Origin of the sequence: Diaphorobacter sp. J5-51 (genome assembly GCF_001023515.1) — a bacterium.
GTDB classification, from domain to species: domain Bacteria; phylum Pseudomonadota; class Gammaproteobacteria; order Burkholderiales; family Burkholderiaceae_C; genus Diaphorobacter; species Diaphorobacter nitroreducens.
This window is the reverse complement of sequence record NZ_JSYI01000127.1, coordinates 1-41,366: the sequence shown is the minus strand read 5'-3', so window position 1 is coordinate 41,366 and position 41,366 is coordinate 1. Positions and strand designations below refer to the sequence as shown.

Annotated in this window: 46 protein-coding genes and 1 tRNA gene; 38 read left to right on the top strand and 9 right to left on the bottom strand. The window is 64.4% G+C overall.

The window, feature by feature from the left end:
- Nucleotides 1–93 precede the first annotated feature (93 nt).
- From uvrC to OX89_RS15515, 9 genes are all read right to left on the bottom strand, one after another.
- Complete coding sequence (uvrC, locus tag OX89_RS15555) at nt 94–2,067, bottom strand: excinuclease ABC subunit UvrC (RefSeq protein ID WP_047351296.1); 1,974 nt, start codon at nt 2,065–2,067, stop codon at nt 94–96.
- A gap of 100 nt (nt 2,068–2,167) precedes the next feature.
- A complete protein-coding gene (locus tag OX89_RS15550; RefSeq protein WP_041836029.1) occupies nt 2,168–2,788 on the bottom strand; it encodes a DUF6806 family protein in 621 nt (206 codons plus the stop codon).
- A gap of 12 nt (nt 2,789–2,800) precedes the next feature.
- Nucleotides 2,801–2,892: transfer RNA gene (locus tag OX89_RS15545), tRNA-Leu, on the bottom strand.
- Between the two features lie 370 nt (nt 2,893–3,262).
- Nucleotides 3,263–3,985 carry an arsenical resistance protein ArsH gene (gene arsH, locus OX89_RS15540; protein WP_003460266.1) on the bottom strand — a complete coding sequence of 241 codons (723 nt, stop codon included), beginning with the start codon at nt 3,983–3,985 and terminating at the stop codon, nt 3,263–3,265.
- The gene (gene arsC / locus OX89_RS15535; RefSeq protein ID WP_003460267.1) at nt 3,978–4,400 is read right to left on the bottom strand and encodes an arsenate reductase (glutaredoxin); all 423 of its coding nucleotides are present in this window, start codon (nt 4,398–4,400) and stop codon (nt 3,978–3,980) included. Before arsC ends, arsH begins: the two co-directional genes overlap by 8 nt.
- A gap of 16 nt (nt 4,401–4,416) precedes the next feature.
- Nucleotides 4,417–5,502 carry an ACR3 family arsenite efflux transporter gene (arsB, locus tag OX89_RS15530; RefSeq protein WP_003460268.1) on the bottom strand — a complete coding sequence of 362 codons (1,086 nt, stop codon included), beginning with the start codon at nt 5,500–5,502 and terminating at the stop codon, nt 4,417–4,419.
- A 10-nt stretch (nt 5,503–5,512) separates the two neighbouring features.
- Nucleotides 5,513–6,010, bottom strand: coding sequence for an arsenate reductase ArsC (locus OX89_RS15525; RefSeq protein ID WP_003460269.1), 498 nt, complete (start codon nt 6,008–6,010; stop codon nt 5,513–5,515).
- A 12-nt stretch (nt 6,011–6,022) separates the two neighbouring features.
- Entirely contained in the window at nt 6,023–6,487 is a 465-nt protein-coding gene (locus OX89_RS15520) for an ArsI/CadI family heavy metal resistance metalloenzyme (protein WP_003460271.1), read from the bottom strand.
- Nucleotides 6,484–6,828 carry a helix-turn-helix transcriptional regulator gene (locus OX89_RS15515; RefSeq protein WP_039964609.1) on the bottom strand — a complete coding sequence of 115 codons (345 nt, stop codon included), beginning with the start codon at nt 6,826–6,828 and terminating at the stop codon, nt 6,484–6,486. Before OX89_RS15515 ends, OX89_RS15520 begins: the two co-directional genes overlap by 4 nt.
- 585 nt (nt 6,829–7,413) lie before the next feature.
- Here OX89_RS15515 and OX89_RS15510 point away from each other — a divergent pair.
- From OX89_RS15510 to OX89_RS15320, 38 genes are all read left to right on the top strand, one after another.
- Nucleotides 7,414–8,169, top strand: coding sequence for a hypothetical protein (locus OX89_RS15510; RefSeq protein WP_003460276.1), 756 nt, complete (start codon nt 7,414–7,416; stop codon nt 8,167–8,169).
- Nucleotides 8,170–8,288: 119 nt separating this feature from the next.
- Nucleotides 8,289–8,501 carry an AlpA family transcriptional regulator gene (locus tag OX89_RS15505; protein ID WP_003460278.1) on the top strand — a complete coding sequence of 71 codons (213 nt, stop codon included), beginning with the start codon at nt 8,289–8,291 and terminating at the stop codon, nt 8,499–8,501.
- 43 nt (nt 8,502–8,544) lie between these two features.
- Entirely contained in the window at nt 8,545–9,420 is an 876-nt protein-coding gene (locus OX89_RS15500) for a ParA family protein (protein WP_003460280.1), read from the top strand.
- Nucleotides 9,404–9,661: a hypothetical protein gene (locus tag OX89_RS15495; protein WP_003460282.1), complete on the top strand. Its 258-nt coding sequence runs from the start codon at nt 9,404–9,406 to the stop codon at nt 9,659–9,661. Before OX89_RS15500 ends, OX89_RS15495 begins: the two co-directional genes overlap by 17 nt.
- Nucleotides 9,654–11,306, top strand: a complete 1,653-nt coding sequence (locus OX89_RS15490) for a ParB family protein (RefSeq protein ID WP_047351295.1) — start codon at nt 9,654–9,656, stop codon at nt 11,304–11,306. Before OX89_RS15495 ends, OX89_RS15490 begins: the two co-directional genes overlap by 8 nt.
- 15 nt (nt 11,307–11,321) lie before the next feature.
- Complete coding sequence (locus OX89_RS15485; protein ID WP_003460285.1) at nt 11,322–11,882, top strand: DUF2857 domain-containing protein; 561 nt, start codon at nt 11,322–11,324, stop codon at nt 11,880–11,882.
- A gap of 3 nt (nt 11,883–11,885) precedes the next feature.
- Entirely contained in the window at nt 11,886–13,130 is a 1,245-nt protein-coding gene (locus tag OX89_RS15480; protein ID WP_047351294.1) for an STY4528 family pathogenicity island replication protein, read from the top strand.
- 331 nt (nt 13,131–13,461) lie between these two features.
- Nucleotides 13,462–14,241 carry a PFL_4669 family integrating conjugative element protein gene (locus OX89_RS15475; RefSeq protein ID WP_003290171.1) on the top strand — a complete coding sequence of 260 codons (780 nt, stop codon included), beginning with the start codon at nt 13,462–13,464 and terminating at the stop codon, nt 14,239–14,241.
- Complete coding sequence (locus OX89_RS15470; protein WP_003290173.1) at nt 14,238–14,765, top strand: DUF3158 family protein; 528 nt, start codon at nt 14,238–14,240, stop codon at nt 14,763–14,765. The genes OX89_RS15475 and OX89_RS15470 overlap by 4 nt, the downstream gene beginning before the upstream one ends.
- A gap of 73 nt (nt 14,766–14,838) precedes the next feature.
- Nucleotides 14,839–15,279, top strand: a complete 441-nt coding sequence (locus tag OX89_RS15465) for a single-stranded DNA-binding protein (protein ID WP_003290176.1) — start codon at nt 14,839–14,841, stop codon at nt 15,277–15,279.
- 279 nt (nt 15,280–15,558) lie between these two features.
- Nucleotides 15,559–17,571, top strand: a complete 2,013-nt coding sequence (locus tag OX89_RS15460) for a DNA topoisomerase III (protein WP_047351293.1) — start codon at nt 15,559–15,561, stop codon at nt 17,569–17,571.
- 536 nt (nt 17,572–18,107) lie between these two features.
- Nucleotides 18,108–19,709, top strand: coding sequence for a DNA cytosine methyltransferase (locus OX89_RS15455; protein ID WP_047351292.1), 1,602 nt, complete (start codon nt 18,108–18,110; stop codon nt 19,707–19,709).
- A 247-nt stretch (nt 19,710–19,956) separates the two neighbouring features.
- On the top strand, nt 19,957–20,514 hold the full coding sequence (locus tag OX89_RS15450; RefSeq protein ID WP_003290183.1) for a hypothetical protein: 558 nt from the start codon (nt 19,957–19,959) through the stop codon (nt 20,512–20,514).
- 330 nt (nt 20,515–20,844) lie between these two features.
- The gene (locus tag OX89_RS15445) at nt 20,845–21,057 is read left to right on the top strand and encodes a hypothetical protein (protein ID WP_003290186.1); all 213 of its coding nucleotides are present in this window, start codon (nt 20,845–20,847) and stop codon (nt 21,055–21,057) included.
- 21 nt (nt 21,058–21,078) lie between these two features.
- On the top strand, nt 21,079–21,471 hold the full coding sequence (locus tag OX89_RS15440) for a hypothetical protein (RefSeq protein WP_047351291.1): 393 nt from the start codon (nt 21,079–21,081) through the stop codon (nt 21,469–21,471).
- Nucleotides 21,472–21,683: 212 nt separating this feature from the next.
- On the top strand, nt 21,684–22,418 hold the full coding sequence (locus OX89_RS15435) for a hypothetical protein (protein WP_003290190.1): 735 nt from the start codon (nt 21,684–21,686) through the stop codon (nt 22,416–22,418).
- A gap of 97 nt (nt 22,419–22,515) precedes the next feature.
- The gene (locus OX89_RS15430) at nt 22,516–22,794 is read left to right on the top strand and encodes a hypothetical protein (protein ID WP_003290191.1); all 279 of its coding nucleotides are present in this window, start codon (nt 22,516–22,518) and stop codon (nt 22,792–22,794) included.
- A 286-nt stretch (nt 22,795–23,080) separates the two neighbouring features.
- Entirely contained in the window at nt 23,081–23,893 is an 813-nt protein-coding gene (locus OX89_RS15425; protein WP_047351290.1) for a hypothetical protein, read from the top strand.
- Nucleotides 23,894–24,036: 143 nt separating this feature from the next.
- Nucleotides 24,037–24,390 carry a DUF3085 domain-containing protein gene (locus tag OX89_RS15420; protein ID WP_047351289.1) on the top strand — a complete coding sequence of 118 codons (354 nt, stop codon included), beginning with the start codon at nt 24,037–24,039 and terminating at the stop codon, nt 24,388–24,390.
- Between the two features lie 146 nt (nt 24,391–24,536).
- Nucleotides 24,537–25,379 carry a phosphoadenosine phosphosulfate reductase family protein gene (locus OX89_RS15415; RefSeq protein WP_023124706.1) on the top strand — a complete coding sequence of 281 codons (843 nt, stop codon included), beginning with the start codon at nt 24,537–24,539 and terminating at the stop codon, nt 25,377–25,379.
- Between the two features lie 5 nt (nt 25,380–25,384).
- Nucleotides 25,385–25,897, top strand: coding sequence for an XF1762 family protein (locus OX89_RS15410; RefSeq protein WP_047351298.1), 513 nt, complete (start codon nt 25,385–25,387; stop codon nt 25,895–25,897).
- Nucleotides 25,898–26,157: 260 nt separating this feature from the next.
- Entirely contained in the window at nt 26,158–27,075 is a 918-nt protein-coding gene (locus OX89_RS15405; RefSeq protein ID WP_047351288.1) for a DUF3577 domain-containing protein, read from the top strand.
- A 57-nt stretch (nt 27,076–27,132) separates the two neighbouring features.
- Complete coding sequence (locus OX89_RS15400; protein ID WP_047351287.1) at nt 27,133–27,822, top strand: DUF3275 family protein; 690 nt, start codon at nt 27,133–27,135, stop codon at nt 27,820–27,822.
- A 95-nt stretch (nt 27,823–27,917) separates the two neighbouring features.
- Nucleotides 27,918–28,250, top strand: coding sequence for a hypothetical protein (locus tag OX89_RS15395; RefSeq protein WP_047351297.1), 333 nt, complete (start codon nt 27,918–27,920; stop codon nt 28,248–28,250).
- A 96-nt stretch (nt 28,251–28,346) separates the two neighbouring features.
- Entirely contained in the window at nt 28,347–28,754 is a 408-nt protein-coding gene (locus OX89_RS15390; protein WP_003460301.1) for a hypothetical protein, read from the top strand.
- A 16-nt stretch (nt 28,755–28,770) separates the two neighbouring features.
- Complete coding sequence (locus OX89_RS15385) at nt 28,771–29,031, top strand: hypothetical protein (protein ID WP_003290203.1); 261 nt, start codon at nt 28,771–28,773, stop codon at nt 29,029–29,031.
- Between the two features lie 76 nt (nt 29,032–29,107).
- Nucleotides 29,108–29,758 (top strand): hypothetical protein, encoded by a 651-nt coding sequence (locus OX89_RS15380; protein WP_047351286.1) that lies wholly within the window; start codon nt 29,108–29,110, stop codon nt 29,756–29,758.
- 40 nt (nt 29,759–29,798) lie between these two features.
- On the top strand, nt 29,799–30,932 hold the full coding sequence (locus OX89_RS15375) for a DUF6094 domain-containing protein (protein ID WP_255352826.1): 1,134 nt from the start codon (nt 29,799–29,801) through the stop codon (nt 30,930–30,932).
- A 100-nt stretch (nt 30,933–31,032) separates the two neighbouring features.
- Nucleotides 31,033–33,312 (top strand): helicase-related protein, encoded by a 2,280-nt coding sequence (locus OX89_RS15370; RefSeq protein ID WP_047351284.1) that lies wholly within the window; start codon nt 31,033–31,035, stop codon nt 33,310–33,312.
- A 112-nt stretch (nt 33,313–33,424) separates the two neighbouring features.
- Complete coding sequence (locus tag OX89_RS15365) at nt 33,425–34,297, top strand: hypothetical protein (RefSeq protein ID WP_047351283.1); 873 nt, start codon at nt 33,425–33,427, stop codon at nt 34,295–34,297.
- Between the two features lie 161 nt (nt 34,298–34,458).
- Nucleotides 34,459–35,058: a PilL N-terminal domain-containing protein gene (locus OX89_RS15360; RefSeq protein ID WP_047351282.1), complete on the top strand. Its 600-nt coding sequence runs from the start codon at nt 34,459–34,461 to the stop codon at nt 35,056–35,058.
- Nucleotides 35,055–35,705, top strand: a complete 651-nt coding sequence (locus OX89_RS15355; RefSeq protein WP_047351281.1) for a hypothetical protein — start codon at nt 35,055–35,057, stop codon at nt 35,703–35,705. The genes OX89_RS15360 and OX89_RS15355 overlap by 4 nt, the downstream gene beginning before the upstream one ends.
- A 14-nt stretch (nt 35,706–35,719) precedes the next feature.
- Nucleotides 35,720–36,445, top strand: a complete 726-nt coding sequence (locus tag OX89_RS15350; protein WP_047351280.1) for a TIGR03759 family integrating conjugative element protein — start codon at nt 35,720–35,722, stop codon at nt 36,443–36,445.
- Nucleotides 36,427–37,017 (top strand): transglycosylase SLT domain-containing protein, encoded by a 591-nt coding sequence (locus tag OX89_RS15345; protein ID WP_047351279.1) that lies wholly within the window; start codon nt 36,427–36,429, stop codon nt 37,015–37,017. The genes OX89_RS15350 and OX89_RS15345 overlap by 19 nt, the downstream gene beginning before the upstream one ends.
- Nucleotides 37,014–37,562: an integrating conjugative element protein gene (locus tag OX89_RS15340; protein WP_003460312.1), complete on the top strand. Its 549-nt coding sequence runs from the start codon at nt 37,014–37,016 to the stop codon at nt 37,560–37,562. The genes OX89_RS15345 and OX89_RS15340 overlap by 4 nt, the downstream gene beginning before the upstream one ends.
- Nucleotides 37,563–37,566: 4 nt before the next feature.
- Entirely contained in the window at nt 37,567–39,753 is a 2,187-nt protein-coding gene (gene traD / locus OX89_RS15335; protein ID WP_047351278.1) for a type IV conjugative transfer system coupling protein TraD, read from the top strand.
- Nucleotides 39,750–40,499: a TIGR03747 family integrating conjugative element membrane protein gene (locus tag OX89_RS15330; RefSeq protein WP_047351277.1), complete on the top strand. Its 750-nt coding sequence runs from the start codon at nt 39,750–39,752 to the stop codon at nt 40,497–40,499. Before traD ends, OX89_RS15330 begins: the two co-directional genes overlap by 4 nt.
- A 461-nt stretch (nt 40,500–40,960) precedes the next feature.
- Nucleotides 40,961–41,332, top strand: a complete 372-nt coding sequence (locus tag OX89_RS15320; protein WP_047351275.1) for an RAQPRD family integrative conjugative element protein — start codon at nt 40,961–40,963, stop codon at nt 41,330–41,332.
- Nucleotides 41,333–41,366 lie beyond the last annotated feature (34 nt).

Here is a 41,366-nt window from a genome sequence, read left to right as displayed (position 1 = left end):
TTGTCGACATGCTATGCCTCACACACAAAATTTCTGACAAGCTCTGGGTGCCAATTGTGGCACGCGCGGCAATGCCCCGGGCCGTCAACCGGGTCAGCGCAGCGCGCGATAGATCTCTTCTGCCAAGTCGTGAGATATGCCCTCGACCGTGGCGAGGTCGTCCACGCTGGCATCTGCCACGCCGCGCACGCCGCCAAAGCGCTGAAGCAGCCTTGCCCGTTTTTTAGGCCCCACACCGGGTATATCTTCCAATCGGCTGCCGCCTACGCGTACTTTTGCACGAGCGGCGCGCATTCCGGTGATGGCGAAGCGGTGGGCCTCGTCACGGATCTGCGCCACGAGCATCAGCGCAGCCGAGTCTCGCCCCAGATAGACTTTGTCGCGTCCATCCGCAAAGACCAGTTCTTCCAGCCCCACCTTGCGGCCCTCCCCCTTTTCGACACCAACGATGCGTGAGATATCCAGGCCCAGTTCCTGGAACACATCGCGCGCCATGCTTACTTGCCCCTTGCCACCGTCCACCAGCACCAGGTCCGGCAAGCGCGGGGCATTTGTCACCTCCGCTCCCCCTGCCTCACGCTGTGCTTCGGCAACCTTGCTGTAGCGACGCATGAGTACCTGACGCATAGCTGCATAGTCATCGCCCGGGGTAATGCCCTCGATTTTGAAACGCCGGTACTCGCCACTTTGCATTTTGTGGTGATGAAAAACCACGCAGGAAGCCTGGGTCGCCTCCCCTGCAGTGTGCGAAATGTCGAAACACTCGATGGTGAGGTCATCCAAGCTCTCTGCCTCCAGATCCAGCGCTTCCGCCAGGGCACGCGTGCGCGCCCGCTGGGAACCCTCCTCCGCCAGCAACCGTGCCAACTGAATCTGTGCGTTCTGCTCCGCCATTTCCAGCCAGATTCGCCGTTGTTCGCGCGGCTGGTGGACGACTGTCGCTCGCACCCCCGTCTGCTGTGCCAGCACCCAAAGCAATGCGGGGTCGACTGGCTCGCTCGTGATCAGTGTCGGTGGCAAGGGTACCCCAAGGTAGTGCTGCGCAATGAACGCAGCAAGGATCTGCGCCGGCACCGACTGCTCGAGTCCGCCAGCCTCCTCTACCATCAGGTTATCCGGGGCATCCTCGCGCGTTTCCAGTTGGAAGACGCCTGTCGCTTCCTCTACGTGAACCGGAAAGTAAGGCCTGTCGCCAAGGTGCCGGCCACCGCGCACCATCGCCAGGTTGACGCAGGCACGGCCGCCAGCCACTTTAACGGCAAGTATGTCCACGTCCTTGTCCGATGCCGTCTCCACCGCTTGTTGATGCAACACACGTGCGAGTGCCGTGATCTGGTTGCGGACCTCAGCCGCCTGTTCAAACTCCAGCTTCTCGGCGTACGCGAGCATGCGCTGTTCCAGCGTTTGAAGCAGTTCCTGGGTTTCACCCAGCAGCAGCGCCTCCGCACTGCGGACATCTGCTGCATAGGCCGTTGGGGAAATCAAACCCACACACGGAGCGGAGCAGCGTTTGATCTGGTACAGCAAGCAGGGACGCGTGCGATTCGCAAACACCGTATCTTCACAAGTACGCAACCGAAAAACCTTCTGCAGTAGCTGAATGCTTTCTTTGACGGCCCATGCGCCAGGGTAAGGACCGAAGTATCGGTGACGTTTATCCACTGCCCCCCGGTAATACGCCATGCGCGGGTAGCACTGTCCCGGAGCATCCCCCGTACCGTCCTTTGCCGAGACACCGGTGATCTTGAGATAAGGGTAGCTTTTGTCGTCCCGAAAAAGAATGTTGTACTTCGGGCCCAGGGACTTGATGAGATTGTTTTCCAGCAGGAGCGCCTCGGCCTCGGAGCGCACCACCGTCGTTTCCAGCCGCGCAATTCTGCCCACCATATGGCCAATGCGCGTGCCTCCGTGCTGCTTGCTGAAGTAGCTGCTGACCCGCTTTTTCAGGTTGCGCGCCTTGCCGACATATAGCAAGACATTCTGTGCATCGAAGTAGCGGTACACCCCGGGCAAAGGTGGCAGCGCCGCCACCTGTGCCAGAAGCTCATCCGAATAGGTTGTGGTCATGACGCTATTGTGGGCACGCGTCGACAGCCTCTTCTATACCGTGCGAGGGGAGCACTGCAACTCACGCCATGGTGCTCAACACAAAGATTTGTCGAGCACGTCAGTGAAGGTGACGCGGCCGGCGTCCGCCGCCATGCCCGCTGCCACCCAGACCTCTTGGCGGTTTACCAATTTCAAGCGAGCTCACCAGCGCATCAAAACGTTGAGAGAAGAGCTTGTCAATCTCTGAGACAACGCCACCGAGCTCGGAGCCGTCGAAGTGCCGCTCCATCAGATTGACCACGTCTTGCACAAGAAGGTCACGTTGTACTTGCATGATGGCGGCGGGAGTGGGCCCCACAAACAGCATCACGAAATCATCACGCGCCTCTTCGTCCTCGGGTGCCTCATCCTCATCGAACTCGGCATCGTAGAACGTCACCTCGATGGCTGCGCCCTGCTCAGCCAATTCATTGAGACTCATGCACATTTCATCCAGAGACTGGCGGAAGTCTTCGTCGCCACGCACTGTCCAGCACATCTGCAGGATGTGCTCCTTGGCATCGAACTGTATGCCCGGCTCCTCCTCATAGGCGCTCGAAGCTCCATCCGCGAGAGAACGCGCACCAGCGTACTTCCACAATGGCTTGAGTGCTTCCTGAAGCTGACTGAAGTCCACATCAGCACGCAATTGCACTTGACCATGGACGTGGATTTCAAAGGGAGCGTTGTAATGTGACATAGCGAATCCAGATGGTGCCCCGAGCCGGGGTCGAACCGGCACGCCCCTTCTCAGGAAGCGGCGGATTTTAAGTCCGCAGTGTCTACCAATTTCACCATCGGGGCGCCGGTCGGTATGCAAGCGATGAAGACAGAGTAGCGGGGCCGGCATTGTTGCGCAACACCACAGACGAACCGACTTCTTGCACCAGCACTTCGACCAATAAAAAAGGGAAGCCGTAGCTTCCCTTTCAAATTTTGGAGCGGGAAACGAGACGTTTACTAGAGCAGTAAGTCGTTGTTTCCCAAACACTTTCTTCGCCGAGGTGGCCAGCGAAGACCTAGATTGTAGCCTAATTTTTCGTCCCCGCCAACAGATTCATCCACTCGCTTCCATGGAACTCCAGGAACCTCTTTTCCCGTCGGGCGGTCAAGCAATGACAGATGCATTCCACGAGGTCGCCGCAAACGGCTCGATTAGGTGGATGGCGCCGCATCAGACTGTCGCCTGCTGCCCGCGTTTGGCCAGCTCCTCGGCACTTTCCCTGCGCTCGCTGTAGCGATCCACCAAGTACGGTGCCGCGCCGCGCGTGAGCAGCGTGAACTTCATCAGTTCCTCCATCACGTCCATAATGCGGTCGTAGTAAGCCGAGGGCTTCATGCGCCCGGCATCATCGAACTCCTGCCACGCCTTGGCGACCGAGGACTGGTTGGGGATGGTCAGCATGCGCATCCAGCGGCCCAGCACGCGCATCTGGTTCACCGCGTTGAAGGACTGCGAGCCGCCCGAAACCTGCATCACGGCCAGCGTCTTGCCTTGGGTCGGGCGCACCGCGCCGACCGACAGCGGAATCCAGTCGATCTGGGTTTTCATCAGGCCGGTCATAGCGCCATGGCGCTCGGGCGAGCACCACACCATGCCTTCGGCCCACTGCGTGAGTTCGTACAGTTCCTTGACCTTGGGATGATCGGCCGGGGCATCGTCCACCAGCGGAAGACCCGAGGGGTTGAACATGCGTGTCTCGCCGCCGAGCGCGCGCAAGATACGCGCCGCTTCTTCTGCTGCCAACCGGCTGTACGAGCGTTCGCGTAGCGAGCCGTACAGCAACAGGAAACGCGGCGCATGCGTGGCCCACTCGGGTGCCAGCAGGCGCTCGGCATCGGGTGGCTGGAACAGTGCGACGTCGAGGTTGGGCAGATCGGAGCAGGCTTCAGACACGGCGCCCCTCCGTATCCACGACGGCTTCGCCGTCCTCCTTGCTGAACGCGCCGCGCTGCGGCTGCGGCAGGATTTCCAGCACGCTCTCCGAGGGGCGGCACAGGCGTACGCCCAGCGGCGTGACCACGATGGGCCGGTTGATGAGGATGGGATGCTGGAGCATGAAGCCGATCAACTGCGCATCGCTCCACTTCGGGTCGTCAAGACTCAGTTCCGCGTAGGGCGTGCCTTTTTTGCGCAGGACGGTGCGCACGGGAACGCCCATCGCGGCAATCAGCGTGGTCAGCGTCTCGCGGTCGGGTGGCGTCTTCAAGTACTCGATGACCGCAGGTTCCTCACCGCTGTTGCGGATCAGGGCCAGCACATTGCGCGACGTGCCGCAAGCGGGGTTGTGGTAGATCGTAATGTTGCTCATGGTGGAAGTGCCTAGGTTATCTATGGGCAGGGTTCGGGTCGCGTTCGTACCAGCCGCGTGAGCGGTTGACCACGCGCACGACCAGCAGCATCACCGGAACTTCGATTAGCACGCCGACCACGGTGGCCAGCGCCGCGCCGGAATGGAAGCCGAACAGGCTGATGGCGGCGGCCACGGCCAACTCGAAGAAGTTGCTCGCGCCGATCAGCGCCGAGGGACAGGCGATGTTGTGCTTCTCACCCACTTTGCGGTTGAGCCAGTAGGCCAGGCCGGAGTTGAAGAACACCTGGATCAGGATCGGCACCGCCAGCATGGCGATCACCAGCGGCTGCTGCAGGATGGCTTGGCCCTGGAAGGCGAACAGCAGCTCCAACGTCAGCAGCAGTGCGACGATGGACAGCGGGCCGATGCCCGCCAGCGCGGCATCGAACGCGGCCTGGCCGCGCCGCAGCAGTGCGCGGCGCCACACCTGCGCAAGGATGACCGGGATGACGATGTAGAGCACCACCGAGGTCAGCAGCGTGTCCCACGGCACCGCGATTGCCGACAGGCCCAGCAGTAGCCCGACGATGGGCGCGAAGGCGAACACCATGATGGTGTCGTTGAGCGCCACCTGCGACAGCGTGAACACCGGGTCGCCGCCGGTCAGTCGGCTCCAGACGAACACCATCGCCGTGCAGGGTGCGGCGGCCAGCAGGATCAGGCCGGCCACGTAGCTGTCGAGCTGGTCGGCCGGCAGCCAGTCGGCAAAGACCTGGCGGATGAACAGCCAGGCCAGCAGCGCCATCGAGAACGGCTTGACCGCCCAGTTGATGAACAGCGTCACGCCGATGCCGCGCCAGTGCTGGCGCACTTGGCCCAGCGCACCGAAGTCCACCTTGAGCAGCATCGGGATCACCATGATCCAGATCAGCAGGCCGACCGGCAGGTTGACCTGGGCCACTTCCATGCGACCGATGGCCTGGAACACGCCGGGCGCGAACTGCCCCAGGGCGATGCCGGCGACGATGCACAGCAGCACCCACACCGTCAGGTAGCGCTCGAAGACGCTCATGGGCTCTGGCGCCTGCGCCGATCGCAGGACTTGGCTGGTCGCGCTCATCGTGCTGGCCTCACTTCGTGCCGATGCTGTGCAGCTCGTGCTGCAGCGACATGGCATCGAGACGCTGCAGCGGCAGGGACAGGAACAGCTCGATGCGGCGCTTGAGCGTCAGCGCGGCGTCCATGAAGGCCTTGCGCTGCTGCTCCTCGGTGCCTTCGACGGCGGCCGGGTCGGGCACGCCCCAGTGCGCCGACATCGGACGCCCCGGCCACACCGGGCAAACCTCACCGGCGGCGTTGTCGCAGACGGTGAAGATGAAGTCGAACACCGGCGCACCGGGCACCACGAACTCGTCCCAGCTCTTGCTGCGGTAGCCGGTCGCCGGCAGGTGCAGCCGCTCCAGCGTGGCGAGTGCCAGCGGATGCACTGCGCCCTTCGGATGGCTGCCCGCCGAGTAGGCGCGGAAGCGGCCTGCGCCCAGCTCGTTGAGGATGCCTTCGGCGAGGATCGAACGGGCCGAGTTGCCCGTGCAGATGAACAGCGCGTTGTACGTGGTCTCTGTGGTCATGCGGGCCTCGGATCAGCAGCAGGATGAAGCCGGCTTCGCGGCCGCACGTTCGTTGCGGGGCGCGCAGCACGCCGCGGCCGCGCCGGTCGCGGATGGCTGAGCCTCGTTGAACACGGGAATGTTGCCGAGCGTGTGGAAGTGTTCCCAGGCCACGCCTTGCGGGTCGGTGATCCAGTGCTTCTCGCTGCGGGCATAGCAGCAGGTCGTGGCGCCTTCGTCGAGCAGCGCCATGTCGGCGGCCTGCGCGCGAGCCTTCAACGCGGCCAGTTCCTCGGCGTCGTCGGTCTGGATGCCCAGGTGGTCGATGCCGGGCTTGCTGCCGCGTGTGGAGATGGCGAAGTTCACCGGGGGGTCTTCGAGCATCCACTTGGCGTAGTCGCCCTCGATGCGCGCGGGCTGGGCGGCGAACAGTTGAGAGTAGAAGCCGATGCTGCGGTTCAGGTCATCGACGTGCAGATGGACGTGGAAGCGCTTCATGGGAGAGTCCTTTCAGCAGAGGTGCAGGTGCGGGAAGTGGCGTTGGCCTCGCACACACAGCCTTGGCAGCAGTGCTCGGTCAGGTAGCCGAGCAGCCCGTTCATGTGGGCGAAGTCGGCACGGTAGATCAGGTTGCGGCCCTGCTGCTCAATCGAGACCAAGGCAGCATGGGACAACTCCTTCAGGTGGAAGGACAAGGTGTTGCGGGCCACGTCGAGCTGGTCGGCCAGGACGCTGGGGGTGAGCCCCTCCGGGCCGGCGACGACCAGGGCGCGGAACACGCGCAGCCGCTGGGCGTGGGCCAGGGCACTCAGGGCGGATATGGCTTGGGTCTCGTTCATTATTCGATAATACAACATCTATTGAATCATCGTCACCAAAAAATGAAACGGTTCGATGGATGCTTCCGAGAATGTCGGAACTGACGCAAGCTCGTTTACATGGCCACATTTGGCTTGTCGAAGGGCGCACATCGACGTGCGAAACAGGCTTCGAGCCAACGGCGTCGGCGACGGGCGCGATTCTTTATCGCTATATCAGGATGCCTGGGCGGGTATGACAGGCGTGGATTCGCTACGTTTTCCTAGACCCTGGACACCGACCACCATCCCCGTCGCGCCTTGTGAAACCGCTGGCATATAAGGCCATACCGAGACAGGTTTGCAGAATCCGCAACTTATTACGACGCTGATAGCGTGAGCGTCACTGTCGAGCCTACGTCCCGATGCTCGACCTTCTAGCGGCCGATGAATTTTTGCACATTGGGCACATGACAGCCACCGGTAAAAGCGCACTGGTGAGAAGTGCTCAAGCACCCATGACGGACCGGGCCTCGGGGCTCGTTTCCTACACAGACAACTGCCCGACCACGGGGTCGGCGTCAAAGGAGTCGGCCATGTAGTTCTTCTCCTGGAAGGAGACGGAGCATGCACGAGAACAAGAATGATGCACCAACATCAAAGGTGTTCTACCGCCCGATCGAAGCGTCCATCCGCTGGGCTGGGCTGCTGCGATACGAGCAGGTGATCCTGGCCTCGGTTTTATCGCCAAGGAATCTGCCACAGTCGTTGGATTGCCCGCGCTGGGGCGAACTGCGGCTATACACCGACCGAATCTACGACGGCATCCTCAATGGGGAACTGCCCTTCGGGCAGAACGGCATCACAACACGCGATACCGCACTGATCGAGTCCCTTGATCTGACGGTTCGCCACGTCGATCTGAAGCGCTGGATGCGCCAGCACTACCCCGAGCAGCGGCCCGGCTTTCTCTTCTCTCGCAGCGAACGCATCGCCCATCCCGTCATCTCCCTGGAGACCGGCCAAGCCATGCTGGTCGAGCGATTGGCCCTTAAATCCGCTCTGGAGCAGTGCAAGCGCCAAATGCGCGAGCTGCAAGAACAGCACGACGCGCTACTCAAGCAGTCCACGGTCATTCCCGCCTGCGCGCAATGCCCCATCAGCGACCGGGCCGAGGCCACCTACCTCCACATCATCGGCACCATGCTGGAACTGATGCTCGGCCAATCCCCGTCGGGCACACCGTATTCCAGTTTCAATAGCCAAGAAGCTATCGCTACCGCGATGATCGCGCATCACGGCGAACTCATGGGCATTACCGATCGCACGCTGCAAGCCAAGTTTGCACAAGCCCGCCGCAAGCTGCGGGCCGCCGTTTCCTGAGATTTGCAAGCCCGAATCTGCGGTCACGGAAACCGCATTTACGGTGGCCTGAGACAGAAGTCGACATTTGAATAGGTGTCACGCCAACAAACGCCACTGAGCGTTCAGGAGTGACCGCCATGTCGCAGATACCTGTACTACCGCCCAACGAGCGCCGCATCTTGCGTCTCGATGAAGTCGAGGCCAAGTCCGGCTTCAAGCGTGCCCACATCTACAACCTGATGCGTGCCGGCAAGTTCCCCCAGGCGCTGCGTCTGGGCGTGCGTGCAGTGGGCTGGGATTCGGTCGAGATCGACCAATGGATCGCCGAACGCCTCAACAATCGCACCTGAGCGGCTCTCCCTCGGAATTCCCTATCCCTAGACGGAGAGCGCCATGCAGGTGGTATCCATCATCTCGACCAAGGGCGGCGTCGGCAAAACGACCACCGCAGCCAACCTCGGCGGTCTTGCCGCCGACGCGGGCTTGCGCGTACTGCTGCTCGACCTCGACGTGCAGCCCACGTTGTCGTCCTATTACGAACTGGCCCACCGCGCGCCCGGTGGCATCTACGAGCTGCTGGCCTTCAACGAGCGCGATCTCGACCGGCTCGTGTCCCGCACGAGCATCGCGGGCCTGGACCTGGTGCTCTCCAACGACCACCGAGGCGAACTGAACACCTTGCTGCTGCATGCGCCGGACGGGCGCCTGCGGTTACGCCATCTGTTGCCGGTGCTGGCGCCTCTCTATGACCTGCTGTTGATCGACACCCAGGGCGCGCGCAGCGTCTTGCTGGAGATGGCCGTGCTCGCCTCCGATCTTGCGCTGTCGCCCGTGACCCCGGAAATCCTCGCGGCCCGCGAGTTGCGGCGCGGCACCATGCAGTTGCTGGAGGACATCGCGCCGTACCGACACCTCGGCATCGAACCGCCGCCGCTGCACCTGCTCATCAACCGCGTCCACCCCGTGTCCGCCAACGCGCGGCTGATCCAGCAGGCCCTGCGCGACCTGTTCCAGGAGCATGCCGGCATCCGTGTGCTGGGTACTGACGTGCCGGCTATCGAAGCCTATCCGCGCGCTGCGACCCGCGGCCTGCCGGTGCATCGCGTCGAGTACCGACAGCCACCGGGCAGAGTCGCGCCAGCCGCGCTCGACACCATGCGCGCCCTTGCCAGCGAGTTGTTCCCGCAATGGCAGGATCAATTGGCCTTCGTGTCCGGCCGCCCGCAGCGTCCTTCTGAGACTGGGAGGCAGCATGGCAAGCGCACATGAACTGGCCCGCGGCCATAAGCGGCTACGCGTCCTGATCGAATTTGCGATCAGCGAAGGCTGGCACGTCAAGCGCACACCGGGTGGACACCTCAAGTTCACCAAGGTCGGCTGCGCCGCGATCTACACCAGCTCGACCGCGAGCGACCACCGGGCGACCCTCAACGCCCGCGCGCAGATCCGCCGTGCCGAGCGCCAGGCCCAAGCCCAGGCCGCGAGCGTAAAGGAATGCGGCCATGGCTGATATGAGGTCCCAGGACATGGCTGGCAAGCTGCTTGCCGCCGGGTTCGAACGTAGCGGTCCATCCGCCACCGCCTTGAGCGACCCGATTGTCGACACGCCGATGGTCGTGACGTTAGACCAGTTGCGTCCCTACGATCACGATCCACGCAAGAAGCGCAATTCCGCCTACGAGGAAATCAAGGCATCCATCCGTGAACGCGGCCTGGATGCGGCGCCGGCCATCACGCGCCGTCCAGGCGAAGATCACTACATCATCCGCAACGGCGGCAACACGCGGCTGGCGATCCTGCGTGAACTCTGGTCGGAGACCAAGGACGAGCGATTCTTCCGCATATCGTGCTTGTTCCGCCCCTGGCCCGCACGTGGCGAGATCGTCGCATTGACCGGGCACCTTGCGGAGAACGAGCTACGCGGCGGGCTGACGTTCATCGAGCGAGCCCTCGGCGTCGAGAAAGCGCGTGAGTTCTACGAAGAGGAAAGCGGCGCCACGCTGAGCCAGTCCGAACTGGCTCGCCGCCTGGCCGCCGATGGCTACCCGGTACAGCAGTCGCACATCAGCCGCATGGTCGATGCGGTCCGCTATCTGCTGCCCGCGATCCCGACCGTGCTCTATGGCGGATTGGGCCGCCACCAGGTCGAGCGGCTATCGGTCATGCGCAAGGCCTGTGAACGCACCTGGGAGCAGTACGCCAAAGGCCGCTCTCTTCCTCTGGATTTCGACGGCTTCTTTCAGGAAGTGCTGTCGCAATTCGACACGCAGGCTGACGAGTTTTCGCCCCAGCGAGTGCAAGACGAGCTGATCGGCCAGATGTCCGAATTGCTGGGCATCGACTACGACGTACTGGCGTTGGACCTGACCGAATCGGAGAGCCGTCACCGTGCGTTGGTCAGCGACCCGACGCCGCCATCAGCGCCGCCCGCATTGCCTGAGCCTGGGGCCATCGCGCGACCGCCGGTTGAATCAGCACCATCCACTATCACGCCTGCACCACGTCCAGGCCATGCAGCGGCCGCGCCCACGCGGCGCGAGGACGACACGGCCCCGAGGGAGGCCTCCGCGGCTAGCCCTACGGCAGGGGTCGGCGATTTGCTTCAGGAGCACATCATCTCCCCGGCACCAACGACGGAGCGGCTCCAGTCCATCCAGCGCATGGTCGCCGATCAGTTAGGCGATGCGCTACCGCCCGATTTCTCAGCCAACGTGTTGCAGTCGATTCCAGTGCAGGCCGGTGGCCTCTATCCCATCTCGGACATCTGGTATATCGACCCTGGACTGGATACGCCCGATCGGCTACGCATCCACATCGCGCAGTTCGCGCGCGAGATCGCAGGCGAGGCCGAGCTGGACGAGTACGTCGCGGATCGTCCCGATGGCATCGGGTTCGCGTGCCGCGCCCAGGCCCGGCCTTCGTCGCCCCTGGGACGCGCCGTGCTCGCGCTGCTGGTTTCTCTGGCCGGTCAGCCGCCGGCCGACGTCGGCTTGGACAGCGGGCAAATCGTCACCGACCTGCCGGCACTGCTGCACGGCCAGGACGATGCGGCCTTGCGATTGAGCGACACCGCGCTGGTCAAGCTGTTCCGACTGCTGCGGTTGGCCCGACGCCTACTGGACCTGGAAGCCGGCGCTGTCGGTTCTGGGACCTGAGCGAGGGATGCCAGCATGTCCGCACCGAACCCACTCAATCAGGCCGTCCTCGCCCAGGCGCTCTACGACCTGCGCAACGGCCAATTGCGTCGATGCAAGGCGATGGGGTTCGGGGAGGAAGAGTTGGATGCGCTCAAGCATCCAGCGCTGATCAGCGTATTGGCCAATGCCAACGTCTCCTGGTGCTCTGTCTCCGTGAACCGCGAAGTGCTCCGACGCTTGCTCAAGCAGGCGCAGGACGTGGAGAAGGAGATCGCCACCGTCGATCGCATGCTGCGCCTGGGCGCCAGTACGGAAATGGTGAGTCGCTTCTACGGGCTTACGCATCAGGAAGTCGCGCTACGACGCGAAGTTCTCGGTCTGCCCAAACGCAAGGGGCGCCATCCGGTTCTGGACGAGGAGCAGGACACGGAACTGTGGCGGCGCTGGAAGGCCGTGACCAACAGCAGGAATGTCGATCTGGAGGACGAAACCTCGGTCCTTGATGCGGCAATGGACCTCGCCGAAGGCATGGAACTGCCGCTGTCGGTGGTCTGGGCTGCGATCAAAGGCTGGATCGATCAAGGATTGGGTTGAGTTATGGCCGTGGATGACTCAGCACCACGAGCATCACGCCATGGCCCCGTCGCCCTCGCTGATCTGTTCGACAGCGCGCTGAAAGACCTTGCGCCCAAACCCCGGGCGCCCGCATCCGCACCTGCATCTGCACCGTCGCCTGGGTCAACATCTGGTGACGGTTTCCTTTTCAGCGGCAATCGTCACGAGAGCGTGCCGCGGCGGCTCTTTCTCGACCGACGCCTGACACCGCTGGAGCGCAATGCGTGGCAAGTGTTTCGGATGATGCTCAACGAGGATGGCGTCACTGCGTTTCCGACATATGAGCAACTTCGGCCATGGCTCGCATCAACACCCTGCGCTGGACAAGCCTCCCACGAGACCGTCGCACGCGCGCTGACGCTGTTGCGCCTGACACGCTGGTTGAGTCTCGTGCGGCGCAGACGCGACCCCAAGACCGGCCGTATTCTCGGCAACCTCTATGTTCTGCACGACGAGCCCTTGACTCCATTCGAGGCGATGCAGCTCGACGCAGACTACTTGCAGCTCGTCAGCCAGGCTCTGGGCCACTCGGCCAAGGCCGTTCAGGTCGTGGGTCTGCACACCCTCAAGGAGATCGCCGAAGACCCGTTGCTGTCCGGCCGCACGCTGCCCTCGCGGCTGCAGGTCCTTGCCGAACGCCTCGCCAGCCAGGGCATCGGGACGCAAGAGAGTTATCCACAGGAGGACACGGTTCACGATTCCGAAGAAGGGGCGCCGAGCCTTCTTCGGAATTCTGATCGGCCCTCTTCGGATTCCGAAGCAGGGCCGAAACACGCAGCAGACGGCGCTCTTCGGAATCCGAAGCAGGACCGTACTGTACGTAGTAGTCGTATTAATGAAGTACGTACTACCGCGCGTGAGCGTGGGCAGGTGCGCGCGATGCCGGGAGTTCGTCTGCCTGATCGCTTTCTCGGCTTGAAAGATGAACAGCAGGCCGGCGCCATGGTGGCATTGCAGCAGGTCGATGCCCCGCTACGCCAGGCCGTGCTGGACGAATGGGCGGATCGCTGTCGTGGCAGCATCATCCGCAACCCGGCAGGCTACCTGTTCGGCATCATCCAACGCGCCATCCGTGGCGAGTTCAACGCATGGGCCAAGCAGGCCGGGTCAACACCGCCACCTGCCCCTGCACGAGATACATCGCCTGAGCCACCACGCAATGTGGTTCCTCCCGAGGTGGCCCGGCAGCACATCGACCGGCTGCGCGATCTTCTGCGCAAAAGCTGAGCGCTACGGGCGACAAGGCCGTGAAACAGACGCCCGTGGCCGTCAATAGAGCTATCCCCAGGGGATAGATGTACTACAAGCTGTAACGCCGACAGGCGCGGCATGGCACTTCCGTCCACGGGGCCGTAATGGCGTCGGTTTCATGAGCGACCCGCGCCCTCTGCGCGAGCAGCGCTCCATGGCGGTTGATGGAGCTATCCCCTGGGGATAGCTCGCGATACGGGCCGCCACTGCCACGACAACCGGGGACCGGTTCATTTCGGTTTGTTGACTGACTGCCTTCCGCTGCGTGCCGATCCTGACCGCTCCTTTTCCCAAGCGAGCGGACACCATGGCAACCAACGAACCCCTGCAACTCAATCTCGGCTCTTTGCGCAGCGCGATGTCGCTGACGCTTCACACCCACCACGCCTCGCGCATCTGGCATGGCCGCGCCGCCGCCGAGGGGCGACCCGGCATCGTCGGCCTGAACGGCTACATCGCCGTGATGAACAAGATGAAGCGCGGCTCGGAACAGGACGACCCGTACAGCGACTGGTGGATGTTGCGCATCGAGGAAAAGCTCGACCAGACCAAGACCACGCTGCAATCGCTGCGCGAGCAGGTTGACCAAGCTCTGGCGGGCGTGCCTGCGGCGTTGAGCCTGGGCGAGAACCTCAACGTGCAACCGGTGAAGCTCCCCTTGTTCGTGAACGCGCAGCTTGGCTTTGCCGCGGTCTATCTCCTGGCCGACTATGACGACATCGCCCGCAAGCTGATCCTCGCCCATCACACCGCACTGATCGATCGCTCGACATTGGAGCGCTGGCTCAACGAAGGTGCCCACACGCTGCGCAGCCTGTTCAGCCTGGCGCAGCAGTACCGCTACTCGGGATGCACCCGCGACGACTTCGCGGCCAAGAACGCCGCAGCGCGGGCGGCGCTGGAGAAGTTCGGCAACCTGCCGCAGGACGTGCTCGAAGGCGCTCGCCGCTCGAAGTTTGCGCCGCCCGTCGTGCGCCGCGGTCTGCAACAGCGCAGTGATAGCGCTGCCGCAGCCGCACCTCCCAGCGACGAAGGCACTACCGCCGATCCAGCCGAGGCCAGCACCGGCGAGGACAAACAGGCATGAGCGACCCGAACCGCGAACCTCGCTACTTCCGTGGTCTGGAACAGCCAGCCTTCATGCGGCTGGAACACGCGGCCTCTCTAAAAGGCCTTTTAAAGCCTTTTAAAGGTAAGGGGGACTTCGAGGCCTGGGCCAGCCAGTGCTTCGCCATGCGCGACGAGTTGATTGCCCTGGCGCAGCGACAGGTGCTGCCACAGGCGTGCGGGCATCCCTTCCACCTGCTTCCCGTCGAGCTGGCCCAGCAGACCACTGGCGCAGGCACAGCCTTTCTTCGCTGGCGCAAGCACGATCGATCGGCCATGGGCGTGGCCCTGTGGCAGGAGCTGATGGTGAGCACCAGCACACCGGTCAACCTGCTGGCGGATCTGCACGCGATCGAGTTGCAGCGCATCACGTTGAACATGCAGATCAGCCTGCTGCACACCCTGGGCAGGCAAGCACAGGAATGCGCCAGCAAGGCCGCGCAGGCGGACAACACCTACCTGCGCCGGCTTGCATCCGTCCCTGCCGCAGTGCGCGATCGGTGATTGCGCCAGCCATCCGAGCACGCGCCCGAGCCCAACGAGGCACGGGTATTTCAACCACCACGGAGATTGCAACATGAGCACCCATTTCATCGGCGAGGGCAACATCGGATCGCCTCCTGAGTACCGCGAATTCCCCAATGGCAACGACGATCCTCGCCGCTTGCTCCGGCTGAACGTGTACTTCGACAACCCCATCCCCACCAAAGGCGGCGAGTTCGAGGACCGCGGCGGCTTCTGGGCGCCGGTGGAAATCTGGCACCACGACGCCGACCGCTGGCAGCAGCTCTACCAGAAGGGCATGCGGGTGCTGGTCGTCGGCCGCATGGAGCGCGACCCCTGGACGGACAACGAAGATCAGCCGCGCGAGACTTGGCAGGTCAACGCGCGCAGTGTCGGCATCCTGCCGTACCGCATCGAGTCCGTGGCCCTCAGTCCGAAGCCACAGGAGGCAGAGCCGAAGCCCCAGGCCACCCAGGAATCGACGGCGCCGAAAGAGACGAAGCGCCGGAAGTGACCCGGCATGGAGGGCGGCTGCCGCAGTGCTTCGCCGCCCTCCATGCGCCGCGAGCTATCCCCAGGGGATAGCTCCATCAACGTCCACCGACTTCCACGCGTTCCCGCGAATCGCCGCTCCCGAACCGCATACCTCCGGCCACTCGCCATTCCCGCACAAGCCCTTCCATCCCGTGAAAGCGGTCGCCGCCGCGTGCCGCTTGTTTGCTGCTGCCCCCGGTGGTGCTCGGCATCCTCGATCCCAGCAACTCCATGAACCATGGGAATCGGATGAACGGATATGCGGCTGTTCTTGTGCGAGAAGCCCTCCCAGGGCAAAGACATTGGCCGGATTCTCGGCGCCACCCAGCGCGGTGAAGGCTGTCTCAACGGTTCCGGCGTCACCGTCACCTGGTGCATCGGCCATCTCGTAGAAGCCGCTGCGCCCGAAGCCTACGACGAGCAGTTGAAGCGCTGGTCCATCGAACAGTTGCCCATCATTCCCCAGCATTGGCGGGTCGAGGTCAAACCGAAGACCGCCACGCAATTCAAGGTCGTCAAGGCGCTTCTGGCGAAGGCGACCCAGCTTGTCATCGCCACCGATGCCGACCGCGAAGGCGAGTTGATCGCCCGCGAGATCATCGAACTGTGCGGCTACCGTGGCCCCATCGAGCGGCTGTGGTTATCGGCACTCAACGATGCATCCATCCGCGCCGCGCTGGGCAAGCTCAGGCCATCGGTCGAGACGCTGCCGATGTACTACTCGGCGCTGGCGCGATCGAGGGCTGACTGGCTCGTTGGCATGAACCTCAGCCGGTTGTTCACAGTACTGGGGCGACAAGCGGGCTACGACGGCGTGCTGTCGGTCGGCCGCGTGCAGACCCCGACGCTCAAGCTCGTGGTGGACCGCGACCGCGAAATCGCGGCCTTCGTGTCCGTGCCGTACTGGGCCATCGACGTTTCCCTGTCCGCAGGTGTCCAGGCTTTCTCCGCGCACTGGGTTCCACCCGATGCCTGCACCGACGACGCAGGCCGCTGCCTGCAGCAGCCGGTCGCAGAGCAGGCCATGCAGCAGATCCGCGCTGCGCGCAGCGCCCACGTAGTGTCGGTTGAGACCGAGCGCGTGCGCGAAGGCCCGCCGCTGCCGTTCGACCTGGGCACCTTGCAGGAAGTGTGTTCAAAGCAGCTCGGGCTGGACGTGCAGGAAACCTTGGAGATCGCCCAGGCTCTGTACGAGACGCACAAAGCCACGACGTACCCGCGCTCGGATTCCGGTTACCTGCCCGAAAGCATGTTCGCCGAGGTGCCTACGGTTCTCGACAGTCTGCTCAAGACCGATCCCTCGCTGCGCCCGATCATGGACCAGCTCGATCGCTCCCAGCGCTCGCGTGCATGGAACGACGGCAAGGTAACAGCGCACCACGGCATCATCCCGACGCTCGAACCGGCGAACCTCTCGGCCATGAGCGAGAAGGAGTTGGCCGTGTACCGGCTGATCCGGGCGCATTACCTTGCGCAGTTCCTCCCTCACCACGAGTTCGATCGCACTGTGGCGAACCTAGCCTGCGGCCAGCAGAAACTGGCGGCCACGGGCAAGCAGGTCGTGGTGAAGGGCTGGCGTCTGGTACTGACCGAGCCTCAGCCCGACGAGGACGGCGACGCTGCCGCGCGCAGCCAGGTACTTCCCGCGCTGCGCGAGGGCCTGACATGCCAGGTGGCCAACGTCGATCTGAAGGCGCTCAAGACGCTGCCACCCAGGCCGTACACGCAGGGCGAACTTGTCAAATCCATGAAGGGAGTCGCCAAGCTGGTGACAGACCCGCGCCTGAAGCAGAAGCTCAAGGATACGGTCGGCATTGGGACCGAGGCGACGCGAGCCAACATCATCAGCGGCCTGATCGCACGCGGCTATATCGTGAAGAAGGGGCGTGCCATCCGCGCATCCGATGCTGCTTTCACCCTGATCGACGCCGTGCCCGCGGCGATCGCCGACCCTGGCACTACCGCCGTCTGGGAACAGGCGCTCGACATGATCGAAGCCGGACAGCTCACGCTGGACGTATTCATCGGAAAGCAGGCTGCATGGATTTCGCAGTTGATCGCGCAGTACGGCAGCGCGTCCCTGTCCATCAAGATTCCCCAAGGGCCGGCATGCCCGCAGTGCGGCGCACCCACGCGTCAGCGCAGCGGCAAGAGCGGCCCGTTTTGGTCGTGCAGTCGTTACCCCGACTGCAAAGGCACGCTGCCGGTCGAATCCGGCACGTCCAAGCGCGGTGCCTCGCGCCCGCGCCGCAGCGGCCGCAAAGGTTCCTGACCCGACCCCGTTCCCCGTGAGCCGTGCCCGCCATCGGCGGCGTGGCCCTTGTCCCGCACGCCCTGCGGGACGCCCAGCGCGCAACGCCTTCTTGATCCGTGTGCGCGTCCCGCCTGGCCGCTCCGGCCACGGGACCTGAAGGTAGCTTCTCCGCGAACCGCATCCCGCGCGTTCTGCTGATCTGCATTTCTTCCGCCCACTGCGAAGGGTCTCCCGATGGCTTGTCGAACTGCACGAGCCACCCGGAGACCCTTCGTGGTCAGCGGTATTCGGTGCCGGTGCCCGCCGGCGCAAAAACGGGCTCCCTTTGTGCGCGGATGTGCGCCAGACGATGCCGGCCCCAGCCACGACATGGGCCGGGTGTGATTGCTGACAGCAGACGGTTTTAGCGACGACCGGGCCTGCCAATCAGCCCACGGGTGGTTCCTCTTTCCTCCCGAGCCGAAGGCCGCAGGGCCTTCGGCGCCTTTCTCCTGCCCATCAACGTCCCGGCCCCCCGCCCAACGGCCCTGGGCCACACGAACAGGAGACCCGACATGAACCCCCATCCTTGCCCCCCAACACGCGGCAGGCCGCGCAACGCGCCGCTGCTATACGGCAGCGTGTGCAGCGGCATCGAGGCCGTGAGCCTCGCCTGGCAACCCCTCGGCCTCGAAGCTGCGTGGTTCGCTGAGATCGAGCCGTTCCCGAGCGCTGTGCTCGCCCATCGTTACCCCCACGTGCCCAACCTGGGCGACATGACTGCGATCGCCCGCCAGGTGCGCGCCGGCACCGTGCCGGCGCCCGACATCCTGGTCGGCGGCACACCGTGCCAGTCGTTCAGCGTAGCCGGCGCGCGCCAGGGACTGAATGACCCGCGCGGCGCCTTGACCCTTGCCTATGTGGAGCTTGCAAATGCCATCGACCAAACCCGCCACCAAGACCGCCGCCCGCCGGCAACCCTCGTCTGGGAAAACGTCCCCGGCGTCCTCAACGACCGCAGCAATGCCTTCGGGCATTTCCTGGGCGCACTGGCCGGAGAAGGCTGTGCGCTCCAACCGCCAGGGGAAAAATGGGCGCACGCAGGTTGTGTGTCTGGACCCCGGCGCCGCATCGCCTGGCGCGTGCTCGACGCTCAATATTTCGGTGTCGCCCAACGCCGCAAGCGTGTGTTTCTTGTGGCAAGTGGTGGAGATGGCCTCGATCCCGTCGAAGTACTTTTTGAGCGCACAGGCCTGCTCGGGGATTCTTCTGCGGGCAGCGCGCCGTGGCAAGAAGCTGCCCGTGCTGCTGGATCGGGTGCTGAAGCAGCAGGCGGATACGCAGGACTGAAGCAGCCCTACGGCACGGTCACGACGACCTTCGGATTCAGTGGCGGCACCGGTCCCGTCGATGTGGCGGCATGTCTCATGGCCGCAGGCCCCAAGCACGACATCCGCACGGAGACGTTCATGGTGCAGTCGATCGCCGGCAGCATCGCCCACACCCTCGACACTGCCAACGGCGGCAAGGGCAGCAGCGAAGACGGTACGGGTAAGGGTGTGCCGATCATCGCTTTCACCGCGCAGGGCAGCGGCGCGGATGCCACGATGGATCGGGCTCCGACGCTGCGTGCAGGTGGGCACCGCAACAGCCATGCGAACGCCGGTGTCGTGCCCGCCATCGCCTTCGCGCAGAACAACCGCGGCGAAGTGCGTTTCGAGTCGGGCCATGGGCAGGTAGCTTGCACCGTCCTTTCCAACGGCAAGCCGGGCTATGGCGTGCCGATGGTGGCCTGCGTTGCCCTGCGGGGACGGCAGCAGGGTCTTACCGCAGAACTGGGCGGCGGCGTATCGGACGCACTGCGCACCAGCGGCGGCGGCGCTGACAAGCCCCATGTGCTGGCACACGACTTCGAGGCGCATTTCCGGTACGACTGGAATGACCCCGGCCCCGGAGATTGGGCGCACTGGCGGGTGCGGCGGCTAATGCCCGTGGAATGCGAGCGGCTGCAAGGCATGCCCGACGACTACACGTTGGTCCTCTATCGCGGCAAGCCCGCCGCAGACGCCCCGCGCTACAAGGCAATCGGCAATTCCATGGCGGTGCCGTGCGTTGCGTGGCTTGGCCAGCGGCTGGTGCAGTGCCTGCACAAGACGGGATCGACAGCTCCGGATTGATGCACGACGTCGCCAGCGGGCTACGCCATTCTTCCTCCTGCATTGCCGACGTGTCGGCAGCAGCCAGCAGCCGGGGTGTCCAGGCTGCCGTGGGTTCTACCCGCGCCACCCACCAGTTCGCCTCGGCATCTCACCGGCGAACGCTGCCCACCGGGGCATCGATGCCTCCTTTTTTTTTTCAACCCACGGGATGGCCGCCACGTCCCGTCGGGGGCATGTCGCCACCCGGTCGATTTCAGGACTTCCCATGGATAACATCACCAAGCAAGACCGCATCACGCTGAAGAACCTCAAGGTGGCCGACTTCGCCAGCGAGGAAACGATGTGCTTCAGCGCCACCGTCGTGTTCGACGGCACTCCCATCGCCGAGGCCCGCAACGACGGCCACGGCGGCTCGACGTTCCTCCACGCGCTCAATGGCAAGGCGGCGCTGCTGGCGCAGGCCGAAGCCTTCGCCAAGGGCCTGCCGCCTGCACCGCTCGACCTCGGCCACGAGGGTGAAGACCCTCATTACATCGACATGACGCTCGACTTCCTGATCGATGAACTGGCCGATGCCATGCACGCCGAGCGCAAGGTGCGAGCCGCGTTCAACCGCGACATCGGCAACAAGGTGCTGTTCATCAAGGACGGCAAACTGCTGTTCATCAAGGGCATCAAGCTCAAGGCCATCGCCGACCGCAAAGCGTACTTCGCTTCGCTGCGCGCCCGACAGGCCCAACCCATCGTCATTCTCGCCGAGCTTCCGCCCGAGCAGGCATTTGACCTGTGGAAGCAGCATGTCCTGGGCGACAAGCCCTCCTGACCCAGCGCCGACGCCCCCTCCTGACAGCCCCGCACTCGATGCGGGGCTTCTTTTTTCCGGCGCCCATCAATCGGGGCTGGGCCGGATGCCGTTTTCCAACTGACGCGGCACGGCCCGCGCACGAAGCTGTCCGCATGTTCGCTGATTCGTCAGCACATGCCTGCAGCCAGGGTTCCAGGCTGCCGCGGGTCTCTCCCGCGTTGCCCACCAGTCCGCATCGCATCAAGTCTGCGGACGCGCGTCCCCGTGACGTCGATGCTTTTTATCAACCGCGTGCGGGAGCTGCCATCCCGTGAGGGACGAGGCCCCGCTTTTCCAAGGAGCCCGTCCATGTCCCAGCAAGCCTCTTTCGGCCAACTGGCCCTGACCTACTGCGGCAAGTTCCTGCCGCTCGAAGTCCTGCAAAGCGCCGCCGGTCACTACATCGGCACGCGCGATACCGAAGGCCCCGTTTCGCGGGAATCCCGCGAGTACTTCCGCAGCTATGCCGCGGCTCAACGTGCCCTCGAAAGAGGCGGCTGGTCCCAGCTCGCCATTCCCTGATCCAACTGGAGGAATCACGTCATGAATCAGCTACTGCCGCGGGAAGTCGTCGATCAGATCATGAGGGAAGAACAGCATTTCGCTGCCGCGCCCCAAGCCTTCTTCGAGGCCTGGAAGCGCGGTGTCGAGATCGCTGGCCCCGAATGGTTCGGTGACGGCACCCGTGAAGGTCTGAACCAGGCCAAGAGCAAGTGGGATCTGCGTCCCAACATGATGCAGCTCAACGATGCCCTCGGCGTCCTGAGCAGCGGCGAACGCATGTTCCTGTCCGCCATGGTCAGCTTCTACAACGCGCGCGAGGGCGGTGCCATGCTCAAGCGCTGCCACTTCAACGGACTGTCGGACTTCGACGGTCTCGATCTGCAACGCCGCAAGGTCATCGCCGACCTCCTGGTGAACTACAACGGCTGGTGAGCCGGTTTCCGGCACATCTCCGCCTCTTCGTTCACTGCCCGTGAGGGACATGCGCCTACGCGGCCATGTCCCTCGATTTTCCTTCCGTACCCAGCGCTGATTGGCCCAAGGCCATCAATCAGTGCTGCCTGACGCTTTTCTCACTTTCAACCCACCGGGGTCCAATTCCCGGTGGCGGGGATTGGCTCCATTATTCAATCTGGAGAAATCCCATGTCCCAAAATCCCAATCCCTTTGTCCGCGGCTACTGGAATCTGAAAATCGTCCGCACGCTGTCCATCAGCTACGAGGACGGAAGCCCGCATGTCTGGCGAACCATCCACGTGAGCCAACAGCACCTCTCCGATGAGGAACTGGTTTCTTCCCCCTGCATCGTCACCAGCGAGTTCGCGGTGGTCAGGAATGGCACTGAACCTGTCAGCGCCGAACTGATGGCCGAATGCAATGCTGTTGAAGGCGTCAGCGAAGGCGTAGTTGGTGCCGTGGTCTATGCCATTCATGGCGACGACTTCGACGGCCGCCCGATCCACGTCGGTGACACCTATTCGGCCGAAGCCGCGCGAGACGTGGTGCAGCGGTTGAGTTTCGAGACCGGCTATTACAGCCGATGCTGGGAAATCAGCAGCGCGCACATCAGCCGGAAAACCGGCCAGTACCTCGCCAACCTGGCAGACCTCGCCACGCCGGAGGCCTTTCTGTTCATCGCCTTCCGGGTTCCGTACAGCCCGGCGATCGGCGTCAAGCTGATTTCCACGCCCTGGACGGACCAGAACCTGGAGCATGCCGAGGGCATCGGCGCGGAGCAGCTTCGACAAGAGCACCGGAACAAGGGCATGCCGGACGACCTGGCGAACATCCTTGAACTGGCTGGCCAGGCCGATGTGCGCATTCTCATCCTCGACGCTGATGCGCCCGCGCTACTGGGCTTGCCGCTGGCCGAGTCCTAGCAGTCGCGCCACGCACCATTCTGCCTCTTTGTTCTCCCCCATGTCAGCCCGTCTCCCACCCGGAGCTGGGCTGATCCATTTTCATAGGAGCAACCTCATGTTCCCCGACCTCATCTCGCATGCACCCGACTTCGAGCACCAGCTCGGAGCCTGCGTCAACGCCATGAGCCAGGACGACGCCATCGGCCAGATCCTGGTATTCGAGCGCACGAGAGGCATGCTACACATGCGCCATATCGCCAGCGCCGACCTGGTGGACAGCGACATTGACGACTACGAAATGGTCGTCTTCGACGGTGGCAACACCAGCGGCGACACGTGGAAGCACGTGTTCTTTCCACGTCAGCGCGAACACTATTTCGTGTACGAAGCCTGATCCATCCAGCCCCTTTCGAGGGGCTTTTTCTTGCCCGCAGCGCAGGAAACCGGGTGCGGCGCGGTGCCGTTTCATGCGGGTGAGCCGCCCATTCCGAGGCCATCCTTGCCCCATGTTCGTCGGCGTTGCCGACACATGCCCAGACAGCCGAGACCTTCAAGGCTGCAAGTGCGGGAAACCGTGCTGGTCTTTTTTCTTATCGGACGTTCCGCGTCCATCCACGCCACCCACAAGGGATCTCTCCCTTGCGGGCGGGAATCCCTTGTCCTTCCTCAAGGAGATTCCCATGGACCGTTCCCTCATCAAATCCTTGATGCCTTCGCTTGTCGCAGGCCATGTGCCCCGCAACGTGCGGTCGTTCAAGTACCGCGTGTTCGATGATCAGCCGCAGTCCTCGACGCTGGGCTTCGCCATCGATCCCCAGCCCTTCGACGGCAAGGTGGTCGCGGCGACTGACGATGCCATCGTCGTCAAGCTCAAGCCATCCGAGTTCGCCGTGCTCGATCCCAACCTTGTGACCTCTGTTCCCAGCGAAGGCGCCAAGGTGCGTGTCCAACCCTACGCACGGCGCCGTTTCGACGGCCTGCGCGCGGACACCCCGGAAGAGCGCACGGAGATGACGTCCGACGGCATTCCCTACACCGTCAAGACGCACATCCTTGGCTCCGCGCCCGCCAAGCTGCCCATCCCCAAGCCGCAGTGCATGGAACTGGGCCAGCTCATCGAACAACTGGAGGAAATGCCGGCGCCCGATGGCTTCCGGCGGATCACCCACATGCTGGTCGATGCAGGTGCACGGGATTTCACCTGGGTCGATCCCAAGCCATCCAAGATCATCGAGACGCCTCCGGCGATCAGCTTCACGACCTCGACCGCGAAGTTCAAGGGTCGCGTCACGGTGCTGTACGACCGCGGCGGCGACGCCTACGTGGTGGAACTTCACCGCGATGGCGAATTGGTCGATCGGTACGACGAGGTGTATTTCGACATGCTTGGCGCAGTGTTGGAGCGGCTCATCGACGATGGTCGCTGGCGCCTGATCGACGTGAGCGTGATCGACACCAAGGCTCCCCGGCAGCGCCAAGCGGTGCCGGCATGACGCCTCGAAACGAAGCCAGGCAACTCCACGGCTGACCCAAGGTTCCCGCCACGGCGGTTCAGTCCATCCGGCCAAGTGCCGCACAGGCTCTCCATCCATTCGGTGGAGAGCCTTTTCTCTAATCCGTACAGGAGATTTCAACCATGTCACTGCGATTCAAGGGCGCCGACCTGCGCCCTGTGTTGACCGAAGCGATCGCCAACCAGTGCCGAGCCGTCCTCGTCAAGGACCAAGGCGTGTACATCCTCGCCGAGCGCGAGGAACGCCGCCCGGACGGACGCCAGAAGTTGCTGGCCTATGCAGTCGGCTGCGACCCGGATACCGATCCGTTCGATGACTGGTGGTTCCTCGCCCAACGCGAGCTGGGCGGCGACGACTTCGCCGAGTACTTCGACCCGAAGGACGGCGTATTCACCCGCATCTTGCACACAGCGGACGATCTGATGCTGTCGGCCACCGCCACCCACTTGTCGTTGGAGGTCGTGCCTCCCGTTTAAAGCAGCAGCACGTCCTGCTCAGCCCCCGGTTCCCCGGGGGCTTTCTTTCCTCCGCACAGCGGCTATGTCCCCGCGTGCGCGCTCGTCTCCGGCCGCCAAGGCCTGCCTCGCCGGCCAGCCCGCCGGCATGCCACTGGAGACGACGCATGCACGACCCGTTCAAGATCACCCAGCCCACCTGCATCAGCTTCAGCGGCGGGCGCACGAGCGCCTACATGCTCTGGCGCGTGCTGCAGACCAATGGCGGCCTGCCTGCCGATACCGTGGTCTGCTTCGCCAACACGGGCAAGGAAGTCGAAGCGACCTTGCGCTTTGTGCGCGATTGCGCCGAGCACTGGCAGGTGCCGATCCGCTGGCTCGAATACGTGCCCATGGAACCGGGCTTCGCTCTGATCGACTTCGATCGGGCCAGCCGCCAGGGCGAGCCGTTCGAGGCGCTGATCCGCAAACGCCAGTACCTGCCCAATCCCGTTGCGCGGGGCTGCACGACCAGCCTGAAGATTCGCCCGATGCACCGCTTCCTGCGGCATCTGGGATGGACGGACTGGGACCAGATGATCGGCATCCGCGCCGATGAGCAGCGACGCGTCTCCAAGATTCGTGCGCGCGGCCACTCCACCGAATCGACCCACGAGACCATGTGCATGCCGCTGGCGGATGCCGGCGTCACAGTGCGCGACGTGAGCGCGTTCTGGCAGGCACAGCCGTTCGACCTCGACCTGCTGACGGTGAACGGACGCACGCTCGAAGGCAACTGCGACCTGTGTTTCCTCAAGCCGCGTGGGCAGCGCCTGGCCCTTATCAAGGCCCGGCCCGAGGCCGCCGTGTGGTGGATTCGCATGGAATCCCTGAACCTGGCGAGCAAGCCCAGCGGCGCCCGGTTCCGCGCCGATGGCCCCAGCTATGCCGATCTGGCGCGCTTCGCTGCCGACCAAGGCGATCTGTTCGATGGCGCCGAGGAAGCCATTGCCTGCTTCTGCGGCGACTGATGCGCATGTGCAGGCAACCGAACTCACCATCGCTGCTGCAACTGTTCCCGGTGTCCTTACGCTGTGCAAATGCCTTCGTCCAGGAGCACCACCGCCACCACCGGCAGGTTCAAGGGGCGAAGTTCGCCCTGGCGGTCACGCTGTGCGGCAGCGACGACATCTGCGGTGTGGCCATCGTCGGCCGCCCCGTCGCCCGCCATCTGGACGACGGCTGGACCCTCGAAGTCACCAGGCTCTGCACCAACGGCGCACCGAACGCTTGCAGCAAGCTCTATGGCGCCGCCTGGAAGGTGGCCAAGGCCCTCGGCTACACGCGGCTGATCACCTATACCTTGCCAGAGGAAGGCGGTGCCAGCCTGCGCGCCGCCGGCTGGCGGCTGGTCGGCACGCGCGGCGGCGGCGCCTGGAGCCGCCCCAGCCGCCCCCGCGCCGACACCCCCGACCACCTGCGCGGTCCCAAGTGCCTGTGGCAGGCACCGGGCGCCGTGGACAAAGGGAAGCGCCAGGATGCCGATTGATTGCTGCCGCGCGGGCGAGTCCCGGCCATGCTGATCCCATGCTGCTGACGTTGTCAGCGACATGCCAGGCAACCATCGGTCATCGAGGTTGCGGCGCAGTTCCCACTGCGTGACCGAGCCAGCTCGCACCGCATCCGTCCGCGAGCGGCCACCAGTGATGGTGGCGGATGCTTTCGCCTTATCAACCCACCGCGGGGTTACGCACCTTCCCCGCATGCGTGGGCCTGGTGTGTCTCCGCTTCTTCCAATGGAGATTCACCATGAACACCACTTCCAACGAGAAATCATATTTCGACCTCCACACCTCGGGCATCGGCTATGTCCAACGTGCCCGCGAGGTTCCCGTCCGGGGCGGCCGCCGTGCGCAGCCCTTCTTGGCATGCACCATCGCCGCACTGGTCGGTTCCGCCAAGGACCCCAGTTACCGCTACGTCGACGTCAAGGTCTCGGGTGCCGAGGCCAAGAAACTGGTCCAGCGCTACATCGGCGTTGACGATCCCAAGCAGCGCCCGCTGGTGCGCTTTCGCCTCGGCGACCTGTGGGGCGATGCGTACATCCGCGACAAGGGTGAGCACAAGGGCCAGGCCGCCGCGTCCCTCAAGGCGCGACTGCTCAAGGCCGAGCCGCTCGACCGGGCCGAACTGGCTTCGATCAAGCAGCACGAGCTGATCACCCGCGGCATCGGCTACCTCAGCCGTCCGAAGGACGTCACCCGCAAGGATGGCGATCCGTTCCTGTCGTGCAGCGTCGCGGCGCTGGCCGGGCCTGTCGGTGAACCGGAATATCGGTACTTCGACACCATCGTCGCTACCCCTGAAGCCGAGCACCTGGTTCGCCGGTGCGTGCAGGCCATCGAAGGGGACCGCAAGGTGCTGATCGCCTTCCGTCTGAACGACATGAAGATCGATCCGTACATCCGCACCAAAGGCGAGCGCGCCGGGGAACCGGGAGCGAGCCTTGAATCGACGCTGGTCCACATCGGTCTCATCAAGATCGACGGCACCCAGGTCTATCCGACGAGCCAGGCGCAAGCCGAGGCGCCGCAGGCCGAGGACGCACCCGCGCCCGAAGCCGAGGTTGCCGCCGAAATCGCTGCCGACCAATCTGCCGAACCCGCCGAGCGCGAGCCGGAAGGTGAAGCCGAGGAGCAGGAGCCGGAACTGGCTGCTTCGTTCTGATCCGGCATGGCCCCTCACGGGGCCTTGCCTTTTTCCTATTTCCCAAGGAGAACCATCATGGCAGCCACATCGGCACCTACGAGATCAGTCCTACCCATCGTCGTCCCGGGCCAGCTCACGTTGCGGACCATCCGCGGCAAAAACGGCCCGTTCACGGTCGGTCGCCTTTCCACTCCCATCGGCGAGTTCGCAGTCAAAGACGCGGAGTTGGAGCAGTACCCCGAAGGCAAGTACGACGGGGAATTCGTCATCCGCTACATCTTCGCGAAGTCCTATCCGGTCGCGGGCGGCGCGCGCTTTGAAGTCCGCGCCAACCTCGATGGCATGACGCTCAATGGCATCGACAAACTAAGCCGCGACGAGGCCCGCAGCTTCGCCACCCAGGAAGTCGATCCGCTCGATGAAGAGCAAGGGGCGCAGCCTGCGGCAACGCCGACCAAGCCCGTCAAAGCGTCCAAGCCCGCAAAGCCCGCACCCGTGCAGGCATCGGCGGACCCATTGGTCGATACCACGCCCTTCGGAGTGGATGCGCCAACGCCCGCTGCGGTTGCTACTCCCGGCAGTACCGAGGGTGGCGACGCCGCGTTGTTCGGCATCCTGTGGCCGCTGGGTGAATCCGTGAAACTGGATTCGACCATCGACCGTCGCGCCCTGCGTGAGCAGATCGCCCGCCTGGGCGAACTGGGCTACGCGCTGGACTTCAAGACGCAGGAGTGGAGCCGCCAGGCCGAACTGCAACCTGCGTGATCGCAGACGCCGCATCCGCGGTGTTCTTCATCCACCCGCCGGGGTTCTTTCCCCATGCGGGGGAGACCTCGGCCTTTTCTTTGGAGGTCTCCATCATGTCCAACATCGCTTCAGATACACACCGTTCCGCACTGGATGAAACCGCGTGGCGGGCTGTCTGCGAGACGGCTGCCAAGCAAGCCATCCATGGCTGCGGACAGTCTCACGACTGGTACGTGGAACTATTCAGTTCAGAAGTTGACGCGCAAGTACATCGGTTACCCGAGCATCAGCAGACATATGCGCTGCAGATAGCAGAGGAATACGGGGACTACGCAACACCCGCCGAAAGGCAGGAGACTCAGGACTGGAATGCCGAAAACGGCATTTGCATGCACGGCATCGATCGGGATTGCTGCCCGGCCGGTTGCGGTGATCTTGAGTACTGACACGCGACTTCATCGCTGCTAACGCGGCATTCCATCACCCGCTGGGGGTTCTCCCCCGCGGGGAGGCCTCCGGCTCCACTTTTCAGGAGGCCTTTCATGGGCTGGTATTTCTCCCCCCAATCGCGATCTGAACTGATCGCGGAACTGATCGCACCGCAAGAGACCGAGCGCGCCAGCGTCAAGGTCATCGCCCACGCGCTGCGTGGCAACGTCCTCTGGTCCGTCGCGGAAGTGACGGCCAAGGTCGAAGGCGTGCATCGTGATCTCGCACCGGGTCAATCCCTGCGCTACATCCGCTGCGATCTGCTTGAACGCGGCGGAAGCCAGTGGGGTTACAAGCCACTGGAAGAGTCCATGCACCCGTACTACTACTCGTGCCCGCTGTCCTATCTGGATCTCGCACCGGAGCAGTCCGCCGAATGGCGTGCAGGCGTTCGCGCCCACCACGCGCGGCGGCGCACACCGACGGCTTCCACGGCACCCGCCGCAGCGCTGTTGGTCTGAGCCAGGAGGAACCGACATGGACCCGATCCTGGCTGCGCTCCCGCCCGCGTTGTTGAAGCTCGTCGAAGGGAGTCTGTCCAACGACGAAGTTTCTTCCGACGAGGAAATGCTGGCGTACTTCATCAGCGACGGCCTCACCGAGGATCAGGCGCGGCGGGCACTGACCTACCGCGACCAGTACCTCAACAACATCTACCTGGACGGCTTCACGCCGATTACCGCGGTGGACGAGGCACTTCACTTCAACCCGCACACCCGGCAGTTCGAGCCGGACTGAGCGGTTTTCTTCCACCCCTTGGGGCAGTACTTGCCCCAGCGGGCGGTGCTGTTCCCATTCATCCGAGGACACCACCATGCCCGCAGACACTTCTTCCACCACGCTTTACCGCATCGACGAATGCCCCGACGTGATGGCCGACGCTTGCGTCGGCGATGACCAGGGCAACCTCGTCTTCCTCTCGATCTGGGCGCGGGACACCGCCGTCCAGCAGTTCCTCGCTCGCCTGACCCTCGGGCGCGACGAGCAGGGACTGGACCAGTTCCACGTCATCACCGACCAGGGCGGCAGCGTGCCGGTGTTCATCGGCAACGTCGATCGTCTGGAAAAGCGCATGACTCGCGCCTACCGACGAACGCTGTTCGGATCGCTCTCCAACGTGTGGCTGTTCGATCGTCGCTGCGTGAAGCCCGACAAGGCCAACGCCAGCGCGCTCGCACTGCTGCCACGCGGCAACGCCCACCGGCTTGACCGCATGTGGACGCTGGTGCGGGACACGTGCCCGTTGCCGCTGCTCGACCACTGGCGCGAGACCGTGCTGGAACTGCTGCAACGCCGCGAGATGCTGGGCCGCCTTCCGTTCGCCCTCGGGCCGCTGGAAGGCCATCGGCTCGCCATCGACGTGCCGACGCTGACCCTGGCGCTGGGCTCCCTGATCCGCAGTGACGTGCTCACCGCCTATCCATACCCGGCCAAGATCTGGACGCCGGAAGTGGTAGCGGCCTGACCCACCCTCGGAGGCACGCCTTGGTGTGCTTCCGTCTTTCATCCCCGCCAACCAGGAGACTTCCATGGCCCTCATGTTCCCGCGGCTTGCCCGCAATTTCGTGAAGAACGGGTATTTCCCGACTGATGAACCCACGCTCGAAAGAGCCCTCAACGCACTGATGCCCAGCGACGGGCCGATGTGCATCCTCGATCCCTGCGCCGGCGAAGGCGTAGCGATCGCCGAAGCCGCCCACGCCCTCGGGCGCGAGCAGGCCAAGGCGTTCGCCGTTGAGTTCGACGCGGAGCGGGCACGCCATGCCCGTGGCCTGGTCGATCACTGCCTGCACGCGGACCTGATGGACACGATGGTCTCCAAGCAGTCGTTCGGACTGCTCTGGCTCAACCCGCCGTATGGCGACCTGTCCAAGGACGTCAACGGCAACATCGGCTATCAGGGCCAGGGTCGTGCCCGCCTCGAAAAACTGTTCTATCAGCGCAGCCTGTCGCTGTTGCAGTACGGCGGCGTGCTGGTCTTCATCGTCCCCGGCTACGTGCTCGACGCGGAGCTGGTCGGCTGGCTGACGCGCCACTACACCGACCTGCGGATCTACCGAGCGGTGGAAACGCAGTTCAAGCAGGTGGTGATCTTCGGTCGCAGGGTGCGTCAGCGCGAGCAGGCACCCGATGGCGTCAAGGCCGTGCGCAATCTGCTGCTGCAGGTTGGGCTTGGCGAAGTCGAAGCCGAGGAACTGCCGAGCGATTGGCCGTTCCTGCCGTACATCGTCCCCGCCAGTCCGGCCGAGCCGGAGCATTTCTTCCGCGTGACGATGGAGCCGGAGCAGTTCGCCGATGAGGTCGGTCGGCTGCAAGGCCTCTGGCCGTCGCTGGACACGCACCTGGGGGCCGCGCAGCAATCGCTGCGTCCACCGGCGCGTGCCTTGTCCCACTGGCATCTCGCCCTGGCCCTGGCCGCGGGCGCGATCTCGGGGGTTGTGCGCTCCAAGACCGGGCGCGTGCTCGTCGTCAAAGGTGACACCCACAAGGACAAGACGCTCCAGCGGGAATTCACCGAACGCGAAGACGGCTCCATCGCCGAGACCCGCATCCTCACCGACAAGTTCGTGCCTGTCATCCGCGCGTGGGACATGACGCCTAGCTCCGCTACGCGGGGCGAGGTGTTGACCATCCGCTGATCGCTTTTCACCGACGGTTCGCCGTCTTTTTTCCCACCACGGGGCATGCCATCGCCCCGTCGGGGGGTGGTGCATGCCCCATTTTCTTTGGAGCATCACCATGTCCCTCGATCTCGAAACCACCACCGCCGAAGCCACGTCCGTACAGGGCGAACTGCTCGACGCGGAATCTTCCCCACTGACCCTGAGCCTTCAGGATTTCGTCGGTGAGTTCGGCGACGAACTGCTCGACGCCCTCAACAGCGCCAACCCGCCGGTCTATTCCGGCGAGCCGCAGGCGCACCGGCAACTCATCGTCGCCAGCCTCAAGCGCAAGCTGTTCCAGGCCCAGGCCGAAGTCGTCCATGCCGCCGCCGAGCTGCTGATCGACCGTGGCGAGCGCGCCGCGATCGTCAATGGCGAAATGGGCTGCGGCAAGACGACCGTCGGCATCGCCACGGCCGCCGTCCTCAACGCCGAAGGCTACCGCCGAACCTTAGTTCTTTCGCCACCGCACCTGGTTTACAAGTGGCGGCGCGAGATTCAGGAGACGGTGGCAGGCGCCAAGGTCTGGGTGCTCAACGGCCCGGACACGCTGGTCAAGCTCATCAAGCTGCGCGAGCAGATGGGTGTGCAGCCCACGGGCCAGGAGTTCTTTGTCCTGGGGCGCGTCAGGATGCGGATGGGATTCCACTGGAAGCCTGTCTTCACCACGCGGCGCACTCGCCATGGCGACGTGGCAGCGTGCCCTGACTGCGGTACGGTCATCACCGACCTCGACGGCGAGCCGGTCAACCCGGTCGCGCTCCAAGCCGAGGAATACCGCAGGAAGTGCAGCCATTGCGCCGCGCCCCTGTGGACGCTGATCCGCCCGCGCAGCCTGTCCGGCAGCGACCAGTCCTCGGCAGTGCTGAAAGCCCTCAAGCGCATCCCGACCATCGGGGAAGTCACCGCGCAGAAGCTGATGCAGAAGTTCGGCGACGGGTTCCTGGCGTCGATGCTGGGCGACAACATCCACGAGTTCATCAACCTCATGGATGGCAACGGCGAGCTGGTTTTTTCCGATCGTCAGGCCACGCGCATGGAACGTGCGATGGCCAACATGGAGTTTGGATTCGGTGAGGGTGGCTACCAGCCGTCCGAGTTCATCAAGCGCTACCTGCCACAAGGCACGTTCGACCTGCTCATCGCCGACGAGGCGCACGAGTACAAGAACGGCGGTAGCGCCCAGGGCCAGGCCATGGGCGTGCTGGCGGCGAAGGCTCGCAAGACCTTGCTGCTGACCGGCACGCTGATGGGCGGATACGGGGACGATCTTTTCTATCTGCTGTTCCGCGCCTTGCCTGGGCGGATGATCGAAGACGGCTACCGCCCGACCACGAGCGGGAGCATGACCTCGGCCGCGATGGCGTTCATGAGGGACCACGGGGTCCTCAAGGACATTTACTCCGAAAGCGCCGGCACGGCGCACAAGACGGCCAGGGGCACCAAGGTATCGGTGCGCACGGTCAAGGCTCCCGGCTTCGGGCCGAAAGGGGTCTTGCGGTGCATCCTGCCGTTCACGATTTTCCTCAAGCTCAAGGACATCGGTGGCAACGTCCTGCCGCCGTATGACGAGGAGTTTCGTGAAGTCCAGATGGACGTGGCGCAAGCCGCGGCCTACCGTGACCTGGCGGGTCGGCTGACCGCGGAGCTGAAACAGGCTCTGGCGCGACGCGACACGACACTGCTGGGTGTGGTGCTCAACGTGCTGCTGGCCTGGCCGGATTGCTGCTTCAGGTCAGAGACCGTGGTGCATCCGCGCACGCGCAACACCTTGGCGTTCGTCCCCGCTCAGTTCAACGAGTTCGAGGTGACGCCGAAAGAGCGCGAACTGATCGACATCTGCAAAGAGGAGAAGGCCCAGGGCCGCAAGGTTCTAGCCTACACGGTCTATACCGGCACGCGCGACACCACATCGCGCTTGAAGGTGCTGCTGGAGCAGGAAGGTTTTCGAGTGGCGGTACTGCGCGCAAGCGTGGATGCCAGCCGTCGCGAGGACTGGATCGCCGAGCAACTGGACCGTGGCATCGATGTGCTCATCACCAACCCCGAGCTGGTCAAGACGGGACTGGACCTGTTGGAGTTTCCGACGATCGTGTTCATGCAGTCGGGCTACAACGTGTACTCGCTTCAACAGGCGGCCCGCCGCTCGTGGCGCATTGGGCAGAAAGAGTCCGTGCGCGTGATCTACCTCGGCTACGCCGGTTCCTCGCAGATGACCTGCCTTGAACTGATGGCCAAGAAGATCATGGTCTCGCAGTCCACTTCGGGCGATGTACCCGAATCGGGGCTGGATGTGCTCAACCAGGACGGTGATTCCGTCGAGGTCGCACTGGCCCGGCAACTTGTCGCCGCCTGATCCCCACGCCAACGCCGGCCTAGCGCCGCCGGCTTTCGTTGTTCCCACCTTGCAGCCACGCCCACGGTATCCGTGGACTTGGTTGCGCTTTTTTCATCCCAAGGAGAGTTCCATGAACACCCATACCCAAGCCACGCCCGAAACCGTCAATGCTCGCCTGACGCTGGACGTGACCTATCTGCTCAACGGTGAGGCCGCGCTGGAAATGCTGGCACGGCTGCAATGCATGTGCGAACGCGCCGTCGGCGAGGGTCTGCTGACCGGCGATACCGCCGCGGAAGTGGATACCTGGTCGATCGATGTATCTAAGGTGCCCTCGGCGGCTGACCGCGAAACACTGGAAGCCGAGATCGCCACCTTCATGCAACAGCGCATCGAGGACGGCAACCTTGGCGCAGAGGACATTCCTGTGCGCCTGGCGCGCTATGGCCTGATGGCCCCCCAGGCATTCGCCGATGAAATGCGCGAGCGCATGGGGATGGCTGACGAAGCCCCCTCGGGCCAAGCCGTCATCCCCTCGACCGAACCTGCCGACGGCAGCGAGATCGAGATGCAAGTCGCGGTCGCCTGCGCCAATGCCTCCGGCAGCCCTGACGTGCCGGTCTTCAAAGTCAGGATCACCCAGGAGGAATACGACCTGGGTATCCACTACGACAAGGCCAAAGACTTGGCCGAAGAAGCCCGGTACGAAGGGCCGTTCGTCTGCTTCGACGCTGCCGAATATGGCCCCATCCTGTCGGCCGCCCGCGAATTGGGCCTTGTCCCGCAGGTCGTCGCGGTCGATATGACCGATCACCAGATCCAATCTATCCGCTGCGACGCCGGCCAGATCAAAGTCGTCTGTTTCGATGCCAGCGACTTGGGCGGGTATTCGTCAGCAATGGAGATTCGGCCAATCGGCGAGAACGGCCAATTCATCCGCTGTTGGGCGCATATCCAATTGGCGCAGGTCGATCCTGGTCTGAAGCAGGTGGCTCGGGATTGATTCGGTGCAGTCTGACCTACGTTCTCACTGGCCCCTTCGGGGGCCTTTTCTTTGAGCGGGGTGCGGCCGGCAAATCGGGCGCAGCGTAGTTCGCATTGTTTGCTGCTGCACCCGGCCTTAGCGGCGATGGTGAGGGCTCGATGTTTCAGGATGCCGAGCTTATGTGCCCCTCTCCACTTTGGTTTCACCATCCCGAACGCCGCCTGCTGGCGGGAGTACTCGGCCTACTCTGGTCGGTGCTGGCTGGCGGCTGCGCGACGACGACTGCGCCGCCCGCGCCTGATGCCATCGAGGAAGTCTCGGCCGCGCCCGAACCCGAGGCGCCCGAGTACATCCCCGTCGTGCGCTATGGTCGCTACACGCTTGTCGAGCTGGCACCCACGGCGGCGCAGCGGGACCTGCTGTTGCAGACCATCGACGTGTCCATGCCCGAAGATGCCCGCGCCACCGTCGGCGATGGGCTGCGGCATGTACTCAAGCGCAGCGGTTACAGCCTGTGCCAGACGGTGCATGCGGTGATCGAGCTGTACGCGCTGCCGCTGCCGGCGGCGCACCTGCACCTCGGCCCCATGACCTTGCGCGATGCGCTGCTCACACTGGCTGGCCCGGCCTGGGAACTGCATGCGGATGATCGCGCACGGCAGATTTGCTTCGAGCGGCCCGGCGACAGCGTGGCCATCGAACCCGCATCCGTGCGACCCGCCGCTGAGGCGGTGCAGACGCTCCCGCTGGAACCTTCGTTTTCGGGAGGCCAGCCATGAACGCGCCGCAGTCTGCCCGGCGCCCGGCCGCCGCCGTGGTGGTGCAGAGCCTTCTGTGGCTCTGGCTGATCGGCATCAGTGTCTTCGTAGCCTTGGGCTACCAGACCATGAACGACCAGGCCGACCAGGAACGCCTCGATTCCCGCCTGCAACGCCTGGAAGCGCGGGCGGCGGGCCTGGTCGAGACCATCGAGGCCATCCAGCAGCGTCCCGCCGTCGCAACGGCGGCAGACCTCAAAGACACCCGCCAAGTCCTGGAAGCGCGCGCTGCCCAGCTTGAGAAAACGCTGAGCGGCTATGCCGCTGCCGACGACCTTCAGGCGCTGCGCGCGGAGGTCGAGCAGATCAAGGCGCGCCAGACCGCTGCGCCCGTTCCGCGCGCCGCCGCACCCGCCCAGCCGCGCGCATCGGGCAAGGCCGCGGCCAAGCCCGAACCGCCGCCGCTTCCGTTCCGCGTCGTCGGCGCCGAATTGCGCGCTGGCCAGCGCAGCGTGTCCGTCGCGCCGAGCAGCGCGGACTTCACGCCCGACCAGCTTCAGGTGCTGCTGCCAGGTGATGCGCTCGGCCCGTGGCGCTTACAGGCGATTGAGGGCAACACCGCCGTGTTCCAGGCCGGCGACCAGACCCGTCGCGTGGCGATTCCCTGACCGGAGCACACCACATGAAGCCGTCGATCATCCTTTCCGCGCTCCTGCTGGCATCCGCCCAGTTGCCCGCCTGGGCGCAGCAGCCGGCCACCGCCCCGGCCCGCAATGCGCAGAGCCAGGAGCGTCCGCTGGTCACCCGAACCCCGGGCGACCAGGTAGCAAGCGGGTGGGGCCTGCAACCGCAGGAATGGGCGCGCTATCGCGAGTTGATGGACGGGCCGCTAGGCATCTACTCGCCCAACCTGGACCCGCTGTCCGCCCTGGGTATCGAGGCCCGCACCGACGAGGAACGGCGGCGCTACGCAGAACTGCAGGTGCAAATCGAAGCGCGCCGCGTCGAGAAGCTGCTTGCCTATCAACGTGCCTATGACGAAGCCTGGCAGCGCCTGAACCCCGACATGCAGCGGGTGAACCTGCCTGACGACAAGCCCAGCGCCGGCGCAGTGCGCGGCAGCGGCCGCATGGCAGTGTTCGTCAAGGACGGCTGCGTGGCCTGCGGACAGCTCGTGCGGCGCCTGCAATCCTCGGGTACCGAGTTCGACCTGTACATGGTCGGCAGCCGCCAGGACGACGCGCGCATCCGCGACTGGGCCAAGCGCGCACAGATCGACGCGGCACGGGTGCGTAGCGGCAGCATCACGCTCAACCACGACGGCGGCCGCTGGCTGTCGCTGGGCCTGCCCGGCGATTTGCCTGCGGTCGTGCGCGAAGTGAACGGCCAATGGCAGCGCCAACCCTGACGGCGCCGTTGCGCGCTCTGGTGCTCGGTGCTGGCCTCTGCGCCTGCGCCGCCCAGGCGCAGGAGGTTCCGCCACCGGCCTACCAGCTTGCCGCCCAGCGCGCGGGCATTCCCTCGACGGTGCTCTACGCCGTGGCCTTGCAGGAGAGCGGCATCCGGCGTAACGGACGCATCGTCCCGTGGCCTTGGTCCCTCAACGTCGCCAGCCAGTCGCGCCGCTACGCGACCCGCGCCGACGCCTGCGCCGGTTTGCAGCAGGCGATGCGCTCCACGCCGCACACGCGCATCGACGTGGGCCTGGGCCAGATCAACCTCGGCTACCAACAGCAGCGTTACGCCAGCGCGTGCGACTTGCTCGACCCGTACCGCAACCTCGCCATCGCTGCCGAGATTCTGAAGGAGCAGCACACCGCCGGTGAGGACTGGTTGCTGGCGATCGGCCGCTACCACCGTCCGGCGGGCGGTGAGCCCGCTGCCCGCTATCGCCGCAGCGTGTCCCGCCACCTCGCGCGCGTGCAGGGCACGCACCCAACCGCCGCGGTCCTCGCCGCGCGCCAGGAGACCTCCCCATGACGAAATCCCATCTAGCCCATCTCGCGGCGAAAGGCCTGCTCGTGCTGCTGGCTGGTCTGCCGCTGGCCTCGCGTGCCGGCGAGCCGCTGATCGTGGTCGAAGACCGTGGCGGCACGTCGGCGCTGCCGTACTACGAAGCCCTGAACCTTCAGCCGCGCGCCAACGCTCCGGCCCGGTCGCCCGTCCCGGCGCCTCAGATCCCTGCCACACCGGCGGACGAGGCCGCGATGCTGCCGGTGCGTAGCGCCAAGCTCACGTCCGGCACCGTCGCGCGGCGGGTGATCGAGGCGCCGGGCCTGCGTCCCTTTGTGGTCGTGGGCGACGACGAGGCTTCCCAGGCCTGGTTGCGCCGCCATGCAGCCTCATTGCGCGAGCGCGGCGCGGTCGGTCTGGTGGTCAACGTCGAGACCGTCCAGGGCCTGGAGCGGCTGCGCGCACTGGCACCCGGCGTCCCCCTCGCGCCCGTGTCCGGTGACGACTTGGCCGAGCGCTTGGGCCTGCGGCACTACCCGGCGCTGATCACGGCCACCGGCATCGAGCAATGAAGCCATGTCGGGGAAACAGCCGGTCGAGGTGCTGCTTCGCCCAGCGGTGGAGCTATATACCGTCGCGGCGTGTGCGGGCGCCGCGTTTCTGTCCCTGGTGGCCCCGTGGTCGCTCGCGCTGAGCCCCGCCATGGGTGTCGGCAGCGCGTTGGCGTTCGGGGCCTATGGCGCGATCCGCTACCGCGATGCCCGCGTCATCCTGCGCTACCGGCGCAACATCCGCCGCCTGCCGCGCTACGTGATGACCAGCAAGGACGTGCCGGTCAGCCAGCAACGTCTGTTTGTGGGGCGCGGCTTTTTGTGGGAGCAGAAACACACCCATAGGCTCATGCAGACATACCGGCCGGAGTTTCGGCGCTACGTCGAGCCGACGCCGGCCTACCGACTGACGCGGCGCCTGGAGGAACGGCTGGAGTTCGCGCGGTTCCCGCTTTCCCGGCTGCCGAAACTCACCGGCTGGGACGTGCCTTTCAACCCAGTGCGCCCGCTGCCGCCCGTGGGCGGACTGCCTCGGCTGCACGGCATCGAACCCGAGGAGGTGGACGTCAGCCTGCCGCTCGGCGAGCGCGTCGGGCACTCATTGGTCTTGGGGACAACCCGCGTGGGCAAGACGCGGCTGGCCGAACTGTTCGTGACCCAGGACATCCGGCGAAAGAACGCGGCGGGAGAGCACGAGGTCGTGATCGTCATCGACCCCAAAGGGGATGCCGATCTGCTGAAGCGGATGTACGTCGAGGCGCAACGCGCGGGCCGCGAGGGCGAGTTCTATGTCTTCCATTTGGGCTGGCCGGACATTTCCGCCCGCTACAACGCCGTGGGGCGCTTTGGACGTATCAGCGAGGTGGCGACCCGCATTGCAGGGCAACTCTCCGGTGAAGGCAACTCGGCGGCTTTCAGGGAATTTGCCTGGCGCTTCGTCAACATCATCGCCCGCGCCTTGGTGGAACTGGGGCAGCGTCCGGACTACATGCTGATCCAGCGGCATGTCATCAACATCGACGCGCTGTTCATCGAGTACGCCCAGCACTACTTCGCCAAGACCGAGCCCAAAGCCTGGGAGGTGATCGTCCAGATCGAGGCCAAGCTCAACGAGAAGAACATCCCGCGCAACATGATTGGGCGCGAGAAGCGCGTGGTGGCGCTGGAGCAGTACCTGTCACAAGCCCGCAACTACGACCCTGTGCTGGACGGTTTGCGCTCTGCCGTGCGGTACGACAAGACGTATTTCGACAAGATCGTCGCCAGCCTCTTGCCTCTGCTGGAAAAGCTCACGAGCGGCAAGATCGCGCAGCTCCTGGCCCCGAACTATTCCGACCTGGCCGACCCCCGCCCGATCTTCGATTGGATGCAGGTCATCCGAAAGCGCGCAGTCGTCTATGTGGGCCTGGACGCGCTATCCGATGCCGAGGTCGCCGCAGCGGTCGGCAACTCGATGTTCAGCGATCTCGTTTCGGTGGCAGGCCATATCTACAAGCACGGGATCGATGACGGCCTGCCGGGCGCATCGGCTGGCACGCGCGTGCCGATCAACGTCCATGCCGATGAGTTCAACGAGTTGATGGGCGACGAGTTCATTCCGCTGATCAACAAAGGTGGTGGCGCCGGGCTGCAAGTCACCGCGTACACGCAGACCCTCTCGGACATTGAGGCCCGCATTGGCAACCGCGCCAAGGCCGGTCAGGTCATCGGCAACTTCAACAACCTGTTCATGCTGCGCGTGCGCGAGACCGCGACCGCTGAACTGCTGACCCGGCAACTACCGAAGGTCGAGGTCTATACGACCACCATCGTCAGCGGCGCGACCGACAGCTCGGACATTCGCGGGGCGACGGATTTCACGTCCAACACTCAGGACCGCATCAGCATGTCCAGCGTGCCGATGATCGAGCCGTCGCACGTCGTCGCCTTACCCAAGGGCCAGTGTTTCGCATTGTTGCAGGGCGGCCAGCTTTGGAAGGCTCGCATGCCGCTGCCGGCACCGGACCCCGATGAGGTCATGCCGCAGGATCTGCAACAACTGGCGGGCTACATGCGCCAGAGCTACAGCGAGGCCACGCAGTGGTGGGCGTTCACCAGTTCCCCGGCGTTGCAGGACGGGGCCTTGCCCGACGACCTGCTGGATGATGCCGCTGCGGCCGAACCTGGCCCGGTGGTCACCGACGACAGCGCCGGCAATGAGGCCTCGCCATGAAGGATGCCGCCTCGACCGCGCAGCGGGAGCAGAACCAGCGCCAAGGCCTGATCGTCGGCACCATCACCTTGCCGTTCCGGCTGCTGGGGGTGCTGATCGGCTCGCTGCTGTTCTCCATTGTCGTGGAGTGCGTCGGAATGCACCTGTTCTGGAAGGACGAGGGCTGGCGACACTCCCAGCAGATGTTGCAGTACGAGTTGGGGCACCTGTCCAACCACTTCACGCGCAGCGTGGTCGTGCAGGAACCGGGGCGCACGGCGCACGAGCTGGTGGATACCGGATACGAATGGGTGTTCGTGCGCTCGGGCTTGCTGGAGCGCATGAGCCAGACCGCCGAGCGCGCCCGTGCACCCAGCCACGGGCAGGCACGCAACTTTCGCTACTACATCAGCCAGGCCTATGTCTGGACCGAGAGCTACCTGATCGCCGCAGCCTTCACGACGCTGACCTTCCTTGTGCGCCTGCTGGTCCTGGTGCTCACGTTGCCGCTGATCTTCACTGCGGCGTTCGTCGGCCTGATCGACGGCCTAGTGCGGAGGGACGTGCGGCGCTTCGGTGCGGGCCGGGAATCGGGCTTCATCTACCACCGCGCGAAAGCCAGCCTGATGCCGCTGGCTGTGCTGCCCTGGGTCACGTACCTGGCGCTGCCGATCTCGGTGCATCCGCTGGTGATCCTGCTGCCGAGCGCCGCCTTGCTGGGACTGGCCGTGAGCCTGACCGCAGGCAGTTTCAAGAAGTACCTGTAACCCCTTCGGGTCTGCCAACGGCGTCAGCATGAATTACATCAACGCACTGCGCTGGCGCCCACTCAGTTTACGAACCCGGTAGTGCAAGCGTAGCTGCTCTGCCTGGCGCCTTTGTCCTTGCCAAGAAAAGTCGCTGTTGGGCAGTGGAGAAAGAAGGACCTCCGTAGGCATCTCGATGCCTTGCACCATCGCATCGTCAAAGACCCATGCGATCGGATGTCGCCAGTAGTAGCACCGCTCGGACAGGAGCCAGAAATACGTTGGCGCGAATAGCGCCAAGACTGCGAGTGCTGTGAGCGTCAGAAGGAACATAGGGCTTGCGAGTATTGAGTGAGTCACTTCCCGATCGGGGAGTCTATATCTCCCATAAATCCGGTCATCCGCGGGTTCCTATTGTTTGCGGCCTAAAGCAGCCCTGATCTCCACGATCGAGCCATTGCTGATCACACAGGAATGGCGCGATGGTGGCTTCAACCTGGTTGCGTGCCGCGCATCGCGGCGTGCCCACTTTTCTCGTGACGGCCCTCCTGCTGGGCCAGTCCCCGATGGCGTTGGCCGAGCCCCCCGCGCAGCGCCAGGAATTGGTCGCGGCGCTGCGCCAACTCGACGCGCTGGAGCGCACCGTCGCCGACAGCGCCGCGCATGCTCCCGTCCAGCCGGGCGAGCGCTACCACTTCGATTACCCGCGGCTGCTGGCTGACCTAGCGCGCGTACGCGCCGGCATCCAGGCGCACCTCTTTCCTTCGCGTGCTCAGCCGCGCGACCCCGCCGAACTGGCCGGCGACTACCGCACCGAGCGGGCCGCCCCGCCATCGCTGCCGACGACTGAGTAACCGTCTTCGAAGTCAAGCGCAATGAAGCGACTTG

Coding starts and splice junctions, on each gene's coding strand:
- OX89_RS15485 (WP_003460285.1), top strand. CDS start 11,322: ATGTCCGCACCGAACCCACTCAATCAGGCCGTCCTCGCCCAGGCGCTC.
- OX89_RS15505 (WP_003460278.1), top strand. CDS start 8,289: ATGTCGCAGATACCTGTACTACCGCCCAACGAGCGCCGCATCTTGCGT.
- OX89_RS15330 (WP_047351277.1), top strand. CDS start 39,750: ATGAAGGATGCCGCCTCGACCGCGCAGCGGGAGCAGAACCAGCGCCAA.
- OX89_RS15420 (WP_047351289.1), top strand. CDS start 24,037: ATGTCACTGCGATTCAAGGGCGCCGACCTGCGCCCTGTGTTGACCGAA.
- OX89_RS15340 (WP_003460312.1), top strand. CDS start 37,014: ATGACGAAATCCCATCTAGCCCATCTCGCGGCGAAAGGCCTGCTCGTG.
- OX89_RS15525 (WP_003460269.1), bottom strand. CDS start 6,010: ATGACCACAGAGACCACGTACAACGCGCTGTTCATCTGCACGGGCAAC.
- uvrC (WP_047351296.1), bottom strand. CDS start 2,067: ATGACCACAACCTATTCGGATGAGCTTCTGGCACAGGTGGCGGCGCTG.
- OX89_RS15470 (WP_003290173.1), top strand. CDS start 14,238: ATGAGCGACCCGAACCGCGAACCTCGCTACTTCCGTGGTCTGGAACAG.
- OX89_RS15385 (WP_003290203.1), top strand. CDS start 28,771: ATGGACCCGATCCTGGCTGCGCTCCCGCCCGCGTTGTTGAAGCTCGTC.
- arsC (WP_003460267.1), bottom strand. CDS start 4,400: ATGAGCAACATTACGATCTACCACAACCCCGCTTGCGGCACGTCGCGC.
- traD (WP_047351278.1), top strand. CDS start 37,567: ATGTCGGGGAAACAGCCGGTCGAGGTGCTGCTTCGCCCAGCGGTGGAG.
- OX89_RS15495 (WP_003460282.1), top strand. CDS start 9,404: ATGGCAAGCGCACATGAACTGGCCCGCGGCCATAAGCGGCTACGCGTC.
- OX89_RS15515 (WP_039964609.1), bottom strand. CDS start 6,828: ATGAACGAGACCCAAGCCATATCCGCCCTGAGTGCCCTGGCCCACGCC.
- OX89_RS15355 (WP_047351281.1), top strand. CDS start 35,055: ATGAACGCGCCGCAGTCTGCCCGGCGCCCGGCCGCCGCCGTGGTGGTG.
- OX89_RS15390 (WP_003460301.1), top strand. CDS start 28,347: ATGGGCTGGTATTTCTCCCCCCAATCGCGATCTGAACTGATCGCGGAA.
- OX89_RS15435 (WP_003290190.1), top strand. CDS start 21,684: ATGTCCCAAAATCCCAATCCCTTTGTCCGCGGCTACTGGAATCTGAAA.
- OX89_RS15465 (WP_003290176.1), top strand. CDS start 14,839: ATGAGCACCCATTTCATCGGCGAGGGCAACATCGGATCGCCTCCTGAG.
- OX89_RS15520 (WP_003460271.1), bottom strand. CDS start 6,487: ATGAAGCGCTTCCACGTCCATCTGCACGTCGATGACCTGAACCGCAGC.
- OX89_RS15400 (WP_047351287.1), top strand. CDS start 27,133: ATGGCAGCCACATCGGCACCTACGAGATCAGTCCTACCCATCGTCGTC.
- arsB (WP_003460268.1), bottom strand. CDS start 5,502: ATGAGCGCGACCAGCCAAGTCCTGCGATCGGCGCAGGCGCCAGAGCCC.
- OX89_RS15350 (WP_047351280.1), top strand. CDS start 35,720: ATGAAGCCGTCGATCATCCTTTCCGCGCTCCTGCTGGCATCCGCCCAG.
- OX89_RS15410 (WP_047351298.1), top strand. CDS start 25,385: ATGTGCAGGCAACCGAACTCACCATCGCTGCTGCAACTGTTCCCGGTG.
- OX89_RS15455 (WP_047351292.1), top strand. CDS start 18,108: ATGAACCCCCATCCTTGCCCCCCAACACGCGGCAGGCCGCGCAACGCG.
- OX89_RS15480 (WP_047351294.1), top strand. CDS start 11,886: ATGGCCGTGGATGACTCAGCACCACGAGCATCACGCCATGGCCCCGTC.
- OX89_RS15500 (WP_003460280.1), top strand. CDS start 8,545: ATGCAGGTGGTATCCATCATCTCGACCAAGGGCGGCGTCGGCAAAACG.
- OX89_RS15425 (WP_047351290.1), top strand. CDS start 23,081: ATGGACCGTTCCCTCATCAAATCCTTGATGCCTTCGCTTGTCGCAGGC.
- OX89_RS15365 (WP_047351283.1), top strand. CDS start 33,425: ATGAACACCCATACCCAAGCCACGCCCGAAACCGTCAATGCTCGCCTG.
- OX89_RS15460 (WP_047351293.1), top strand. CDS start 15,559: ATGCGGCTGTTCTTGTGCGAGAAGCCCTCCCAGGGCAAAGACATTGGC.
- OX89_RS15475 (WP_003290171.1), top strand. CDS start 13,462: ATGGCAACCAACGAACCCCTGCAACTCAATCTCGGCTCTTTGCGCAGC.
- OX89_RS15430 (WP_003290191.1), top strand. CDS start 22,516: ATGTTCCCCGACCTCATCTCGCATGCACCCGACTTCGAGCACCAGCTC.
- OX89_RS15370 (WP_047351284.1), top strand. CDS start 31,033: ATGTCCCTCGATCTCGAAACCACCACCGCCGAAGCCACGTCCGTACAG.
- OX89_RS15405 (WP_047351288.1), top strand. CDS start 26,158: ATGAACACCACTTCCAACGAGAAATCATATTTCGACCTCCACACCTCG.
- OX89_RS15450 (WP_003290183.1), top strand. CDS start 19,957: ATGGATAACATCACCAAGCAAGACCGCATCACGCTGAAGAACCTCAAG.
- OX89_RS15440 (WP_047351291.1), top strand. CDS start 21,079: ATGAATCAGCTACTGCCGCGGGAAGTCGTCGATCAGATCATGAGGGAA.
- OX89_RS15395 (WP_047351297.1), top strand. CDS start 27,918: ATGTCCAACATCGCTTCAGATACACACCGTTCCGCACTGGATGAAACC.
- OX89_RS15445 (WP_003290186.1), top strand. CDS start 20,845: ATGTCCCAGCAAGCCTCTTTCGGCCAACTGGCCCTGACCTACTGCGGC.
- OX89_RS15490 (WP_047351295.1), top strand. CDS start 9,654: ATGGCTGATATGAGGTCCCAGGACATGGCTGGCAAGCTGCTTGCCGCC.
- OX89_RS15345 (WP_047351279.1), top strand. CDS start 36,427: ATGGCAGCGCCAACCCTGACGGCGCCGTTGCGCGCTCTGGTGCTCGGT.
- OX89_RS15360 (WP_047351282.1), top strand. CDS start 34,459: ATGTGCCCCTCTCCACTTTGGTTTCACCATCCCGAACGCCGCCTGCTG.
- OX89_RS15550 (WP_041836029.1), bottom strand. CDS start 2,788: ATGTCACATTACAACGCTCCCTTTGAAATCCACGTCCATGGTCAAGTG.
- OX89_RS15415 (WP_023124706.1), top strand. CDS start 24,537: ATGCACGACCCGTTCAAGATCACCCAGCCCACCTGCATCAGCTTCAGC.
- OX89_RS15510 (WP_003460276.1), top strand. CDS start 7,414: ATGCACGAGAACAAGAATGATGCACCAACATCAAAGGTGTTCTACCGC.
- OX89_RS15320 (WP_047351275.1), top strand. CDS start 40,961: ATGGTGGCTTCAACCTGGTTGCGTGCCGCGCATCGCGGCGTGCCCACT.
- OX89_RS15380 (WP_047351286.1), top strand. CDS start 29,108: ATGCCCGCAGACACTTCTTCCACCACGCTTTACCGCATCGACGAATGC.